At 64.5% G+C, this 53,113-nt stretch carries 65 protein-coding genes, 1 tRNA gene and 1 pseudogene (2 of these 67 cut by a window edge); 27 read left to right on the top strand and 40 right to left on the bottom strand.

Annotated elements, in window-relative coordinates; all coding sequences use genetic code 11:
* On the bottom strand, positions 1–276 hold the 5' portion of the coding sequence (locus AB6806_RS11010; RefSeq protein ID WP_133564838.1) for an ABC transporter permease. The gene continues 711 nt to the left of window position 1, outside the view; only the first 276 of its 987 coding nucleotides appear in the window; the start codon lies at positions 274–276; its stop codon lies off the left edge, out of view.
* Between the two features lie 75 nt (positions 277–351).
* Positions 352–2,265, bottom strand: a complete 1,914-nt coding sequence (locus AB6806_RS11005) for an ABC transporter substrate-binding protein (protein ID WP_142022077.1) — start codon at positions 2,263–2,265, stop codon at positions 352–354.
* Between the two features lie 206 nt (positions 2,266–2,471).
* Here AB6806_RS11005 and AB6806_RS11000 point away from each other — a divergent pair, with 206 nt between their 5' ends.
* Together AB6806_RS11000 and AB6806_RS10995 are read left to right on the top strand one after the other, a co-directional pair.
* The gene (locus tag AB6806_RS11000) at positions 2,472–3,485 is read left to right on the top strand and encodes a LacI family DNA-binding transcriptional regulator (protein WP_370954617.1); all 1,014 of its coding nucleotides are present in this window, start codon (positions 2,472–2,474) and stop codon (positions 3,483–3,485) included.
* A gap of 75 nt (positions 3,486–3,560) precedes the next feature.
* Positions 3,561–3,857: pseudogene (locus AB6806_RS10995) on the top strand (IS3 family transposase); the annotation flags it as partial.
* A gap of 31 nt (positions 3,858–3,888) precedes the next feature.
* On the opposite strand, the gene AB6806_RS10990 reads toward AB6806_RS10995, so the two are convergent.
* The 3 genes from AB6806_RS10990 to AB6806_RS10980 all read right to left on the bottom strand — a co-directional run bounded on the left by AB6806_RS10990 (position 3,889) and on the right by AB6806_RS10980 (position 5,393).
* A complete protein-coding gene (locus AB6806_RS10990) occupies positions 3,889–4,014 on the bottom strand; it encodes an Arm DNA-binding domain-containing protein (RefSeq protein WP_370954616.1) in 126 nt (41 codons plus the stop codon).
* A 333-nt stretch (positions 4,015–4,347) separates the two neighbouring features.
* Positions 4,348–4,704 (bottom strand): hypothetical protein, encoded by a 357-nt coding sequence (locus tag AB6806_RS10985; RefSeq protein ID WP_370954615.1) that lies wholly within the window; start codon positions 4,702–4,704, stop codon positions 4,348–4,350.
* Positions 4,705–4,754: 50 nt separating this feature from the next.
* A complete protein-coding gene (locus AB6806_RS10980; RefSeq protein WP_370954614.1) occupies positions 4,755–5,393 on the bottom strand; it encodes a hypothetical protein in 639 nt (212 codons plus the stop codon).
* A gap of 302 nt (positions 5,394–5,695) precedes the next feature.
* Between AB6806_RS10980 and AB6806_RS10975 the strand changes: the two genes are divergently transcribed.
* On the top strand, positions 5,696–5,932 hold the full coding sequence (locus tag AB6806_RS10975; protein ID WP_370954613.1) for a hypothetical protein: 237 nt from the start codon (positions 5,696–5,698) through the stop codon (positions 5,930–5,932).
* A 23-nt stretch (positions 5,933–5,955) separates the two neighbouring features.
* Here the strand turns inward: AB6806_RS10975 and AB6806_RS10970 are convergent, their stop codons facing one another.
* Positions 5,956–7,347 carry an AlbA family DNA-binding domain-containing protein gene (locus AB6806_RS10970; RefSeq protein WP_370954612.1) on the bottom strand — a complete coding sequence of 464 codons (1,392 nt, stop codon included), beginning with the start codon at positions 7,345–7,347 and terminating at the stop codon, positions 5,956–5,958.
* The gene (locus AB6806_RS10965) at positions 7,266–7,913 is read right to left on the bottom strand and encodes a hypothetical protein (protein ID WP_370954611.1); all 648 of its coding nucleotides are present in this window, start codon (positions 7,911–7,913) and stop codon (positions 7,266–7,268) included. Before AB6806_RS10965 ends, AB6806_RS10970 begins: the two co-directional genes overlap by 82 nt.
* Positions 7,914–8,117: 204 nt before the next feature.
* On the opposite strand from AB6806_RS10965, the gene AB6806_RS10960 reads away from it, so the two are divergent.
* From AB6806_RS10960 to AB6806_RS10935, 6 genes are all read left to right on the top strand, one after another.
* The gene (locus AB6806_RS10960) at positions 8,118–8,327 is read left to right on the top strand and encodes a hypothetical protein (RefSeq protein WP_370954610.1); all 210 of its coding nucleotides are present in this window, start codon (positions 8,118–8,120) and stop codon (positions 8,325–8,327) included.
* Complete coding sequence (locus tag AB6806_RS10955; protein WP_370954609.1) at positions 8,327–8,563, top strand: hypothetical protein; 237 nt, start codon at positions 8,327–8,329, stop codon at positions 8,561–8,563. The genes AB6806_RS10960 and AB6806_RS10955 overlap by 1 nt, the downstream gene beginning before the upstream one ends.
* A 14-nt stretch (positions 8,564–8,577) precedes the next feature.
* On the top strand, positions 8,578–8,871 hold the full coding sequence (locus tag AB6806_RS10950; protein ID WP_370954608.1) for a hypothetical protein: 294 nt from the start codon (positions 8,578–8,580) through the stop codon (positions 8,869–8,871).
* A 20-nt stretch (positions 8,872–8,891) separates the two neighbouring features.
* Positions 8,892–9,017, top strand: a complete 126-nt coding sequence (locus AB6806_RS10945) for a hypothetical protein (RefSeq protein ID WP_370954607.1) — start codon at positions 8,892–8,894, stop codon at positions 9,015–9,017.
* A 13-nt stretch (positions 9,018–9,030) separates the two neighbouring features.
* Entirely contained in the window at positions 9,031–9,288 is a 258-nt protein-coding gene (locus AB6806_RS10940; protein WP_370954606.1) for a hypothetical protein, read from the top strand.
* An 83-nt stretch (positions 9,289–9,371) separates the two neighbouring features.
* A complete protein-coding gene (locus tag AB6806_RS10935; RefSeq protein ID WP_370954605.1) occupies positions 9,372–9,656 on the top strand; it encodes a hypothetical protein in 285 nt (94 codons plus the stop codon).
* An 84-nt stretch (positions 9,657–9,740) separates the two neighbouring features.
* Here the strand turns inward: AB6806_RS10935 and AB6806_RS10930 are convergent, their stop codons facing one another.
* From AB6806_RS10930 to AB6806_RS10920, 3 genes are all read right to left on the bottom strand, one after another.
* Positions 9,741–10,607, bottom strand: coding sequence for a DUF429 domain-containing protein (locus tag AB6806_RS10930; protein WP_370954604.1), 867 nt, complete (start codon positions 10,605–10,607; stop codon positions 9,741–9,743).
* A 101-nt stretch (positions 10,608–10,708) separates the two neighbouring features.
* The gene (locus tag AB6806_RS10925) at positions 10,709–10,987 is read right to left on the bottom strand and encodes a hypothetical protein (RefSeq protein WP_370954603.1); all 279 of its coding nucleotides are present in this window, start codon (positions 10,985–10,987) and stop codon (positions 10,709–10,711) included.
* Between the two features lie 89 nt (positions 10,988–11,076).
* Positions 11,077–11,433 (bottom strand): hypothetical protein, encoded by a 357-nt coding sequence (locus AB6806_RS10920; protein WP_370954602.1) that lies wholly within the window; start codon positions 11,431–11,433, stop codon positions 11,077–11,079.
* A 165-nt stretch (positions 11,434–11,598) separates the two neighbouring features.
* On the opposite strand from AB6806_RS10920, the gene AB6806_RS10915 reads away from it, so the two are divergent.
* Entirely contained in the window at positions 11,599–11,910 is a 312-nt protein-coding gene (locus tag AB6806_RS10915) for a hypothetical protein (protein ID WP_370954601.1), read from the top strand.
* A 35-nt stretch (positions 11,911–11,945) separates the two neighbouring features.
* On the opposite strand, the gene AB6806_RS10910 is transcribed toward AB6806_RS10915, so the two are convergent.
* The 8 genes from AB6806_RS10910 to AB6806_RS10875 form a co-directional block, all read right to left on the bottom strand.
* The gene (locus tag AB6806_RS10910) at positions 11,946–12,785 is read right to left on the bottom strand and encodes a hypothetical protein (protein ID WP_370954600.1); all 840 of its coding nucleotides are present in this window, start codon (positions 12,783–12,785) and stop codon (positions 11,946–11,948) included.
* 69 nt (positions 12,786–12,854) lie between these two features.
* Complete coding sequence (locus tag AB6806_RS10905; RefSeq protein ID WP_370954599.1) at positions 12,855–13,010, bottom strand: hypothetical protein; 156 nt, start codon at positions 13,008–13,010, stop codon at positions 12,855–12,857.
* Between the two features lie 11 nt (positions 13,011–13,021).
* Positions 13,022–15,598 carry a phage tail tape measure protein gene (locus tag AB6806_RS10900; protein ID WP_370954598.1) on the bottom strand — a complete coding sequence of 859 codons (2,577 nt, stop codon included), beginning with the start codon at positions 15,596–15,598 and terminating at the stop codon, positions 13,022–13,024.
* A gap of 1 nt (position 15,599) precedes the next feature.
* Positions 15,600–15,914: a hypothetical protein gene (locus AB6806_RS10895; protein WP_370954597.1), complete on the bottom strand. Its 315-nt coding sequence runs from the start codon at positions 15,912–15,914 to the stop codon at positions 15,600–15,602.
* Positions 15,911–16,315 (bottom strand): hypothetical protein, encoded by a 405-nt coding sequence (locus tag AB6806_RS10890; protein ID WP_370954596.1) that lies wholly within the window; start codon positions 16,313–16,315, stop codon positions 15,911–15,913. The genes AB6806_RS10895 and AB6806_RS10890 overlap by 4 nt, the downstream gene beginning before the upstream one ends.
* A complete protein-coding gene (locus AB6806_RS10885; protein WP_370954595.1) occupies positions 16,308–16,538 on the bottom strand; it encodes a hypothetical protein in 231 nt (76 codons plus the stop codon). The genes AB6806_RS10890 and AB6806_RS10885 overlap by 8 nt, the downstream gene beginning before the upstream one ends.
* Positions 16,538–17,851, bottom strand: a complete 1,314-nt coding sequence (locus AB6806_RS10880; RefSeq protein ID WP_370954594.1) for a S49 family peptidase — start codon at positions 17,849–17,851, stop codon at positions 16,538–16,540. The genes AB6806_RS10885 and AB6806_RS10880 overlap by 1 nt, the downstream gene beginning before the upstream one ends.
* Entirely contained in the window at positions 17,851–18,789 is a 939-nt protein-coding gene (locus tag AB6806_RS10875; RefSeq protein ID WP_370954593.1) for a hypothetical protein, read from the bottom strand. Before AB6806_RS10875 ends, AB6806_RS10880 begins: the two co-directional genes overlap by 1 nt.
* Positions 18,790–19,025: 236 nt before the next feature.
* Between AB6806_RS10875 and AB6806_RS10870 the strand changes: the two genes are divergently transcribed.
* Together AB6806_RS10870 and AB6806_RS10865 are read left to right on the top strand one after the other, a co-directional pair.
* Positions 19,026–19,193: a hypothetical protein gene (locus tag AB6806_RS10870; RefSeq protein WP_370954592.1), complete on the top strand. Its 168-nt coding sequence runs from the start codon at positions 19,026–19,028 to the stop codon at positions 19,191–19,193.
* Positions 19,194–19,217: 24 nt separating this feature from the next.
* Positions 19,218–20,207, top strand: coding sequence for a DUF4365 domain-containing protein (locus AB6806_RS10865; protein WP_370954591.1), 990 nt, complete (start codon positions 19,218–19,220; stop codon positions 20,205–20,207).
* Here AB6806_RS10865 and AB6806_RS10860 read toward each other — a convergent pair.
* The 8 genes from AB6806_RS10860 to AB6806_RS10825 all read right to left on the bottom strand — a co-directional run bounded on the left by AB6806_RS10860 (position 20,150) and on the right by AB6806_RS10825 (position 24,704).
* Positions 20,150–20,878 carry a hypothetical protein gene (locus tag AB6806_RS10860; protein WP_370954590.1) on the bottom strand — a complete coding sequence of 243 codons (729 nt, stop codon included), beginning with the start codon at positions 20,876–20,878 and terminating at the stop codon, positions 20,150–20,152. The genes AB6806_RS10865 and AB6806_RS10860 overlap by 58 nt on opposite strands.
* A 294-nt stretch (positions 20,879–21,172) precedes the next feature.
* On the bottom strand, positions 21,173–21,994 hold the full coding sequence (locus AB6806_RS10855; protein ID WP_370954589.1) for a hypothetical protein: 822 nt from the start codon (positions 21,992–21,994) through the stop codon (positions 21,173–21,175).
* Positions 21,991–22,245: a DUF6074 family protein gene (locus tag AB6806_RS10850; RefSeq protein ID WP_370954588.1), complete on the bottom strand. Its 255-nt coding sequence runs from the start codon at positions 22,243–22,245 to the stop codon at positions 21,991–21,993. Before AB6806_RS10850 ends, AB6806_RS10855 begins: the two co-directional genes overlap by 4 nt.
* Entirely contained in the window at positions 22,242–22,466 is a 225-nt protein-coding gene (locus tag AB6806_RS10845; protein WP_370954587.1) for a hypothetical protein, read from the bottom strand. Before AB6806_RS10845 ends, AB6806_RS10850 begins: the two co-directional genes overlap by 4 nt.
* Positions 22,463–22,714 carry a helix-turn-helix domain-containing protein gene (locus tag AB6806_RS10840; RefSeq protein WP_370954586.1) on the bottom strand — a complete coding sequence of 84 codons (252 nt, stop codon included), beginning with the start codon at positions 22,712–22,714 and terminating at the stop codon, positions 22,463–22,465. The genes AB6806_RS10845 and AB6806_RS10840 overlap by 4 nt, the downstream gene beginning before the upstream one ends.
* Positions 22,714–22,929, bottom strand: a complete 216-nt coding sequence (locus AB6806_RS10835; RefSeq protein ID WP_370954661.1) for a helix-turn-helix domain-containing protein — start codon at positions 22,927–22,929, stop codon at positions 22,714–22,716. The genes AB6806_RS10840 and AB6806_RS10835 overlap by 1 nt, the downstream gene beginning before the upstream one ends.
* A gap of 211 nt (positions 22,930–23,140) precedes the next feature.
* Positions 23,141–24,436, bottom strand: a complete 1,296-nt coding sequence (locus AB6806_RS10830) for a tyrosine-type recombinase/integrase (RefSeq protein ID WP_370954585.1) — start codon at positions 24,434–24,436, stop codon at positions 23,141–23,143.
* Between the two features lie 183 nt (positions 24,437–24,619).
* Positions 24,620–24,704, bottom strand: a tRNA-Leu gene (locus AB6806_RS10825).
* Between the two features lie 278 nt (positions 24,705–24,982).
* On the opposite strand from AB6806_RS10825, the gene AB6806_RS10820 reads away from it, so the two are divergent.
* Both AB6806_RS10820 and AB6806_RS10815 read left to right on the top strand, forming a co-directional pair.
* Positions 24,983–25,594, top strand: a complete 612-nt coding sequence (locus AB6806_RS10820) for a YqaA family protein (protein WP_113253678.1) — start codon at positions 24,983–24,985, stop codon at positions 25,592–25,594.
* A 52-nt stretch (positions 25,595–25,646) separates the two neighbouring features.
* On the top strand, positions 25,647–26,147 hold the full coding sequence (locus AB6806_RS10815; RefSeq protein ID WP_210245669.1) for a disulfide bond formation protein B: 501 nt from the start codon (positions 25,647–25,649) through the stop codon (positions 26,145–26,147).
* A 143-nt stretch (positions 26,148–26,290) separates the two neighbouring features.
* Here AB6806_RS10815 and AB6806_RS10810 read toward each other — a convergent pair whose 3' ends face one another.
* The gene (locus AB6806_RS10810) at positions 26,291–27,163 is read right to left on the bottom strand and encodes a MurR/RpiR family transcriptional regulator (RefSeq protein WP_038363658.1); all 873 of its coding nucleotides are present in this window, start codon (positions 27,161–27,163) and stop codon (positions 26,291–26,293) included.
* Positions 27,164–27,255: 92 nt separating this feature from the next.
* Here AB6806_RS10810 and AB6806_RS10805 point away from each other — a divergent pair, with 92 nt between their 5' ends.
* From AB6806_RS10805 to AB6806_RS10780, 6 genes are all read left to right on the top strand, one after another.
* Positions 27,256–28,869 (top strand): ABC transporter substrate-binding protein, encoded by a 1,614-nt coding sequence (locus tag AB6806_RS10805; RefSeq protein WP_142022074.1) that lies wholly within the window; start codon positions 27,256–27,258, stop codon positions 28,867–28,869.
* An 84-nt stretch (positions 28,870–28,953) separates the two neighbouring features.
* On the top strand, positions 28,954–29,931 hold the full coding sequence (locus AB6806_RS10800) for an ABC transporter permease (protein ID WP_142022073.1): 978 nt from the start codon (positions 28,954–28,956) through the stop codon (positions 29,929–29,931).
* Positions 29,928–30,836 carry an ABC transporter permease gene (locus tag AB6806_RS10795; RefSeq protein WP_142022072.1) on the top strand — a complete coding sequence of 303 codons (909 nt, stop codon included), beginning with the start codon at positions 29,928–29,930 and terminating at the stop codon, positions 30,834–30,836. The genes AB6806_RS10800 and AB6806_RS10795 overlap by 4 nt, the downstream gene beginning before the upstream one ends.
* Entirely contained in the window at positions 30,833–31,813 is a 981-nt protein-coding gene (locus AB6806_RS10790) for an ABC transporter ATP-binding protein (protein WP_370954584.1), read from the top strand. Before AB6806_RS10795 ends, AB6806_RS10790 begins: the two co-directional genes overlap by 4 nt.
* Positions 31,810–32,829 (top strand): ABC transporter ATP-binding protein, encoded by a 1,020-nt coding sequence (locus AB6806_RS10785; protein ID WP_370954583.1) that lies wholly within the window; start codon positions 31,810–31,812, stop codon positions 32,827–32,829. The genes AB6806_RS10790 and AB6806_RS10785 overlap by 4 nt, the downstream gene beginning before the upstream one ends.
* Complete coding sequence (locus tag AB6806_RS10780; protein WP_370954582.1) at positions 32,826–33,695, top strand: alpha/beta hydrolase; 870 nt, start codon at positions 32,826–32,828, stop codon at positions 33,693–33,695. The genes AB6806_RS10785 and AB6806_RS10780 overlap by 4 nt, the downstream gene beginning before the upstream one ends.
* Positions 33,696–33,762: 67 nt before the next feature.
* On the opposite strand, the gene AB6806_RS10775 is transcribed toward AB6806_RS10780, so the two are convergent.
* Positions 33,763–34,800: a substrate-binding domain-containing protein gene (locus tag AB6806_RS10775; protein ID WP_051988111.1), complete on the bottom strand. Its 1,038-nt coding sequence runs from the start codon at positions 34,798–34,800 to the stop codon at positions 33,763–33,765.
* A gap of 160 nt (positions 34,801–34,960) precedes the next feature.
* Here AB6806_RS10775 and AB6806_RS10770 point away from each other — a divergent pair, with 160 nt between their 5' ends.
* From AB6806_RS10770 to AB6806_RS10740, 7 genes are all read left to right on the top strand, one after another.
* On the top strand, positions 34,961–36,232 hold the full coding sequence (locus AB6806_RS10770) for an extracellular solute-binding protein (RefSeq protein WP_370954581.1): 1,272 nt from the start codon (positions 34,961–34,963) through the stop codon (positions 36,230–36,232).
* 11 nt (positions 36,233–36,243) lie between these two features.
* Positions 36,244–37,173, top strand: a complete 930-nt coding sequence (locus tag AB6806_RS10765) for a carbohydrate ABC transporter permease (RefSeq protein WP_051988112.1) — start codon at positions 36,244–36,246, stop codon at positions 37,171–37,173.
* Between the two features lies 1 nt (position 37,174).
* Positions 37,175–38,026: a carbohydrate ABC transporter permease gene (locus AB6806_RS10760; RefSeq protein WP_038363673.1), complete on the top strand. Its 852-nt coding sequence runs from the start codon at positions 37,175–37,177 to the stop codon at positions 38,024–38,026.
* Between the two features lie 3 nt (positions 38,027–38,029).
* Complete coding sequence (locus AB6806_RS10755; RefSeq protein WP_370954580.1) at positions 38,030–39,538, top strand: argininosuccinate lyase; 1,509 nt, start codon at positions 38,030–38,032, stop codon at positions 39,536–39,538.
* Positions 39,538–40,629 (top strand): ABC transporter ATP-binding protein, encoded by a 1,092-nt coding sequence (locus tag AB6806_RS10750; RefSeq protein ID WP_038364392.1) that lies wholly within the window; start codon positions 39,538–39,540, stop codon positions 40,627–40,629. The genes AB6806_RS10755 and AB6806_RS10750 overlap by 1 nt, the downstream gene beginning before the upstream one ends.
* A gap of 106 nt (positions 40,630–40,735) precedes the next feature.
* Entirely contained in the window at positions 40,736–42,124 is a 1,389-nt protein-coding gene (locus AB6806_RS10745) for an NfeD family protein (RefSeq protein ID WP_038363678.1), read from the top strand.
* Positions 42,121–42,894 (top strand): slipin family protein, encoded by a 774-nt coding sequence (locus tag AB6806_RS10740; protein WP_370954579.1) that lies wholly within the window; start codon positions 42,121–42,123, stop codon positions 42,892–42,894. Before AB6806_RS10745 ends, AB6806_RS10740 begins: the two co-directional genes overlap by 4 nt.
* 10 nt (positions 42,895–42,904) lie before the next feature.
* Here AB6806_RS10740 and AB6806_RS10735 read toward each other — a convergent pair whose 3' ends face one another.
* From AB6806_RS10735 to AB6806_RS10680, 12 genes are all read right to left on the bottom strand, one after another.
* Positions 42,905–43,462, bottom strand: coding sequence for an HNH endonuclease (locus AB6806_RS10735; RefSeq protein WP_038364399.1), 558 nt, complete (start codon positions 43,460–43,462; stop codon positions 42,905–42,907).
* 207 nt (positions 43,463–43,669) lie between these two features.
* Entirely contained in the window at positions 43,670–44,554 is an 885-nt protein-coding gene (locus AB6806_RS10730) for a 3-hydroxybutyryl-CoA dehydrogenase (RefSeq protein WP_038363715.1), read from the bottom strand.
* 83 nt (positions 44,555–44,637) lie between these two features.
* Positions 44,638–45,582 (bottom strand): electron transfer flavoprotein subunit alpha/FixB family protein, encoded by a 945-nt coding sequence (locus AB6806_RS10725; RefSeq protein ID WP_142022064.1) that lies wholly within the window; start codon positions 45,580–45,582, stop codon positions 44,638–44,640.
* Positions 45,582–46,328, bottom strand: a complete 747-nt coding sequence (locus AB6806_RS10720) for an electron transfer flavoprotein subunit beta/FixA family protein (RefSeq protein ID WP_370954578.1) — start codon at positions 46,326–46,328, stop codon at positions 45,582–45,584. The genes AB6806_RS10725 and AB6806_RS10720 overlap by 1 nt, the downstream gene beginning before the upstream one ends.
* 174 nt (positions 46,329–46,502) lie before the next feature.
* Positions 46,503–47,201: a rhomboid family intramembrane serine protease gene (locus tag AB6806_RS10715; protein ID WP_038363723.1), complete on the bottom strand. Its 699-nt coding sequence runs from the start codon at positions 47,199–47,201 to the stop codon at positions 46,503–46,505.
* An 8-nt stretch (positions 47,202–47,209) separates the two neighbouring features.
* Positions 47,210–47,791, bottom strand: a complete 582-nt coding sequence (locus AB6806_RS10710; protein ID WP_142022063.1) for a cob(I)yrinic acid a,c-diamide adenosyltransferase — start codon at positions 47,789–47,791, stop codon at positions 47,210–47,212.
* 68 nt (positions 47,792–47,859) lie between these two features.
* Positions 47,860–48,375 carry an acyloxyacyl hydrolase gene (locus tag AB6806_RS10705; RefSeq protein ID WP_185747956.1) on the bottom strand — a complete coding sequence of 172 codons (516 nt, stop codon included), beginning with the start codon at positions 48,373–48,375 and terminating at the stop codon, positions 47,860–47,862.
* 232 nt (positions 48,376–48,607) lie between these two features.
* Positions 48,608–48,799 carry a twin transmembrane helix small protein gene (locus tag AB6806_RS10700; RefSeq protein WP_038363727.1) on the bottom strand — a complete coding sequence of 64 codons (192 nt, stop codon included), beginning with the start codon at positions 48,797–48,799 and terminating at the stop codon, positions 48,608–48,610.
* Between the two features lie 76 nt (positions 48,800–48,875).
* Complete coding sequence (locus tag AB6806_RS10695; RefSeq protein ID WP_051988119.1) at positions 48,876–50,156, bottom strand: glycosyltransferase family protein; 1,281 nt, start codon at positions 50,154–50,156, stop codon at positions 48,876–48,878.
* A gap of 147 nt (positions 50,157–50,303) precedes the next feature.
* Positions 50,304–51,077, bottom strand: a complete 774-nt coding sequence (locus AB6806_RS10690) for a polysaccharide deacetylase family protein (protein ID WP_185747955.1) — start codon at positions 51,075–51,077, stop codon at positions 50,304–50,306.
* Positions 51,074–52,216: a glycosyltransferase family 4 protein gene (locus tag AB6806_RS10685; RefSeq protein ID WP_370954577.1), complete on the bottom strand. Its 1,143-nt coding sequence runs from the start codon at positions 52,214–52,216 to the stop codon at positions 51,074–51,076. Before AB6806_RS10685 ends, AB6806_RS10690 begins: the two co-directional genes overlap by 4 nt.
* A gap of 29 nt (positions 52,217–52,245) precedes the next feature.
* On the bottom strand, positions 52,246–53,113 hold the 3' portion of the coding sequence (locus AB6806_RS10680; protein WP_370954576.1) for an ABC transporter permease. 320 nt of this gene lie beyond the right edge of the window; 868 of the gene's 1,188 nt are visible here — the last part of the coding sequence; its start codon lies beyond the right edge, outside the window; the stop codon is at positions 52,246–52,248.

The following is a 53,113-nucleotide window of genomic DNA, read 5'->3' as shown; positions in this document are numbered from 1 at the left end:
CTTGTTCCATTCGAAGGATTCGCCGAAATCGCCGCGGAACAGGATGCCGGAGATCCAGAGCCAGTATTGCACATACCAGGGCTGATCGAGCCCGTAGCGCAGCTTGAGCGCAGCCAGCGTGTCGTTGTCGAGCGAGCCGCCCTGCTCGGCGAATTTGGCGCTGAACGAGGTCAGGAAATCGCCTGGCGGCAACTGGATGACCAGGAAGGCGACGACCGACACGGCGGCCAGCGTGGCCAGCGTATAGACGAGCCGTCTCAGCATGTAGCGGAGCATCTCGAGCCTCCGGTGCAATCGGGCGGGGCGAATGGCCAGGAGCGGAGGCTCCGGGCCAGATGACGATAGCTGGAGCTATTCGTAGAAATACTGTTCCGGATTGGTCGGGCCCGGCGTCATGTAGAAGAACGTGTCCGGCATCAGGTCAGGCACGTTGCGCATGTTGTTCTTCACGACGCCGTAATTATCGGCGTCCATATTCGTGCCGATCACGTAGAACTGGTCACGGGCGATCGCGAGGATCTTCTTCATGACCTCGATCTGGCCGGCGGTGCCAGGCGTCTTCTGCATCTGGACGTAGAGCGCCTGCTGCTGCTTGGCTGCCTCCGGCGGCTCCTCGGCGTTGGGATCTTTCGGGTTCTGGAAATAGATCCCCCAGGCCGAGGCAAAGGCCGCCTGGTTCTCGTAAGGGAAGTACCATTTCGGGTCGAGGATGCCGAGGAAGTCGTAGCCGCCGCCGCCGATCCAGACCATCGCATCGTGCTCATTGGCGAGCATGCGGGCGAAGGCGAAGGATTCCTCGACGGTCTTCACCTGCATCTCGATGCCGACCGCGGCCCAGTATTTCTTGATCAGCTCGAGCGCGTCGATTTGGTAGCGGCGCGAGGTCGCGGCATCGACGGCGAAGGAGATGCGCTTGCCATCCGGCCCGAGCCTGAATTTCTGCGCGTCGCGCTTGGCGAAGCCCGCCTTGTCGAGCAGCGCGTTGGCGGTTTTCGGATCGAACTTGGTGTACTGCGTGGCCATCTGCTCGTCGTAGAGCGCGGTGCCCGGGCGCGGGGCCGCCTGATAGGGCTGCGACTGGCCGGCATAGATCAGGTCGTTGATCTCGTCGCGGTTGATGGCGAGCGAGAGCGCGACACGGAAGTCCTTGTTGCGGAAGACCTCGCGCAGCACCGGGTTCTTGCTGGTTTGATTGAGCGAGATGCACATCGCGTTCGACCAGGCCGGCTGCGCCTTGAACAGGCGGTAGCCGCTACGCTGGCGGTTCTGGGCCAGCACGATGCGCGTCTCCAGCCCGTTGAGGCGCTGGTTCTGCATGTCGAGCTCGCCATTGATCGCCTTGAGTACGATCGCCTGCTGGTCGCCCATGATGTCGAAGGTGACGCGGTCGATATAGGGCAGTTGCCGCCCCTCCGGATCGACCTTGAAGTAATAGGGATTACGCTCCAGCACGACCTGCGTCGTGCCGCCATAGGGCACGGTGAGCTTCCACGGGTCGAGCACGGGCCGGCCGGTGTCGCGCCAGCGGCCGGGGAAGCTGGTCTTGTTGAGGAAGAGGGCGGCCCAGTTCGCCGCCTTGGCTTCCGCGACCAGCTTGTCGACGCCGTCCGGATTATACGTCTTGTGAAACTGCTTGAGGTAATGCGCCGGCGCCGCGGCGAGGATGTCGGACCCGAACGTCGTCGCCATGTTCTCCAGCAGCATGCCGTTGGGACCGGTGAAGCGGAAGCGGACGGTGTCGTCGTCGATCTTCTCGACGATGACGGGGTCGCTGCCGCTGCGCAGCCAACGCGGCACCGACGGCGTCAGCTCCTTGTTCATCAGCACGTCCCGGTACCAGAACAGGATGTCGTCGGCGGTGAACGGCGCGCCGTCCGACCAGCGCGTGCCCTTGCGCAGATGGAAGACATATTCGGTGCCGTCCGGCTTGACGTCGATCTTTTCGGCAACATCGGGCTCGACCGCAGTCCAGTCCCGGTTCCAGCGAACGAGGCGTGTGTAGCCGACCGAGCGCTCGATCAGCGAGTCGCTGCCGCCCATCAGGGCCTGGCGCCAGGTGCCGCCATATTTGCCGGCCTTCTCGACCGGGCTGAGCACCAGCGGCTTCTCGGGCAGGCGCTGCTCGACCGGCGGCAGCTTGCCGCCCTTGACCAGCTCGGAGAGGCTCGGCGCCTCCTTGTAGTCGGTCGCCCCGGCCGCTCCCGAGAGGGTCAGAATGAGGGACAGCGCAACGCCACGCAGGGCGCGCCTAGGGAAAACTGCCATCGTCTCCTCCACTGCGCCTTCTGCTCGGTGGCGGGCGCTATGAAGCTACGTTATCGTTATCTCAATCGAAGCGTCAAGCCTGCTTGCACCGATTGACGCATGGTGTCGCTTTGCGGCGTTTCGGCACATTCATGCGGAAAAATCTTATGCTTTTGGCGAAAGAGAAGTCTCTGGAAAAAGATATCGTTATCGTGAGATAAGACGACATGGACATGAAACCCACCTTGCGGTCGCCGACGATCATCGATGTCGCCACGGCGGCCGGCGTCTCGCCGATGACCGTGTCGCGCGTGCTCAACGGCCGTGGCGGCGCCGGCGAGGAAACACGCCAGCGCGTGCTGGAAACGGCCCAGGCGCTGAATTACCGCCCCAACGCTTTCGCCCAAAGCCTGAAGAGCGATCGCTCGCATACGGTGGGCATCGTGGTGCCGGATATCGTCAACCCGTTCTTTCCCGAGATCATCCGCGGCGCCGAGCTTGTGGCGCGGCCGGCCGGTTACACGCTGCTGTCCTGCAACGTGATCGAGGATCCGGAGCGCGAGGAGGAGGTGCTCAGGACGCTGCTCGACAAGCGCGTCGACGGGGTCATCATCTGCAGCGCCCGCCTCGACGAGGAGCGGCTCCTGCGCGCGATCGCGCCGCACCGGGCCGTGGTGCTGATCAACCGCACGGCCGCCAAGCGCCATGCCGGCACCATCGAGGTCGATTATCGTGCCGGTGTCGAGGCCGCCGTAGCGCAGCTTGTCGCCCAGGGGCGGCGGCGCTTCGGCTTTGCGGCCGGACTGGCTTCGTCGCATGGCGGGCGCAAGCGGCGGGAGGGCATCGAGGCGGCTTTGGCGCGCCATGGCCTCTCCCTCGCCTTCGACATGCCCTGCTCACCGGACCTGCAGGGCGGGGCCGACATCGCCGCCCGACTCCTGCCCGAGGCCGGGCAGCTCGACGCCATCATCTGCTACAACGATCTGATCGCGCTCGGGCTGATGAAGCCACTCGAGCGTGCGGGCGTCAAAGTGCCGGACGATATTGCCATCGTCGGCTGCGACGACATTCCGGCAGCGTCGCTGGTCTCTCCGGCCCTGACCACGCTGAGGATCGCCAAACAGGACCTGGGCGAGATGGCGATGCAGATGCTGCTCGACCGGATCGCCGGCCGCAACGCCCAGCAAGGCATCGTCATCGAACCCGACCTGATCTGGCGGGCGACGACACCGACCCTATGAAGACCCTTGAGGATGAGAACGCCCGCCTCAAGAAGCTGCTGGCCGAACAGCTGCTCGACAACGCGATCCTGAAGGGTGTCGCCGCAAAAAAATGGTGACGCCCGATGCGAACGGAAGGCGGTGGCTCATGCCTGCACGGTGCACGCAGTGAGCCAGCGTCGGGCGTGCCTGGCCTTGACGATCGACCGCTCGACGGTGCGCTACACGAGCGCCCGCCCGGACGATGCCCTGTTGTGCGAGGCGATGAAGGCCGTGGCGGAAGAGCGCCGGCGGTTCGGCTGTCGCAGGATCCACATCATGCTGGACCGTCAGGGCATCGTGATGAACCAGAAGAAGCTGCAGCGGCTCTATCGCGAGGAGAAGCTGCAGGTGCGCCGGCGCGGCGGCCGGGTCCTTGCCGTCGCTAGGCAAGGCGCAAGAGCTTCCCGCCCTTTGGTTCGATCCAGAGTTGAAGGCCGCCGCCATCCGAGAGCTTCACAGTGGTCTCCTGCGGCTTGGCGTTCCGAATTGCGACGTCTGTCAGCGGCATGTGTTAGCCTGAAAAAGTCAGCCTGTTGGCCTTGGCGCTCCAAAAGGCCAACAATTCTTGCGGTTATCAACGAAAGCGGGGGAAGCCCAGTGAACACCGGCTCGTTGATATTGCGAGATTTTCTCAGGAAGGCGAAGGCTGACGAACCTTGGCGAATAAGCTTTTGGTGCCGTCCTGGCCGGACCCTCGCAAAACCGCTAAGTATTTCGTGCGTATAGCAAATTTTAGGGAGATGAATTTCGCCTTCCAACCGGAATGCCAACAGTACATTCAAATCTGTGGATTAGCGAAGATCGGTCCGCGCAGGTGCGCGGGCGTGAAGAGGACCATAGGTCACAGCGCGCGATCGGCATAGACACGATCGAGGTCGCCAAAGCTGGCGGTCTCCGAGAACGTTTGGGCGAGGAGAAGGGCGAGGTCGAGATCGACCTCGCTCTGGCCCAAGCAGCGGGCCGCCGATCGGGTTCGCCAGATCGCCGGGGAATGGTCAGAGACGAAGGCAGCCTGAAAGAGCGAGAAGCCGAAGCCGGGCTGGAACGTCACGGCGAGCGCGTCAGGATCGACGGAGCAGTCGAGATCGGTGCGCGCTGAGAGCAGGACCATGAACCGCTCATCGTCCAGAGCGCGGATCGCATCCTCGATCTCGCGCCAATCCGGATCGACCGTGACCTCGGCGGAGACCTGAGACACGACCGGCGCAAGGGAGGAAGTGGCAATGAGCCGCCCGACCTGCCTAACGATCATGCCGCTCTGGCCGCTGCAATCCGACGCGCGTGCTCATCGAAGTCATGCAGCACGTCGGCAAGGTGGCTCCTCAGTTCATTGCCGAGGCGCTCTCGGATCGCCGGCATATTGGTCGGATAGAAAAAGGGCAGCTCGGCAAGAGCAATACCGCGCTCCTCGGCGAGGCGCCGGTATGCCGCCACGGACCTTTCGAACGATGGCCCGAGGCCACTGAGGATGATGACGCGGACCCTATTGATCAACGAGCGATGGGAGAACACGGCGGCGACGTGGCGCTCGATCGCAGCATCTTCGATCGCAAGGCGCTGGGCGACCTTGTTCCGGGCTGCATGCCTAAGGGTGATAGGCAGGGCGTCGGCGAATAGAATGGGCGACGCGCCCGCCGCCTCTGCTTCGGCCTTGATCTGCCGGGTCGAGCGCGGAGGGTTAGCGACGCTGCCGAAGAGGCTATAGGCGACGTTCCAGAACGCGCACCGCCCCGACTTCCGGAAGTTGTAGTCTCCGGCCTCCTCCGAGGGCGGCAGGTCTTCGTTTGGCTCTCTCCCGACAACGAGGATCAGCGGAAAACTTGCATCGGCCGTCCCGGCATAGCTGATGAGGCACGCATGGCCGCGCTTGGTCTCTGCCTGTTCCATACCGTTCTCCCGCTACCGATGCGCTTCTATCGAGCTGTCTTGCCGCAACGTCTAGCCAGACCATTGCAGGATACGGCGGCGAGAGCCCGCTCGTCTCCTCCGCGTGTCACAGCACTGCCCCGGCCGGGTCACATCTGCCGCGAAACACGTCATAACGATCTCCTGACACGTCACAACCGGATCACGATCCGTCACAAACGGTCGAGAACCTGTCACAACGGATGTGCGGCGAAGGGAGAGCACATCACTCGGCGCTAACCGCTAGGGGGGAGGCCATGGATCACGCAGATTTCAGGATCGGCATGGAGTTCGAGAGCGGTGGCGGTATCTGGCGCTGCACCGACATTGGCACACGCATCGTCACTGCGATCCGTGTGGATCGGGTCGAAAAGGCCAGCAAGGATGGCGATTTGATCGCGAAGGTCGTTCTCTCCCGCAGCCAGGCGGAAGCCGAGGGCTGGTTCAACGGCCCGCCCTACGCCGTAGCGGAGATGGTGTTCGACGAAGATGCTCTCAACGGCTGCGAGCCGATCGATTGATCGCGGCGATCTATCGCCGCCACTCACGTTGATGATGCATATGGCCAACCCTCCTGCGAGAGCGCATGCGCAAAGGAGATACCTACCTTTTGAACGAAGGGTACGGAGAACCCCGCCCAAATCTGTGTTTCGATGTGCTCGAAAACTTCTGCCACGGTGCTTCGCGACGTCAGAAGGTACGGGCCGATCTCAAACTCATTTTCCGGTGCCGGAAACCGGCTGTGGCTGCGTTCGACTGCGGCTCTAGCCGTCCCGTCGTGCATGAAGCCACAGTCGATTTCGATCGGGACATCTGGACGACCCGCACGGCGCCGCAAGCGCTCGCTCATGGCTATCACCATCGCCGCGCTGGTAACGTACCGGGCAGGTGCGTGGAGTTGATCGCTCGACGCTGAAAATCCAATAAGAGACACGACACCATCTTCGCCGATCGTCCAATATCCGGGTCCTACCTGAGTAGACAAAACGCCATGGGCTAGAGGGGTCCAGCCATACCCGTAGCCCGCCGGAGCAAAGGCGGCCCCTGCTTGAGAATGGAGGGCTGGGCCGTCCGGGCAGATGTTTAGAAGCCACGGTGAGTTGACCTTGAGCGGGCCGATCTCGAGCGATTGCTGAGGGATGGCTTGAACGCGAACGAACATCCCTCTCGATCCCTTCGGGACCTCGTCGAAGCGGTTAGTTCCCGGAATGCCGGTGGTCGAGATCGTCTCTTGCAGGTCACGCAATCGCTTGCGGCCCTTGTCGCGGATCGCATCGATACGTTGCTGTTTCGTCCGAGCGTCCCAGAAAACCGATTGCAGATCGCGCATCGTCATCGGCTCGCATGACGTCCCACGCCGGACATAAGCGGCCGGCGGACGGCCGATGCCATGCGGTGCGAGATCGGACGCCGGGACGGCAATCACCACTGCACCGGCATCCTCCGTTCCCGGATCAATGATGGCTCTGACCTGCAACCCGCCGATGGGTGGATCGATTAGTGAGCGAAGGGCCTGTTCGAACTGCTCCGCAAACCTGCCGCAACGGGGAAGCGGAACTGTCCCGGTCGCCTTGCGCGGTCGGTCCCGCGTCTCGGCTATTCCGATGATCAGCCGGCCGCCGTATGCGTTTGCAAGTGCGACAACCTCAGCGGCCAGTTCGTCTCGTGTGAAGTCGGTGATCTGGTCGCGACCGCTATACCAAGGATGCTCTTTGCCGTTCTTCTCCGGCAAGAGCCCCTTGAATTCGAGCATAGCGTCTTCGGCGGCGCCACTGGCCGCAAACGCCTCTATTATCTCCCACGATACTTCATCAAGCGGCGCGTTTCGCATATCGCTTATATTCCTGAACGTGCTCAACGCATCAGGCTCGCGAATTTGAGAGCTTTCATTATCTTGAACGCTCCTATTGAGAAAACAATGATCGAAAATGAGCATATAGCTATAGTCGTTATCGACGCGACAGTGGCTATTAGATCATTTCTATTGAAGTCTCGTGTAACTTCTTTTTCGTCTTCCGGGCCAAATATCGGTAGGCCTGACATGATATTAGACATGTGGCCGGCGTTAAGGTGCGAGTTGGCGGAGCCTAGCCATGCAAACGATGCGATGCATGCGGCGACTGCGGCAACAATCAGGCCGGCTAAGAAGAATTCGATGCCAAACATCAGTTTATTTGCAAATTTTGAGATATAATTCACACGAAAAACATCAATCTTGCTACTGAGTGCGCCAGTTAAGGTGAGGATTGATATCAATGCGCCGCCGTTCAATAAAAATGCAGATCGAATAAATATCTTCTGAAATTCCGCATAATTATTGAATGAATTCTGCCTCTCAGTAAGCACGTGCTGAGCATAGATTTTCTGGCCTTCTCTAAAGCCCTTCTCTTTTTCTGATTGTCGATCGCGGGCCCATTGGCGTAGTTCCGCACGGATTGTGATGCGCTCTTCATCCGTCGTCGCCTGATACAGCGGGTCGGTTTCGATATCGGATTTGGTCATGGAACATCCCAGGAGATCGCTTCCGCTCGACCTTTCTCTCGGAGGGGTTGTGGTGCAAGCCGCCTGCACCCGTCATCCACAGGCCGATTGACTTTCTTCCTAATTGGGTTTGTTCTCCTCTCGTTCTCAATTTTGAGCGCTGTGACCGAACCGGCCGCGATGGCAGCCGCGTGCGGAACGGGCTCCTTTTGCTTGGAGGCAGGAATGGGCGCGGCACGCGAGGAAGATGGGCAGAAGCCGGCGTTCGCGATCGGAGATCAGGAGGTCGAAGAAGCCATTGCCGAGGCCAACGGCGATGCTCGCGAGGCCATCCGCATGCTGCTGCACGATCTAGTTGTGATGGCTGGGGATGCCGATCGGCTCGTGTCGCATGGCTATGTGCGCGGCCGGCAACCGTGGCGGAGGACAGGCTGATGGTCAGGAGAACACAACGCTCCCTGCACTCGTCGAAGATCGAGGAAATCCAGAAGGAAGTGAAAGACTTCCAGTGGAAGGTGAGGCGCTGGCATGCCGAGGTGCCGATATCGAGCACCGTCTATATCGGTCTCGATCCGCTCAACCACTGTCTGAGCCTTATGACGCGCATTCTCAATGGCGAGAAAGAAGGGACAGGATATTCCCGGCCCTTCGGCGCGAATGGAATGCAATGAAGCCGAGGGCGACGATGCCGGGCATATGGCAACATCAGATTGAACTCAAGCTAGATCGAGACGCGGCCTGCGAGCGGCTGCGCCGGGTCGAAGCATGGTGCACGGACTGGCAGATTGGGTTCCGGGTGCTTGGCACAATGGACGCCGAAACCGTTCGCGTCGCATTTGAGGATGCCCGGTTCGCCCGCGCCTTTCATAGCCACTTCGGCGGGGTCATAGTGCCGGACAATGAGCTTGAAGCCGCATTCGCTGCCGATGCGGCGAGTGAGGACTTGTTTGACCGGCTTGCTGGAGAATACCCTGACTAGATGACGCTGTGGTGAGGGCCATGGAGAGCACCGAACAGGAGTATGCCCAGCGCTCACGGCAGGCGCAGCGCCAAGGGCTGTTCTATCTGGCCATCCTCATTGTGTCGGTGCTGGTCGGGCTGATGCTCAAGCACGCTGCTCCGTAAGGCTGGAGCGGACATGACATACGCAATCGCACTTCTGATCGCGATTGGCGTCGGGGCCGTGGGGGGCTTTCGCGAGCGCGTCTGGATCATGGTCCTGCCGTGCGCCTTACCGATCGTCGTTGAACTCGTTGCGCCGTCCAATCCCTCGGCAACGCTGGACGATTGGATCAATGGCCTGTCGTGGGCTGTTCCGTTCTATCTCGTGCCTAGCTTGCTTGGGGCGATTTTGGGATCGCTCACACGGGTGGTTTGGCTGCATTTTCGCCGGTGATCCAATCTTCCGCTAACGACCCGGCGCTAAGACTGCACCGCGCGTTCGGGTGCCATGTGTTTGGTCAAGTCGGAGAATTCGTCTTGCAGGAGAGTTCGAGCGTGTGGAGCCGGTTTCCCAAGCTCACAAAGTTTGATCGTATATTTTGTTATCTGATCGCGGCGGTGACGCTGTATCTGGTCAGCTATCTCGTCTACAACTATCTGGCCTACGGCGTAGTGAAGATATCAAGGACGACTTGGGGCGTCCGTCAATTTCATCCATATCGATTTTATATTTTCCTCGCTGGCACGCTTGTTTTTACATTATCAGCTCTGTTCCTTGTTGTGATGGCCTTGAAATCTCCTCGCTATGGCGAAGACGAATAGCAACCGGTCACGGCGCCGGATGAGGATCCGACGTTGATCGACCTATTGCGATAGATACCTCTCCGGATCGCTCGCAGGGACCGCTCAGGGCGATTTGCTATAGATCTCGATCTGTTGGGGGATCGGCGCCGATTGCGCCGGTATCCAGATCGCGGCATCATTGTCTCCGAATGGGATCGCAGCCCCCGCGAGGACGCGCGTCCCGACCCATGCGCAGACCACAGCATCGAGCTTGTCCTCGAAGGCTTTCAGCGCGACGCCGGGTGCTTCGGGCGTCGGCACGGTGAGCGCATCCGCAACGCCGCCGATCTCTCGCTCTAGGAGCGCGACGATCAGGTCCCACATAGACAAGAGGTTGGTGCGGCGCTCCGCCGGAGGCAACATCGGCCAGTAGGCGCGAGCTTTTCCCGCCTTGTAGGGGAGGCGGCGATCCGCTCGCGCCAGCTCGACCAGCGCGGGGTGCGGATAAACCTCGATCAGGGCATGCTCGGGCGTCCCGCCCGTCAGCAGAGGATAGCCGGCCGCCGCGAAGCTAGCGGTCAGATCGTCGCTGATCCGGCCGGGCCGCACCGCGCTCGGGGTGTGGGTGCTGCAATGCCGCGCCCCATAGGCGGTCGAGACCGCATTGTCGGCAGCGCGGCGCGCCGTGATCGGCGCGCGCGATAGCGGCATGTCGATCGCCACCAGAGCCGGGGCGGAGCCGGTCATGCTGCTACACGCCGTGAGTAACGCTTCGGCGTCCGGAAGTCTTCCGGGGGGCCGTGCTTCGGGCGCCGCGCCCGCAGGGGCCGTGAAGCTCGCGTAAGAGGCCGCGACCCGCGCCAAGCGCCAACCGCTGCCTTCATCGACGACGAGCGCGACCCCGCTTGGTTGGATGGCGGTCCACGCCGCGTCGATCCCCAGTACTGACCTCATGTCGGCAAGATGCGATTGCATCGCCTTGAGAAGCAAGCAAACTCTGAGGCGTCAGACCTAGAGCGGCGTCGCTGTAAGCCAGCATGCGGATCAGGTGGAGAGCAAGCTGCAAGGCCTCAGCTCGGCTGTGATGCTCCTCAGGCATCGACCGGCTCCGGTGCTGCTTGAGAGCAGGGGTGGACGAACCTGGCGGCCTGAACCAAGCCGGCTAGACCGATGACAATCCGGCGGGGATCGAGTAGGCGGCCGTGCCCTTCGCGGAACCTCCACCGCGTTCCCGAGATGCAGCCTTGCTCTGCAAGCGCCTCCCCAAAGTCTGCTTCTGAGACGATCGCGGGGTCATCCGGCCGGAAAACGAAGACGACGTTCGTCCCTGTCTCCGTGCGCATGGTCGAGGTGATCGAGAAGAAGGCCATAGCGAGCGCTCCGATGGTGGTACGCAACTGGAAAGGCGCTGAGGGATGCCTCGGCGCCGCAGGCGCGTGATCGCGCCGTCGAGAGCTACTCAGGCGGCCACCGAGCCGCCGTGGAGCGCTTGCAGGTCCTCAATCGCTATGCCGAAAGCTCGCAGAGGTCCGCGCGGTGCACCGAGGGGGAGGCCGGTGTTGATGTCCTGATCTGGGAAGTTTGGGTCGGCTCCTGCGATTAAGAAGATGGGGAAGCCGTCCATCACGTCGTCCCACTCAATCCGGCCAGCGAGGCACGCCTCAGCCGCGAGCTGCGTGAAGGCGGCGAGCTCCTCAGCCGTGCTCGATCGAAACCGGACCACGGAGCCAGGGCAAAGCACAGGGCGGCCGTTTTCGATCACGTCGAAGTCTTTGCGGAGCCGATTTCGCGCATCATCCTCGTTGGTGAAGGCCATGTAAGCGGTTCGTCCATCGACCTCAAAAGTGTAGCAAATATTCGCCATTCGGCACCTCCAATCGCGCACTGCGATGGGAGTGAAGAAGCCAAGGATATCATTCGAAATCAACCAAATTGATTTCCAAATCTTCGAGCTAATATTTCCAAATTCATAAATATTGAAATGGATCGGCTATTTCGGTTTTCCAAATGGCGGCAAGCGGCGCCGTTTGGAAATCCACACGCGTTCATCGCCGATACAGCTCGCGCACGCTTCTCTCCCGCTATGCGAAGCACCACGGCGCCGACCATCATTTTCGGGTGCGACGAATGCGGATCGCCGCAGATCAGCGTGCCGGCACGCGTCACGGATGATGCCGTGGTGAACTGCGGCCATTGCGGCCTGCCGCGCTGCTCGTGGATCGAGTACCGCGCGGCCATTTTCGCCGCCGTTGCCGGCGCGGCCGCTGTACCGGCCGAACTGCTCGCCGCTTAGGCGAGGGCGCGCGAGATCGCGACCGAAAGCTTAGATCATCGACGCAGCTCGTTGCGGAACTGAAGCTGGTCCAATTGCCGGTCGATCGCATCGGGACCGGGCGCAGATCGGTCCGGGATGCGGATTGTGAACGACTGAGGCGCAGCATGTGGCCGTAGGCTCTCGATACCTTTTTCCGGAGGCGGCCCTGGCAACTTGACCACGATGACTTCCTGAGGTGGCGCTGCCGATCCATCGGCAAATGCAACGTCCAGCGTGTGGGTATCCGACCGTTGACCCGCAACGGCTAAACCGAAGCCGAATGATCCGGGAGATTTGACCGGCAGAAGAGTGATGTCGGCAGACGCCTTTCCACCCTTCACAACAGCAAACTCAATCGTATAGCCAATCGTTTTTGGCTTTTTGCTCAGATCATGGTCATCCATCGATCCGAGGGAACGGTCCAACCACTCACCAATGCCGAGTTGTCCTTCCAACCCGCTGGTTGGTGAGCGCGGACAGCGGTAGTCCGCTGCATCTTTGAGCGCGACCCGGAACGTCATTTGGGCGAGCCGCTTGGTCGTTCCGCTAAAGCTGCCCGACGCTCCTGCGCCGAATAGGTCACCGCCGGGGCCGCCTGCCAAACCCACGAGCGATGCTACCGAAGGCGTTATCGACGCAGTCTCATCTACGCGCAGCGTCAAGGTGAAGCCCGCCACCCACTTTTTTAGCCAAGGATACTTAGATGCTCGGTTCTTGACGACGTCGTGCAACTCGCACTGGACGCGATCGACTACACGCGCGGCAGATATTTTGTCCTCGGACGGCAGTTCAGGAACTGTTGCACAAGCTCCGGCACTAGCCGCAATCGCGGCGCTCAATATCAGCTTTTTCATTGTGACCGCCCCAGTCCACAACCGGAGCGTGTCACTTCTTCGAGGGGCGGGCAAGCGCCTTTCGTTACGTCAGGGTGCAGCCGCAGGCCAAGCTCGCCACCGCCACCGAGTAGGCTTCTTTCCCTCGCCATCCACGATCGTGATCGACGTCACGACCGCGACCATGCCGGGCGTGATGTCCTTGCCGTCGATGAGGACCTGATCGACGGCCTTGCGTTTCTGCATTCCCATCTCCGTCAGGCGAGATCGCTGTCGCTGAACGAACCGCGCAGGCTCTCCGAGGTGGCCTCGCCGATCTTCCGAGAAACTGCCGCCGCGATCTCGTTCGGATCGGCGGAAGCGGTTTTGACCCGGATGCTGTTGTGGATCACGGGCGCTGCGCTCGTCTTGTTCGCTGCTGCCGGGGGCATTGGGTTGGCCGGAGACACGGACGGTCGGATCGGGACATCAACTCCGGCGCCGAATATCGATTTGAGCTTCGACCAGATTGATTGCGCGGCGGCATCGATCTTGCCGGAGTTGCTGCTGATCCCACCCGCAATTCCATCGGCCGCATTGGTTCCGGCCTGCGTCCCCGCCGCGTCGCCCTGATCCGGCAGGATGCCGAGCCGCCGCCGCTCTTCGAGGAATTGCTCCCGGATCATCGCATTTCCGGCGCGTCGTCGGTTCTGCCCTTGGTTATGGGCCTCGCCCGGCGCGACGTTTTCGAAGCGTTTCTCATTAGCTCCGCGGATCGGATACAGCGCGGCATAGAGGGCCGTCGCGATGCCGGCGACACCAGCGCCCCGGAGCAGCATGCCCCAGCGCGAGGCTGCGCCGGCCGCTGCGGCGCCGCCGGCAGAGACCCCTCCGGCGCCCTGTGCCACGGCTGCGCGCATCAGCGCCGCCGCAGAGGCATCGAGCGCCATAGCCGAGCCGCTGAGGGCAGCGGCCGGACCTCCGAGACCAAGGATTGCGCTGCTGAACCGAGCAAACGCATACATCCCGCCGCCCACGGTCGCGAGAACGCCAAGGGCGGTCGCGGCCTGCCGTGCAGTGCCGCTCATGTTGGATACTTCGTCGATCGCATTCCCGATTTTGTCGAAGGAAAAGGTCAGGAGCTTCTCGTTGGCCTGGCCCATCGCGAGATAGAAATTCTCGACCGAGCCCTTGAGCCGCTCAAGCGAGCCGCCGAGGCCGCCCATGATCTCGTCGGCCTTGCGCTTCGCGAAGTCCGGATCGTCGCCGGCTCCTTGGAGCTGCTTCCGACCCGCGACATATTCCTCGCGCTGCCGCTGAGTGATCGCGCCCTTGCCGCCGTGCTTGTTCGTCAGGAAGGCGTTGAGCTGCGCCAGCGTCATGTCCGACTGCATCACGGCATCGAGCAGCGCCTCCGCATCGACGCTCTGCGCCGACATCTGATGGAACTTGCTCGCGGCCTTCGCGACGTTGACGCGATCGGCCGGCTTCATCGTGCCCTTCTTCGTCTTCTCCATTTGGCCGGAGATCGCCTCGGTAACGGCGGTGACGAATTTACCCCGATCCCCGATCAGGTCCTTGTTGCCGAGCACCCCTGCGAGCTTCTTCTGCGTCGCCTCGGTGAAGTTGAGGCCCATCCCGTTCCGGAACTGCCCCTGCAAGCCGGACATGCTCAACGTGCTCGGCATGCGGACGAAATCGTCGTAACGGATGCTGGCCGCGTTCAGAGCTGCGAGCCCGTCCTTGCTCGGGTTCACCATCTTCGAGGCGGTTGCGCGCATGAAGACGCCAGCCTCGTCGCCGCGCAGGCCGCCGCGCCGCGCCAGCGCCGCGATTGCCATCAAGCTTTCGGGGGTCAACCCACCGGCCGTGCCGGTCGGAACGGCATACTTGATGTAAGCCTGAACGTCCTCGTCGGACATGCCGCCGAGCTTCGCCATCTTGACGAGCTGATTGGTCGCCTTGTTCGCCTCGAAGAGGGCCTTCTCCTTTGTCGAGATGTCCTTGCCGGTCGCTTGAAGATACGACCGGAGCGCCTCGGAGGCGCTTTCGAGGTCGGCTTCCATCACGAGGGCATAGTTCTTGACGTTTTCGAGGATGCCCTCCGCAACCTCGGCCTTGAGCCGACCCTGAATGCTGGTCGGAAGGCCCTGCATCGCCTTGGTCTGTGCCTTGACGACGTCGAGGTTCGAAAACTGCGTATCCTGGCCGATCTTCGTCGCCTGCTTGAGCAAGCCGGCCTGATCTTCCTTCGACAGATCGTTAAACTCGCGCTGTTTGCGCGCTCCGATATCGAACTCGGCCGCCGAGACGATGGCCTTCCTTCCGAATTCCTTGCCCTTGTAAGCCGCGATGCCGCCGGCAACCGCCGCAGCGTTTCCGAGCGCCTCGCGCCTGCGCTGCGAGCGTGCCGCTGCCGCCTCCTGGCGCCTCATCGCGGCGCTAGTCTTGTCGATCGACGCAGCGAGGGCTTTCTCCGCTCCGGTCAGGTTGTTGACCGACACGCCCATACGCTCAAGCTCGGTCGCGGCGCCGCGCACGCGCGCCTTCTGCCAATCGATCCGATTGCCGAGCTTATCGACCGCCGAGGTCGCCTTCTCATAGGCGGCCTGCATTCGCTTCGACGGGTTCTCCGCCGCGTTCAGTTGAGAGGCGAAGTCCCGGACCTTGTCGCGCGCCTTCGCGTAGGCGCGCTGCATCTCGTCGAGGCGCTTGGTCTGTCCCTTGAACGCATCGATCTTGCCGAGTTCGGCTTGTGCCCTGCCAATCTGACCGAGCGCGCCCGCCGCGCCTTTTGCCGGGCCGGAGACGCCGTCGATGAGCTTGACTGCGAGAGTGCTCGTCAGGTTCGCCACGTCAGCTCTCCGGGTCGTAGTCGAGCGCCGCGTTGGCGCGTGGATGGAGCACGGCGGCGATGGTTCTGGTGATCGCGGCAACTAGCTCATCCGCAGCTAGCGGGGAGAGAGCCGATGCTTGCTCGATAGAAATCCCAGCGAGACCGTAGAACTGTGCGACGCCCGCGAGGTCGCCGGCATTGCTGGCGCGGCACATCTCGTCGATCTCGGCCTCGGTTGGCGAGCGGATAACGAGACAGGAGTCCGTCGTTTCGCCCTCAACCGCCACTGCGACGCCAGGCAGCTCCACGAGTGCGAATGGGGCTGGACCGCTCATACAGCCGCCTCTGCCTCATCAAGGAGATTGCGAAGCAGCGTCGGCTCGCTGAGGAGCAGGCGAAGGAGGTGCAGCGCGAAATCACCGGGCGCTGCCTCGCGCTCCGCGGCGGCCTCGTCCAGGCGCCGCATATCCGTGAGGGTGCAGTGTATCTGAACCGCCTTCGGACGACCAAAAGGCCGTTCCATCCGAACGCCCGCATCGCGCAACATGTCCCGGATTTTTCTCTCCGTGGTGTTGCCAAGCTCCGTGGCGATCTCTGTCGCGTTTTTGCCCTGGCCGGCGAGATAGGCCGCACGGATTTTTTCGGGTGTCGCATATGTCCGATTGCGGCGTGCGGGCTTTCTCGCGCTGGATCGTGATGCCGGCTCTGCGACCCTTTTTGGGAGCGCTTCACGCATCGAGGTGGCGCTCCGCCAGGTTCAATCGGGGCCTCGGCATCGCGCCGGAGCGGATCAGATCACGCTCCTCGCGCGATGGCGCGCGGCGTAAGGCCAAAAAGGCCGCTTCGCCTGTCGAGACACCTGATGCGAGCGCCGTGCCGAGATCGAAATCTAAGCCTACGACCCCGCAGATTTCCACAAGCTGCGCCATTGAGGCGGTTCGGTTTGGATCGTCGGTCATCAACGCCTCCGCCTGCGGGCAAGCAACCGTTCCCGCTCCGCCCGCGCTGCCGCGACGATGGGGCTTTCGGCTGGCGGGCTCGCTGTCTCTACGCTGGCCGGCTGCGCTCCTCTGCGCTTTGCCAAGGAGAGGGCCGCGCTCCGAAGAGCCTCAGCCTTCAAATTCGCCACAGACGTCGGAGCGGAGACCGTCGTGTTGAAGCCAAGTCGTGCCGCCGCTGCCGAGGCACGGGCAGCGGCATCAGCGGTCGCCGCGATTGAGGTTGAAGCAGTCGCCGCCGGGACGTTCGTCGGTTCGGTGCTCATCGATTTTCCTTGGTTCTGAGCAGTCGGAGGCGCGGGTGGAGCCCCGCGCCGGGTGAAAGCGGGGTCCGCCACAGCGGCGAGAGCCTCGTCGAAGGTCATGACCTGATCGGCCAGCCCGGCGGCGACTGCCGCCTCTCCCATCAGAACGCGGGCCTGAGTGGCTCGCGCCCCCGCTTCCGTCAGGCGAGCACCGCGACCGGCGGCGACCGTCTGCAAGAAAAGGCCGTAGAACGCGTCGATCTCGCGTTTGAACTCGGCCTTCACGTCGTTGGGCAGCGGCTCGTAGGGATTGCCGTCCACCTTGTGGTCGCCAGCGAAGATGAAGGTCGGCTTGACACCCGCATCGGCGAGCAACTCGGAATAGTCGAGGTGCATCATCACCACACCGATCGATCCGGAGAGCCCGGTCGGCGTCGTCACGATCCGAGTTGCGCCGGAGGCGATTGCGTACATCGCAGAGCACGCCATGCCGTTGACGATCGCGATGACCGGCTTGACGGCGGCGGCCTTGCGAACCGCAGCGGCGCATTCGAACGCGCCGACCGCTTCACCTCCGGGGCTCTCGCAGTCGAGCAGGATCACGCGCGTCATCGGGTCGGCCGTGGCCGCCGCGAGCTGATGCGTGATGCCTTCGTAGGACACAAGGCCAGACGAGGCGCCGATCCATGCGCCTCGGTTCACAAGCTCGCCGACGATCGTGATGATCGCGGTCCCGTCCGTCGTGCGGCGGAACGGCAGCGGCCGGCCGGAGGCGTCGAGCGAGGTCTGACCCGCGAAGCGCGACGCACGAGCGCCGTGAACTTCAACCGTTCCGTTTGCCCTCGGCGTCTGTTGGAACACCTCGAAGCTCTGCGCCCCGCTCTCCGTCGAAGAGCCGGCGCCTCGGCCGGCTTCGACGTCGTTCTCCCGCATCCGGGTTCGAACGAAGCTCTCGATCGTCTGCGCTGTGCTTGGCAGGATCAGCAGCGGCCGGCCATAGAGGCGGCACGCGATCTGGTGGAACCGCATCAGGTTAAGTCCTCGCGGGTCTGCTCAGTGCGAACCTTGCGCGGCTCGGCCTGCGGCTCGGCGGAGACGGCCTCGGCCTTGGCAACGAACGAAAGCACGTCTTCCGGCGACGGATTGTGATGCCAGGACGGCAACTCATAGCCGGGGTCGCACCAGCGAAACCCTGGCATTGCGAGGCGCCGAAGCCGAGCACCACTCTCGCCCGGCTGGGCAGCTCGGATTGTGCGTGTCACCTCGATGTAGCCCGTGCACTCGACCCGCTGCTCAGTATGAACCGGATAATTTTCTCCGCGCACCGACTTGGTACTTTCGTAAAACTCACCCTTACCGCCGCCGAGGTCCTTGAACCGCTCAACTTTCGCGGGCTCGACCTTCTCATGCGGATAGAGGCTGCGCCGCCAAATGATCTCGGGTTTCTCGTCGAGCACTTCTTCTGGCAGAGGCGCCCGGTCTCGCACTAGGCCCTCTGCATCCTCGATGTAGGCGGCGTCGACCGGAAGCTCCGCGTTAGCGGCCGCGACTACAGCTCGGGTCTCCTCGATCAGTCGCAAGAGGGCGAGATGTTCCTTGAGGTGCTTCGGGAGCCGCTGGCGCAGAGCCTTGACCGTCGTGTCGCGCCGCTCTGCCGCAGCGGCGTAACGCCGCCGCGCTTCCGTGGCGGCCTCGGCGGATCGCGCTTGATCGAGCTGGCGAACCACCCGTTCGCGAGCTGCGGCAAGGTCGGCGATCTCATCGCCGAGATCGGCGATCTGCCGGCGCAGCTTTGCAGCGGCGACCTCGTCCTCAATGAGGACGTCGAGGCGGCGAGCTGAGAGCGTTTCGTGCTGCTGGGTCTTCTCGGCGATACGCTGGTCGATCTCGCCGATCGCTTGCTCAACGTCGGAGGAGGGGACCGAAGCCCCGGCAGAGCGGAATACGTTCTTGAGAAGCGAGATCACCAAAAGCTCCGGTGGTTCGGCCGGCGGCGATAATGCGCCGCCGACCTTGTTGGACCCGAAATGGCTGTCATGCCGCCATTCTTGTCCGCCGAAACTGGCTACTTTCCTAAGTAAAACCGCACCTGTTCGGACGATTGTTTTGCAGCGGCGACACTAGCGTCATCTTGTGCAGAGGCGCTGTACTCTTAGTCGTACTGTGCCATGCTATGCTTGGAAACGAGTAGCGAAGGTGTCACGTGGCTGACATCAAGAAGCTGACCTATGCTGAGGCAGCCGAAGTCCAACGGCAGATCGCAGCCGACCCGGACGACGCCGAGGCGACCGACGAGCAGCTCGCGCCGGCCGAGCCCTTTGGCGAGGCATTCCCGGCACTCGCCGCCTCTATCCGCCAATCCCGCGAGTAGGACTGGACGGAGCGTGCACTTTCGTTGCCTCGTCGCGCGCCATCCGATTTTCTCGTAAATGGCTCGATCATTCCAAACAGGCGACCGAGAGGCGAAGCTGTGAGCCTAAAAACGCAGAAGCAAGGCCAAATCGGTGTAAACGTCGTTGAACGTATTGTTCTCAAAGAGTGGGGCTGCCGGTGGCAGGCCCTTGATGCTCACAATGATGACGCCGTAGATGGACTTATTTTTATCGAGCGCGGAGGAGAGATGACGGGCCAAGTCGTCTTTGCGCAAGTAAAATGCATAAAGCGAAAATTAAAAAAGAACGGCGACCGCAAAATATCGTTGAATGCTAAACAATTGAAAAGAAATATGGAAATTTGGCATCGGGTCGTCGGAGCAGTTATATTGATACTGGTTGACCCTGACACCTTGCAGGCTTTTTGGACTGATTTACGACTAAACGGCGGCACTTCTACTCAGATTTTTGTACCAGAAACTCAAATCTTTGACAGGAGCGCGAAGGAACTTATTTCTCAACTTTGTGGAAATCTGCATCGCGACGTTCTCGCGCGAAAAATTCGCACCGAAGCAATCGATTTTGAGCACGTACGCAGTAGGGAACACATTCAGCCCGCATCAAGAAAGCTGTACCTTAGCTTACGCAACGACAATATTTGCATTGGCGGAAGTGGACCTTCTGTCATTTTTGATAGGCACGGCTGGAGGCATATTACACGCCGTGAAAGACCCGAGCTCACCCGCTATCAATCCTTTATATTACTCGGATGCGTACGGAAAATATTACAGGCTACTCCCCGTGATGATTTTCAGGACTACCGCCCCAAAGGTAGGTCCAGTGAGAAACTGATTGTTGCACGCGCCGCAGTGTCGTTCACGTTCAGGCAGACGGCGATCGTGAAGGTTGTTTTGAAAGAAATAGAACCTGAAAAGAGCTATCGATTTCATACCGTCTACGAACCGCGTCGGCGTCGCAACGTCCTAGGCGCGCAGGAACCGCTTTCCCCATAAACCCGAGGGCTGTTTGCTGAATAGCCGGGGCCTGTGCAGTTCCTGCGCTGCCGGCATGTTATCGCGGCAAACATAGCATTGAAATAGCCCTGCGGGCCGATCCGGGTCGCGCTTGCCAGGCCGGCCGGCGTGAGGCGGGTATTCTCGGTTTTCGGAACCCCAAATATGGGGGTCAATCCTCGGCGTCCTCTTGAGTGACACCCTGACTGACCTGTCTCAAGCGCTCGTCGCCCTCTGGCAAGAGCCTTGTCGATACGCTCGAAACTTTCATTGAGCCGTTTCTCGATCTCGCGCCGTTGGGGGACGTCGCGCGTGACGCGTACCGGCAAGCCCGCAATCTCGGCGTTGACCACGCCGACGATCCGGGCGAGCGCTAGCTCCGCCTCTTTCAGCTCGATCAGTTCGCGGCGCCGCTCGGCGATCCGCATGTCGATTTCGGTCTGCCGCGAGTTCTTGAGGCCGCTCTCGGCCTGCGCCTTGCTCGTGCGGCGCTCCTCGTCCTTGAGGAAGGCGATGTAGTCCTGAACCGCCTTGATGATGGGATAGGTGTTGCGCTGGCTCTTCGGGATATGGCCGTCGCGCACAAGCTGGCGGACGCGCTCCTTGGAGAGCATCAGGAGCGTCGCCAACCTCTCAAGTCCGATCGCTTCGTTTTCGGCCTGTTTCTGCATCGAAAAGCCCGTGATTTTGGGGATTTAGGGCCTTTTCCGACGCAAACGGCCAAATGCAATCAAAGTCGAAAAATCGAAACCCGAAATATGCTCAAAGTCCGGGGCAGCGACCCGCGCTCGATCGCCCCCCTCCGGAAGTACCTTTTTCGCATCGACCCCTTGCCCTTGGACGGCCCTGCCGTGAGGCAGGGAAGGCCGCTGACGGGTATCTCCGCGAGCGATGCCGCCGCGCGTGTCCGTTTGGAGGCGCGACAGTTGGGACTTCTAGCGCCGCGAAGAGGGGCAAAGCACCCATCACCAGATGCCGTCTTCCTCATCGACGCCGCACTCGTCCACGTAATCGAAACACTCCTCTCGCTCTGCGAGATAGTGGAACGTCGCTTCCATTTCAGCGTCGGTCGGGAGGGGGCCGTAGGCCGGAGGTTGCTCTTCCGGCCGGAGCGGGACGCGCACCTTGGGTGCGTGTTCCCGCGTACCATGGTTTAGCAATTCATTGTTCAGGGATCGCCCCAAGGCGATCCCCCCCGTTGTTCCTATGTTAGCGGGCAATGGGTTGCCCGGTTCGGAGATCGAGATTGCCTGATTGAGCCGATCAGCCGGGCGGTCCACTGCCCGCTTTCCCCTGCGCTCAACAGGGCAGTGGGTTGCCCGATTGAGTTCTTGTTCTGGACAAGCCCAGAGGACTGGATCTACGAGCGAGAACATCCGCGCGGACCGGTCGTCGCTGCCACCGCGACGCAGCGCGCCGGCCTGTTTCAAATTCTTGATAGCGTTCTTCACTGTGCCGTTGGACTGATCTGTCTCCGCCTCCAACGTAGGGATCGATGGGTCACATCGCCCACTCTTCATGTTGAGATGGCCGGCGATGCAAATGGCAGTGATTTTGTCGCCCGCAACCAGCCGGGTCCCGTTGCGGACGCGACCTCTCAAGACGGCCTTGCTCCAACGCTCCCGAAGCGCAAATTTTTCGGATTGCCGGCAGGTATAGCTCTCTAATTCGTCGAGCGGCTTTGCATCGACGTGAGAAGCGGTCACGGCAACGGCACGACTTGCCGCAACCTGATCTGCGAACGAGCGCTTTTGCTCGCGTGCAACATTGACGCCGGGCTCGCTCATGACGATCCGTCCCGCCCGCAAAAGTCATGGCGCCACAATTCAGCCCGAACGCGGCCTTCGAACGCGGCGAGCTGCTCCCTAATCTGCTCGGTGGTGAAGCCCTGCTTAAGCATCCTGTCGCGGATGCGCTTCATCGCATCGAGGATTTCCATTTCACCGCGGGTGACGTTGCTGGCGATCACGCGGCGGGCGAGGTTCTGGATATCGCCCTGGCGCGCCGCGAGGGGGAAGGCGATCATTTTCGCGCTCATCGCCCCCTCTCGATCACAGCCGTTAACGGCGTCGAGACCGTACTGCGTGCCAAGTCGAGCCGGCGCTGGTGATGTGCGAGCAGCCATTCCGCATCGGCGATCTCCTTCGGCGACGGCCCACGCCCGCCGCGATCGGCGGCCAGCTCGGCGGCGGCGGCGAGGTCATCGAGGCGGGTCTGAGCTTCGGCGACGCTCTGCCTGATCTCTGCGATGTCGGTCATCGGGCGCCCTCCGACAGGTCGGCGAAGTTCACGTCGAGACCAGTTCGAAGCAGGTAAGCCCACAGCGACGCGCGGAGGATGCGCAGGCCGCCACAGACCTTCGCGCTCTCAAGCTCGCCTCGTTTTGCCATACGACGGACCGAATGGACGCTGATATCGAGCAGCCGCGCCACCGCCTCCGGGCGATAGTTCGCCTTCGGCATCAGTTTCTCGATGCCCTTGGCGTCAGTGATGGGATCGAGAGGCATCAGACGTCCCTCGCTGCTATCGGCATCGATGCGATGAATGTGTCGAGGTCAGACCTGCGGATGCGCCGGACGCTGAGTAGCAGAACGCTCGGAAGATGACCGCCGCTCACCAGCCGATAGACGGTGTCGCGCCCGCAGTTGAGAACGCGACCCACTTCGGCAATGGAAAGCAACTCTGCTTCCGGTGGAATGACGCTTGGAGACGAGATGCGCATAGCGCCTGCCTCGACGGGCAAAGCTGTAGCGTTCACGGGAAAACCCCTGCTTCGACGAAGGTCTTGGATCGACCAAATGTTGCGCGGCAAAATCGCCGCGTCCTCGAAGCAATCGGGGCGCCCGATCAGCGTAGGGCAAATCAAATCAGCCCTGGCTCTATTCGCGATATGCGATGAGCGACACTCAGCGTCAAGCAGCTACATTTTGGCGTTATGTCGAAGCCGAAGATGTCGTGGCGTTACCCTGTCGTAGCTCATCGCAACGATCCGCCCACCATTGCATCATGTCGATCCGCTCGGTCCAGAACATACCGCGTGCGTAGGCGCGGCGAGCTTCGTCTTCGTCGAGGTGTCCCAGCTCTTTCTCGATCGCGTCCGCCGACCACTTTCCGGACTGGTTTGCGATCGTGGAGAAGCTCGCTCGAAAGCCATGGGCGGTGACCTCGTCGGCTGAATAGCCGAGGCGGCGTAGGCAGGCGTTCAGCGTGTTCTCCGACAGCGGGCGCGTCCAGACGCGCTGGCCCGGAAGGACAAGGCGGCCTTCGCCGGTGATATCGTGCAGCTCTCGAAGCAGGGCGAGAGCTTGCAGCGGCAGCGGCTTACGATGCGGCCGGCGCATTTTCATCCGGCCGGCTGGAATGTTCCATGCCGCGCCGTCGAGATCGAATTCGCTCCACTCCGCGAGCCGCAACTCGCCCGGCCGTGGAGCGAGATAGGCCATAAGCTTCAGAGCATACCGGATGGTCGCCAGTCCCTCGAACCCCCAAACCGCCCGGAGGAGGGCGCCGAAGGGCTTCTCCTCCACAATCGCGGGCCTGTGGCGGACCACGGGCGTCGCGATGGCGCCGCGTAGAGCAATGGTTGGATCATTCTCTGCCTTGTCTGTCGCAATCGCATAACGAAAGACGCGCCCGATCACCGATCGGAGCCTGTTTGCGCTCTCAATCCTGCCGCGAGCCTCGACCTTACGAAGAATGCCGAGGACTTCACGTGAGGAAATCGACCTCACGCTTTTCTCGCCGAGTTCGTCGAGCGCGAAGCCGAGCAGCCAAGAAACCTTCTCGACGGTGACCTCTGCGCGGCCATCCATCGACGTTTTCGCCAGCCATTCCTTCGCAACCTCGCGGAAGCTTTCGCCAGGCAGAACCGCTTCGCGCTGCTTCGCCGCCTCAGCGGCGGCGGCCGTTGCCTCGCGCGGGCTGGCTCCTGCCTCGATGCGCCGGGCCTCGTCCAGCGCGACCGTTATGACTGTGCCGTGGGCAGCCGGGTCGTTCCCGGTCGCGAGCAGTCGCTTGGCGGCATCGCGAGCCCGACGCGCCGCAGAAAGAGAGACGGCAGGATAAGGTCCAATCCCGATCGCACGTTGCTTGCCTGCCGACCGGTAAGCGAGCCGCCACGTCCTGGCTCCCGCTGGGCTGATCCAGAGTTGAAGCCCTTCGCCATCAGACAGCTTGAGTGTCCTGTCGGAGGGCTTGGCGGAACGGATTTTGACGTCGGTGAGCGGCATGCGGAGGTCTCAGCGGCCGATCTGTTGGAAGATCGTTCCAACACGCTGCCCTCTTCCAACGACCATTCCAACAATTTTCTCTGCTGGCCAGCGACAGGGAGCGACGCTGGCCGACAAAAAATCCCGCTAAAGCGGGCCTTTCGAGGCAGTTTGCGACATCCAGCGATGCTCTGCGATAACCGATGGTGCCCCTGGCCGGGATCGAACCAGCACTCCTTGCGGAACTCGATTTTGAGTCGAGCGCGTCTACCAATTCCGCCACAGGGGCCCCGACGGGCCGGCGGACTATAGCGATCGATCGATACCGGTCAATCGCCGCGGCGACGCAGCCGAGAGGTTTTTCGGTCCCGGCGCAAGATGGCGATGTTTCGGCCTGCCGAAGCCGTTGCGTCACCGGCCGACGCATGCTCTAGAGCCGGATGATTTCAGAGGGCACCACAAGGCGATCCCATCCGAAATCTGAATCCGTCTCTCACCAGGGAGTTAGAGCAGGATTATCGCGAAAAAACCGGTTCCCGCTTTTTCGCATCCTGCTCCAGAGCCGCCATGCTGAAGCGCCTCTACGAATGGACCATGTCGCTCGCCGCCCGCCCCCGGGCCGAGCTGTGGCTCGCGGTCGTCGCTTTCGTCGAAAGCTCGTTCTTCCTGATCCCGGCCGATGTGCTGTTCGTGCCGATGGCGCTGGCGCGGCCGATGCGGGCCTATCGGCTGGCCTTCATCGCGACGCTGTTCTCGGTGCTGGGCGGCATCATGGGCTACGCCATCGGCTATTATGCCTTCGAGGCGCTGGCGAAGCCGGTGCTCGCCTTCTACGGCAAGCTCGATGCCTTCGACACTCTGCGCGCCTGCGCCGGCCCCGACACGACGCTGATCCTGCTGACGACCTCGGGGCTGGCCCATCTGCCGCCGATCAAGGTGGTGACGATCCTGGCCGGCGCGGTCCATATCGGGCTGACCTTCTTCGTCGTCTCCTGCATCCTTGCCCGCGGGGCGCGCTTCTTTGCGCTCGCCTTCCTGCTTAGGCGCTATGGCGACACGATCCGCCACTTCATCGAACGTCGCCTGAAAGTGATCGCCGTCGTCGCGGCCGCCGTGCTGATTCTGCTTTATTTCGGCCTCAAGCTGGTCGCAGGGTCGGGACAGCTTCTGTCCTGCTGAGCCGACGCCCATGACCAGTTCCACTTTCGAGACCGTCCCCGACCGGAGCCGGATGCTGACGCCGCTGCGGCTCATCGGCGCGATCGGCCTCATCAGCGCCGCGCTGATCGCCGGTGCCTGGTATTTCCAGCTCGTGCTCGGGCTGGTGCCGTGCAAGCTCTGCCTTGAACAGCGCGTGCCGCATTACGCCGCCATCGGCCTCGCGCTCGCGGCGCTGTTGCTGGCCCGCTCAGCGCGGCTGCAATGGCTGGCGCTGCTGGCGCTGGCGGTGCTGATGGCCTGGAGCGCCGGGCTCGGCGTCTATCATTCCGGCGTGGAATGGGGCTGGTTCCTGGGGCCGAGCGATTGCGGTGGCGGCTCTTCCGCTGCGGCCGGCGTCCAGGACTTCATGAAGCAGTTGCAGAGCGTGCGCGTGGTCTCCTGCGGCGAGGCGGCGTGGCGCTTTCTCGGCCTGTCGCTTGCTGGCTGGAACGCCGTGGTTTCGGCCGGGCTCTTCCTGCTCGCGGTCTTCGGGCTGACGCGACGCGCCCAGATCGCGGGTCCGGCGCGGTAGCCTCTTTTCCGAAAACCACTTTCCGCTTTTCGGGCCGGGCTCTAGAGCATTTCCGCGTTTCTCTGAAACGCGGAAATGCTCTAGCTCCTTGTTTTTCTGCATTTTCTTCACGCGAACCGGCATCCACTTCGCTCGAAAATGCTCTAGCGAAAGAAGGTCCAGAGCAGGCTCTCGCTCAGTTCCTTGAGCGCCTCGACCGCGTCCGGCCGTTCGCGCGCGACGGCCGCGATCAGCGCATCCGCCAGGGCAAAGACCGCGGTCGGCGAATTGGGCAGGAGATGGCTGCGGGCGGGGGCGAAGAGCGTGACGTCGGCGATCGGCGTCAATGGCGAGGTCGGGCTGTCGGTGAGCGCGAGCACCCGGGCGCCGCGCTTCTTGGCGAAGCTCGCGAGATCCAGGGTCGCGCGGGAGTAGCGCGGCACCGAGATCGCCACGACGAGATCGTCGGGGCCCGCCGACATCATGTGCCGGATGGCGCGCTCAGGCCCGGTGCGGGATGAGGCGAAGATGACATTGGCGTCGAGATAGAGCGCCAGCCCGTCCTCGAGGAAGGACGCGACATGGTGGCTCGCGCCGGACGCCGCGATGAAGACGCGCGGCGCCTTCAGCAGCAGTTCCACCGCCCGCGTCACGGCGTCTTCCGAGAGCCCGTCGCGCGCTGCCTGGAGGTTTCCGGCCTGATCGGCAAGCGCGGTCGCGAAGGTGGCGAAGCTCGAGCCGGCCTCGGCGCGGGCGCCGGCGAAGCTGTCGACCGGGGCATGGGCGAATTTCAGCGCCGCCGAGAGCGCGCCGCGAAACTCGCCATAGCCGCCATAGCCGAGCGCCCGGACGAAGCGCGTCACCGTGGCGTTGGAGGTGCCGCTGCCTTCCGCCAGCCCCTCGATGGTCATGGTGGCGACGTCGAGCGGATGCTGCAGCACGAAATCGGCCGCACGGCGATGGCCGCTGCTGAGCGACGGGTAGATCTGCGCGATCCGGTTCGAGAGATCCGTCGACGGCTTCAAGCCCTGGGACATGTGCCTCCGACCGGTTGACGTTCAAAAATTTTCATGTTTGCTACTCGACGAAAATAAACCTGTCAAAACGACAAGCGGGAGCGGTTATCGTCATGCGCACATCCTTGTTCCGCGCGGCCCTTGCGGTTGCGTGCCTGTCCACCACGGCGGTCTCCGCGCAAACCCTGCGCATTGCGCTGGCCTCCGAGCCGACGGCTGTCGATCCGCATTATCACGACCTCACGCCGAACAATGCGCTGGCGCAGCATATCTTCGATTCGCTCGTCAGCCAGGACGCGCAGCAGAAGCTGCATCCGAGCCTCGCGGCTTCGTGGGAGAACGACGGCAAGAACCGCTGGACCTTCAAGCTGCGCGACGGCGTGAAATTCTCCAACGGCAAGCCCTTCACGTCCGAGGATGTGGTCTTCACCTTCTGCCGCACGCTGAAGAACGAGACCAAGGTCTCGGATTCCTTCGCAGACGTCACCGGCAATTTCGCGGCCGTCGAGGCGCCCGATCCGCAGACGCTGGTGATCACCACCACCAATCCCGAGCCGCTGCTGCCGAACCTGCTTTCGGCGCTCCCCATCCTCTCGGCCTCCATCGTCGAGCACGGCCCGATCAGCTACGACGTCGCCAAGAACTGCGGCGTCACCGGTGCTTGGCCGACGGTCAGCGGCTTCAATGACGGCACGCTCGCCATCGGGACCGGCCCCTACAAGCTCAAGTCCTATGTGCGGGGATCGGCGATCGAGCTCGAGCGCAACCCGAGCTATTGGGGCAAGGCCGAGCCCTGGGCGACGGTCCGCCTGCTGCCGGTGACCAATGCCGGCCCGCGTCTCGCCGGGCTGCTCGCTGGCGACTATGACGTGATCGAGAACCCGGCGGCGCGCGACCTCGGCCGGATCAAGGACGACAAGCGCTTCGGCCATGTCATCACGCCCTCGACGCGCGTCGTCTATTTCCAGCTCGACGTCGCCCGCGACCAGAGCCCCTTCGTCAAGTCGGAGGACGGCAAGAACCCGCTCAAGGACCTGCGCGTCCGCAAGGCGATGTCGCTGGCCATCGACCGCGACGCCATCGTCAAGCGCATCATGGACGGCGCGGCCGAGCCGGCCTACCAGTACCTGCCGACCGGCATGTTCGGCACGCAGGCCAAGCCGGAGAAGCTGGCCTATGACCCGGCGCAAGCGAAGAAGCTGCTGGCCGAAGCCGGCTATGCCAAGGGCTTCCAGCTCACGCTCTCGACCACCAACGACCGCTACATCAACGACAGCCAGATCACCCAGGCCGTCGCGCAGTACCTGACCCAGGTCGGGATCAAGGCCGAGGTCGATGCGATGACGCGGGCGATCTACTTCCCGCGCCGCGCCAAGAAGGAATTCTCGGTCGCGATCGGCGGCTGGGGCTCCGGCACCGGCGAGGCGGCCTCCTTCCTGCGGCAGTGGCCGCCGACCCCGAACGAGGCCAAGACGCTCGGCGGCTCGAATTATGGCGGCTACAAGAACGACCAGTTCGACAAGGTCATCCGCGAGGCCGTCACCACGCTCGACGACGCCAAGCGCGACCAGCTCCTGCAGGAAGCCGGCAAGCTCGTCCTCGCCGACTACGCCTTCATCCCGATCCATTTCGAGAGCGGCATCTGGGCCTTCAAGTCCGAGCTCGACGTCACGGGCCGCGCCGACCAGTACATGCTGGCGATGTCGGTCAAGCCGAAGGCCAAGTAAGCCGCCGGCCGACAGGCCATCGACAAGCCGGGCCGCCTCTTTCAGGGCGGCCCGCGAACCATTGAGCGGAGCCGGTCGAGCATCATGACCGCCTATGTCCTGCAGCGACTGATCCAGAGCGTGCTCGTGCTGCTCGCGGTCTCGGTCGTGGTGTTCTTCGCCGTCTACGGTATCGGCGACCCCGTCGAACTGCTCGTCTCGCCATCGGCCAGCGCGGCCGAGCGCGAGGCGCTGGTCCGGCGCCTTGGCCTCGACCTGCCGGTCTGGCAGCAATATTTCGTCTTCATGGGCAATGCGCTCAAGGGCGATCTCGGCCGTTCTTTCGTGCATGGCGTGCCGGCGATCGAGCTCATTCTCGGGCGCCTGCCGGCGACCTTCGAACTCGTCCTGCTCTCTATGACGCTGGCCATCGTCACCGGCGTGCCGCTCGGGCTCTATGCCGGGCTCGACCAGGACAGCCGGCCCTCGCGCATCATCATGGGCGCCACCGTCCTCGGCTTCTCGCTGCCGAGCTTCTGGAAGGGCATGATGCTGATCCTGCTCTTCGCGGTGGTCCTTCACTGGCTGCCGACGGCCGGGCGCGGCGAGACGGTCTCGGTCCTGGGCATCCGGACCAGCCTCGTGACCTGGGACGGGCTCGTCCATCTCGCCTTGCCCGCGATCAACCTCGCCATTCCCCAGATCGCGCTGATGACCCGCCTCGTCGCGGCCGGCACGAGCGAGGCGATGACGCAGGACTACGTCAAATATGCCCGCGCCAAGGGCGTCAGACCGCGCCGCGTCGTCGGGCGGCACGTGCTGCGCAACATCCTGATCCCGGTCGTCACCGTCGTCGGCATCGAGTTCGGCAGTCTCGTCGCCTTCTCGACCATCACCGAGACGGTCTTCGCCTGGCCCGGCATGGGCAAGCTCCTGATCGACTCGGTCTACCAGCTCGATCGGCCGGTGGTCGTCGCCTATGTGCTCTTGGCGACGCTGCTCTTCGTCACCGTGAACTTCCTCGTCGACATCCTCTATGCCGCGCTCGATCCGCGTGTGAAGCTGACCGGAGAGATGGCATGAGCGCCCCAGCGAAAGCTCCCGCCGTCCCGGCCTATGCCGACACGCCGCTGCGCGAGAAGGTGCTGCGCCGCATCCGCAGCCGGCCGACGACGCGCGGCGCCGCGATCCTGCTCGGCATCATGGTTGCGCTGGCCCTGCTCGCCCCGGTCATCGCGCCGCAGAACCCGCATGACCTCGCCTCGCTCAGCGTGATGGACAACCGCCTGCCGCCGGGGGATGCCGGCATGAACGGCATGACCTATTGGCTCGGCACGGATTCGCAGGGCCGCGACATGCTGAGCGCGATCCTCTACGGACTACGCACCAGCCTGATGGTCGGACTCATCGCGACGCTGGGCGCGCTCTTCATCGGTATCTCGGCCGGGCTCGTGGCGGCGCAGTTCGGCGGTGTGGTCGATGCCGTGATCATGCGCGTCGTCGATTTCATGCTCGGCTTCCCCTCGATTCTGATCGCGCTCGTGCTGCTCGCCTCGATCGGGCGCGGGGTCGACAAGGTCATCCTCGCCATCGTCCTGGTGCAATGGGCGCAATATGCCCGGCTGATGCGCGCCTCCGCCTTGGTCGAGCGGCGCAAGGAATATATCGAGGCCGCGCTCAATTTCGGCCTGCCGACCCGGCACATCATGATCGCGCATCTGCTGCCGAACTCGGTCGGCTCGGTGCTGGTCGTCGCCTCGATCAGCATCGCTGGGGCGATCACGCTGGAGGCGACGCTCTCCTTCCTCGGCGTCGGCGTGCCGGTGACGCAGCCTTCGCTCGGCCTGCTCATCGCCAATGGCTTCGAGTTCCTGCTCTCCGGCGAATACTGGATCGCGGTCTTCCCCGGTATCGCGCTGGTGCTGCTGATCGGCTCGCTCAACCTCGTCGGCGACCGGCTGCGCCGCAGCTTCAACGTGCGCTCATGAGTGAACCCTTGCTCGATGTCCGCGGCTTGCGGGCCGTCTTCCACGCGCTCGACGGCGCCTGGCCCGCCGTCGACGGCGTCGATCTCAGCGTCTCGCGCGGCGAGGTGCTAGGCTTGGTCGGCGAATCCGGCTCCGGCAAGTCCGTGACCGGCTTCTCGCTGGTGCGCCTGATCGATCCGCCGGGCGAGATCGTCGCCGGCACGGTGAGCTTCGGCGGCGAGGATCTGCGTGCGGCTTCCGAGGAGCGTCTGCGGAGCCTCCGCGGCGACCGCATCGCCATGATCTTCCAGGACCCGCTGATGACGCTGAACCCGGTGCTCAGCATCGGCGAGCAGATGAGCGAGGCGATTCTGGAGCATCGCGATTGCAGCCGCGAGGAAGCGCTCAGTGAAGCCGCCAAGGCGCTCGCCCGCGTCGGCATCTCCTCGCCGGAAGCGCGGCTCAAGCAATTCCCGCACGAATTCTCCGGCGGCATGCGCCAGCGCGTCGCGATCGCGACCGCTTTGCTCAATGCGCCCGACCTGATCATCGCCGACGAGCCGACGACGGCGCTCGACGTCACCATCCAGAGCCAAATCCTGTTCGAGGTGCAGAAGCTCGCCCGCGAGACCGGGACGGCGGTGCTCTGGATCACGCATGACCTCGCCGTGGTGGCCGAGCTCGCTGACCGGGTGGCGGTGATGTATGCCGGCCGCGTCGTTGAGATTGGGCCGGTCGACGAAGTGCTCGATGCACCGCGCCATCCCTATACGCTCGGCCTGCTCCATTCCTCGGCCGCCAACGTTCTGCCTGGCGAGCGCCTGAACCAGATCGACGGCGTCGCGCCGCGCATCGACGCCCGGCCGAGCGGCTGCCCGTTCCGCCCGCGCTGCCCGCGCGTTCAGCCGGTCTGTGCCATCAGTGATCCTGAGACGACAGGCGAGGGCGCACATCGCTTCCGCTGCCACAATCCGGTGCCGGTGGGAGAAGCGGCATGAGTGCTTCGACCAGCGCCCCGATCATCGAGCTCAAGGGCATCACCAAGCATTTCCGCCGCAAGCCGACGCTGGCGGAACGCATCCTGATGGCGACCGGGCGCGGCAAGGCGCCGCCGGTGCTGCGCGCCGTCGACGGCATCGATCTCAGCGTGAAGCGCGGCGAGGTGCTCGGCCTCGTCGGCGAATCCGGCTGCGGCAAGTCCACGCTGGCCCGCGTCGTCACCGGCATCCTCAAGCCGACAACCGGCGAGGTGGTCTACGAGCAGCAGCCCGTGGGGGGCCTGAAGGGCAAGGAGCGGCTCGATTTCCTGCTGAAGGTCCAGATGATCTTCCAGGATCCTTACGCTTCGCTCGACCCGCGCATGAAAATCAGTCGCATCGTCGGTGAGGCGCTGAGCGTCCACAAGCTCCTGCCGAAGGCGGAGATCGATGGGGCGGTCGACCAGGCGTTGAGCGAGGTCGGGCTCGATCTCGCCTATCGCGAGCGCTATCCGCATCAGTTCTCCGGGGGGCAGCGCCAGCGCATCGGCATCGCGCGGGCACTCGCCGTGAAGCCGGATTTCCTGGTCTGCGACGAGCCGGTCTCGGCGCTCGACGTCTCGATCCAGGCGCAGGTCATCAACCTGTTCATGGATGTGCGCGAACGCCATGGCCTGACCTATCTCTTCGTCAGCCATGATCTCGGCCTCGTGCGCCATATCAGCGACCGCGTCGCGATCATGTATCTCGGCCGCATCGTCGAGGTCGGCACGGCGGCTGAGATCTTCGCCGAGCCGGCGCATCCCTATAGCGCAGCGCTGATCGCGGCGATCCCGTCAGCGGCGCGGCGTAAACGCGCTTTCCAGCCGCTCAAGGGCGAATTGCCCTCGCCTCTGGCGCCGCCGCCCGGCTGTCCGTTCCATCCGCGCTGCGAGCAGGCCATGCCCGTCTGCCGCGAAGTCCGGCCGAAGCTCATCGAGATCGCGCCCGGCCGCAGCGCCGCCTGCCATCTGCACAAGGCTCCGGAGGCCGCATGATCACCACCACCCTCAACCCGGCGGTCGGCCGGGGCGAGCTGCCCTTCGTCGATGGCTTCCATCCCGGCCGGCCACTCGTGGTGAACTTCTATCGGCCGGCGGGTCACCGGCCGAACGATCCGGTCATCGTCGTGCAGCACGGCATGCTGCGCAACGGCGACGATTACCGCGATTTCTGGATCGATGCGGCCGAGAAGCACAACCTGCTGATCGTCGCGCCGACCTTTCCCGACGAGGCGTTCCCCAAGGCCGAGAGCTACAATAACGGTCTTGTCGTTTCGGATGACGGGACTATCGCTCCGCGCGGGCAGTGGCTCTACACCGTGCCGGAACGCGTACTCGACGCGTTGCGTGCCGGCGGCGTGATCGACAGCCCCGTCATCCGCATCTTCGGCCACTCGGCCGGCGGCCAGTTCGTGCATCGCATGTTGGCGACCGAAGGCGGGGCGCTGTTCGAGGCGGCGATGGCCTCCAATCCGGGTTGGTACACTTTGCCTACGCTGGAACGCCGCTTCCCGGAAGGGCTCGGCGGGCTCGGGCTCGACCGGGAGGCGCTGGCACGCTGGCTCGCCTATCCGATGATCCTCTTCGCCGGCGACCAGGACATCGTCACCGACGACCCCAACCTGCCGGCGCAGCCCGAGGCGCTGGCGCAGGGACCGCATCGCTACGGCCGCGCCCATTTCATGCTGGACTTCGCACGGGCCGAAGCCGCGCGGCTCGGCACCGCCTGCAACTGGAGTCTCATCACGGTCGCAGGTGTCGGCCATGACGGGGCTGCGATGTCGCGCGCGGCCGCGGCCTACTGGTTCGAAGGCCGGATACCGGAAGTCGAAGAACTGAAGCCCCAGGGCGCGGTGGCCTGAACCTCCGGGTCGGTAGAGCCGGTCGCCCCGGCGCCCGGCCGTCGCGAAGGCCGGGCGATGCCGGCCTCTACGGCTCTGGTCTCGCCAACGCGACGGAATCGCGCAGGACGAGCTCGAAGGGCATGATCTTGCGGATGGGTCCGGGGACCTTCCCCTCGATCAGGTCGATCAGGATCAGCGCAAGCTCCTCGCCTGCGCTGCGGATCGAGGTCGCTGTCGCCGTCAGCGACGGCACGAAATCGGCAGCGCTGAAGCCCCTGACGCCGTCGTCGTGGCACACCACCGATACGTCGATGCCGACCTTCAGCCCGTGCTCGCCCAGGGCGCGATAGACGCCGCGCGCCTGGAAAACCGAACCGCACAGGAAGGCGGTCGGCCGTTTCGCATCGGAAAGCCGACGCATCGCGGTCTCGTAGCCCGTCGCTTCGGTCATCGAGACGAACTCGATCGCATCCGGCGGCGGGGTCAGCCCGCGCGCGGCGAAGGCACGCCGGAAGCTCGCCGCGCGCGCCGCGACATAGCGGAACTGCGCGAGGCCGTTGATCGCGACGATGTGCCGATGCCCGTAATCGAGGAGCAGGGTCGTCAGGCGCTCGAAGGCGTTGTCATTGTCCGTGTCGACGAAGGAATAGGGCTCCTCCACCTCGCTGCGCCCATGCACGACGAAGGGCAGGCGAAGCTCGTTCAGCAAGGCGATGCGGGGATCGTCGACAAGGGGGCGCGTGATGATGATGCCGTCGACCGCCTTCGACGAGGCGAGCCGGCGCAGGACGGCAGCCTCGTCGCCCTGAAAGGGAGACAGCAGCAGATTGTAGTTGCGGCTGGTGATGGCGGTCGAGATGCCCGCCAGCACATCGACGAAATTGGTCTCGGGCAGTTGCAGGCGCTCGAGCGGAAAGGACAGCCCGATCGTCTCGGCCCGGCCGAGCGCGAGGCTGCGGGCACGCGCATTCGGCCGATAGCCGGCCGCCTCGGCCGCCGAGACGACGCGCAGGCGGGTCGTCTCGGGAATGCCAGGATGGGCCCGCAAGGCGCGGCTCACGGTGGATTGCGACAGACCGAGCTGCAGGGCGAGCGTCTTCAGATCGGCGGCATTCTTGTGCAAGCGCTTGCTTTCATCATGCGGCAAGGCGTTAGTCGCTTGCCGGGTACTTGCCAGAAATAACCCATATCAGGGCCTGTTGACAAATTCACGCATCTCCGTAGCATGCAAGCGCTTGCATAATACGCTGGAAAACAGTGATGCTCCCGGGAGGATGCCCCAGATGAATTTCATGAAGGTCGCCCGCCGATCGTTTCTGGCCTCTGCGCTGGCGCTCGGCGTCTTCGCCGCCGGCTCCGGCCGCGCGCAGGCCGTCGAGATCCAGTACTGGCAATACGTCTTCGACACCCGCGTCCAGGCGATGACCGAGCTGATCAAGCAGTTCGAGGCCGAGAACCCCGGCATCACCGTCAAGCAGGTCACCTTCCCCTATGCCGACTACCAGACGCGCCTGATCGCGGCCAAGGCGGCCGGGCGCGGCCCGGAGGTGATGCAGCTCTTCTATGGCTGGCTCGACACCTTCATCGCCGGCAAGCTGGTCCAGCCCTTGCCGCAGACCACATTCAAGAATGCCGAGATCGAGCGCGATTTCTTCCCGATCGTCTCGGCGATGAAGCGTGGCGAGCAATATTACGGCCTGCCGACCGCGGTTCGCTCCATGGCCCTGTTCTACAACAAGGACCTGTTCCAGAAGGCCGGGCTCGACCCGGAGAAGCCGCCGCAGACGCTGGACGAGTTCGTCGCGGCCGCCAAGGCGATCGCCAAGCGCGATGCGGCCGGGAATTTCCAGCAGGTCGGCATCGCGCTCGACATCGCCCGGCAGGACCATAACTGGTGGCGCGAGATCCTGGTGCGTCAGTATGGCGGCGAATCCTATTCCGCCGATGGCAGCAAGGTCGCCTACAACACCGAGGCCGGAGAAAAGGCGCTCGCCTTCTACACCGGCCTGCAGAAGGTGCACCGTGTCGGCCAGGAGAGCTTCATGGACGAGGGCCAGGCGGCCTTCCGTGCGGGCCTCGCCGGCATGGTGGTGGACGGCACCTTCCGCGTCGCCTCCTACAAGACGATCCAGAGCTTCAAATGGGGCGTGGTCGAGCTGCCGACCCACGACGGCAAGAAGGCCAATTTCGGCAGCTATTTCGCCAACGCCATCGGCGCTTCGGCGACGGGCGAGAAGCTCGCGGCGGCCGAGAAGTTCATGGCCTTCATCTCCTCCGAGAAGGCGATGAACATCTGGCTGGAGAAGGTCGGCGAATTGCCGGCCCGGCGCGCCGTCGCGCTGACGGAGGCCAATATCAAGGACCCGATCTACGGCCCCTTCATCCGCGGGCTCGACTATGCGGCGACGCCGCCGATGGTCGACGAGGCGGCCCAGCGCCAGGTCTCGATCGACATGATCAACGCCGTGCTGCTGAAGGACACGCCGATCAAGGACGCGCTGAATGCGGCGGCCACGCGTGAGCAGGCCATCCTCGACAAGTTCAAGGCCAAATAAGAGGCCCGCGCATGTCCGTGACATTATCGCCCCGGAGCGCCGGCGCCAGCGGGGTCTGGGGGCGGCTGTCGATTTCGACGAAGCAGATCGTCTGGGCCTGGACCTTCCTCGCCCTGCCGGTGCTGTTCTTCGCCATCGTCCGCTTCTACCCGACGCTGGAAGGCTTCTACCTGTCGACGACCGACTGGGATTTGCTGAACGAGGCGCGCTTCGTCGGCCTCGACAATTATCGCAAGCTCTTCGCCGATCCGGTGTTCTGGCAGGTTTTCCGCAACACCTTCGCCTATCTCGTCTTCGGCACGCCGATCGCGATCCTGCTCTCCTTCGCCATCGCCTATTATCTCGACCGGGTGACCTTCCTGCACGGGCTGATCCGGGCGCTCTACTTCCTGCCCTATCTCACGACGGCGGCGGCGATGGCCTGGGTCTGGCGCTGGTTCTACCAGCCGCCGCCGATCGGTGTGATCAACAGCATCCTCGGCTCCGTCGGCATCCCGGCCCAGCCCTTCCTGCGCTCGATCGATCAGGCACTGCCGGCGATCATGCTGACCGCGATCTGGGCGCATCTCGGCTTCCAGATCATCATCTTCATGGCGGGCCTGCGCGCCATTCCGACGAGCTATTACGAGGCGGCGCGCATCGACGGGTTGGGGGAGGGGGCGATCCTGACGCGCATCACCATCCCGCTGCTGAAGCCGACCACCGTCTTCCTCGTCGTGTTCTCGTCGATCGGCTTCCTGCGGATTTTCGACCAGGTCTACAACATGACCAGCAATGACCCCGGCGGGCCGCTCAACTCGACCAAGCCGCTGGTGCTGATGATCTACCAGACGGCCTTTTCCTCCTACCAGATGGGCTATGCCGCGGCCCAGACCGTCGTGCTCTTCGTGATCCTGTTCTCGATCTCGATGGCGCAGCTCTGGATCCTGAGGAGCCGCTGAGATGAGCGAGAGCGCAAAGCCCTCCTACGCCTATGGCAGCACCATTCGCCCCGGCCGGATCGTCGCCTGGACGATCCTCTTCCTCGGCGGCATCGTCATGATGACGCCGCTGCTCTTCATGTTCTCGACATCGCTCAAGACGGCCGGCCATGTCTACGATCTGCGGCTGATCCCCGAGCAGCCGACGCTCGCCAACTACGTCAAGGTTCTGTCCGACGGCCGCTTCGTCCGCTGGTTCCTGAACTCGACGCTGATCGCGACGATCGTCACGCTGTCCTGTCTGTTCTTCGACAGCCTCGTCGCCTACACGCTGGCGAAATTCGACTTTCCCGGCCGCCGCCTGGTTTTCCTGGCGATCCTGTCGACGCTGATGATCCCGACCGAGATGCTGGTCATTCCCTGGTATCTGATGGCGAGCAAGCTCGGCTGGATCGACACCTATTGGGGCATCATGTTTCCGGGGCTGGTCACCGCCTTCGGCGTCTTCCTGATGCGGCAATTCTTCGAGACGGTGCCGAACGATTTCCTCGAGGCGGCCCGCGTCGACGGCCTCAACGAGTTCGCGATCTGGTGGAAGGTGGCGCTGCCGCTGGTCACGCCCGCGCTCTCGGCACTGGCGATCTTCACCTTCCTCGGCAACTGGACGGCCTTCTTCTGGCCGCTGATCGTCACCACCGACCCGTCGCTCTACACGCTGCCGGTCGGCCTTTCGAGTTTCGCCGTCGAGCAGTCGATCCAGTGGGAGCTGATCATGACGGGGGCGGCGCTCGCCACCATTCCGACGCTGGCGATCTTCCTGTTCTTCCAACGCTACATCGTACGCGGCGTCATGCTCGCCGGGGTCAAAGGCTAGGCTATGGGTTCCTTACAGACCAACGACCGATCGCGCTTTCCCGATCCGGTCTATCGCGAGACCGTGCTGAGGCCGCTCTTCGACGGCGCCCGCCACCACCATGCCAGCGCGCTGCGCCGCATCGACCGCGCCCATCTCGTCATGCTGGTCGAGACCGGCATTCTCGATGCCGGCCAGGGCGCGGCGATCGCCCGGGCGCTGCTGGCGATGGAGCACGAGATCGACCCGGCCGCGCTCGCCTATGGCGGGGATGTCGAGGACTACTTCTTCTACATGGAGCGTGAGCTGAAGGCGCGCGCCGGGACCGATATCGGCGGGCGGCTGCACACGGCGCGCTCGCGCAACGACATCGACCACACCTTCCTCAAGCTCGACCTGCTGCCGCGCATCGACCGGCTGCTCGCGGCCTGCCGACAATTGCTGGCGGCGCTGATCGAGACCGCCACGCGCGACCGCGACGTGCTGATCGTCGCCTATACCCATGGCCAGCCGGCCCAGCCGACGACCTATGGGCATTATCTCGCGGCGATCATCGAGATCCTGATCCGCGACATCGAGCGGATCGAGGCCGCGCGCGGCATCGTCGATCTCTGCCCGCTCGGCGCGGCCGCGATCACCACTTCGGGTTTTCCGATCGACCGGCAGCGCGTGGCCGACCTTCTCGGCTTTGCCGCGCCACTGCAGAACTCCTATTCCTGCATCGCCGCGACCGACTACCTGACCTCGATCTACAGCGCGGTCTCGCTGCTGTTCCTGCATCTCGGCCGGCCGGTCCAGGATTTCCAGTTCTGGTCGAGCTTCGAGGTCGGGCAGCTCTATCTGCCGAACGCCTTCGTGCAGATCTCCTCGATCATGCCGCAGAAGCGCAATCCGGTGCCGTTCGAGCATCTGCGCCATCTCTCGGGCCAGGCGGTCGGGCGTGCCCGTGCCGTGGTCGACGTGATGCACAACACCCCCTTCACGGACATGACCGACAGCGAGTCCGAGACCCATGAGATGGGTTATCAGGCGATCGATGTCGGGCTTCGCGTCCTCGACCTGCTGACCGCGACGATCCGCGCCGGGCAAATCGACCCGGACCGGGTCGCGGTCAATCTCAGCCGCTCCTGCGCCACGATCACCGAGCTTGCCGACTGGCTGGTGCGCAGCGAGGGGCTGTCCTTCCGGCTCGGCCACGAGATCGCCGCCGATGTCGCCCGGGCCGTCGTGGCCATGGCCGGCGATTTGCCGACCGACGGCTATCCGGCCTTCACCACGGCTTTCGAGCACCATGTCGGGCGCAAGCCGGCGGCGGATGCGGCCGAATTCGCCCGGATGGTCTCGCCGGAGCATTTCGTCGCGGTTCGCGACCGTTTCGGCGGCCCGGCGCCGGCAGCGCTCGATGCCGCCTTTGCCGGCTATCGCGAGGCGCTCGATGGATTCGATCGGCACGCGACGGACATCGCCCAACGGCAAAGCGCCGCGGCCGCCGAGCTCGAACGCCGCGTTCACGAGATCGCAAAGGGTGGATGATGGCACGCATCGAGCTGGAGCAGATCGTCAAGCGCTATGGCAGCATCACCACGGTCCACGGCATCGACCTGACGATCGATGACGGCGAGTTCGTCGTGCTCGTCGGCCCCTCGGGCTGCGGCAAATCGACGACTTTGCGCATGATCGCCGGGCTGGAGGCAATTTCGGGCGGGACGCTGCGCATCGGCGGCCAGGTGGTCAATGACCGCGAACCCAAGCACCGCAACATCGCGATGGTCTTCCAGAACTACGCGATCTACCCGCATCTGACCGTGGCGCAGAATATAGGCTTCGGGCTCTACACCTCCAAGCTCTCCAAGGCCGAGAAGCAGGCCCGGATCCGCGAGACGGCGAAGACCCTGAGCCTGGAACCCTATCTCGAACGGCGCCCCGCCGCGCTTTCCGGCGGGCAGCGGCAGCGCGTGGCGATCGGCCGGGCGATGGTGCGCGATCCCGTCGCCTTCCTCTTCGACGAGCCGCTCTCCAATCTCGACGCCCAGCTGCGCGGCCAGATGCGGCTGGAGATCAAGCAGCTCCACCAGCGGCTCGGCAGCACCATCGTCTTCGTCACGCATGATCAGGTCGAGGCGATGTCGCTTGCCGACCGGATCGTCGTGATGCGCGACGGCCGCATCCTGCAGGTCGGCGCGCCGATGGATCTCTACAACCGGCCGGCGGACATCTTCACCGCGCGCTTCATCGGCACGCCGGAGATGAACATGATCGACGGGATTGTCGCCGACGGCCACGTGGAGCTGGAGGCCAATGCCGCTGCCGTCGATCTTTCCGGCCTCGGCGGCTTGCCGCGGGGTGTCGAGGCCGGCCAGCCCATCGTTCTCGGCGTGAGGCCGCAGGAACTGCATCTGCTCGCCGGCGGGCGTGGCGATTTCCCGATCCGAATCGAGGGCAGGGTCCGGGTGGCCGAGCCGCATGGCTCCGAAACCTTCGTCCTGCTCGACTTGCCGGCCGGCCAGCTGGTTGCCCGCGCGCCCTCGACGGTCTCGTTCAAGCCCGGCGATGCGGTCGCCTTCGGGGCCGAGGCGAACAGCCTGCGGGTCTTCGACAAGCGGACGGAGAAGCTCGTCAACTGAGCCCGCGCAGACGGACGCCAGCGAGGCATCGGCCGTTCCGCCGCCGTTGCCGGCCTCATGGATTTCGCAGGAATCCACCCCATATGGATTCCACGGAGTTCTGAGCGTGAGACTCGCGCGGGTGGCCCTTTTCGCGGCGGCTGTCGCGGCCGCGGCGATCCTCTCCTCCTTCTCTCCCGCGCAAACGGTGGCGGGCAGGGTCGCTTTGAGTGTCGCGATCGACGGCGCCATCGGTCCGGCAAGCTCCCGCCAGCTCAAGCAGGCGCTGAACGTCGCTGCCGAGCGGAAGGCCGCGGTCCTCATCCTGCAGTTGAACACGCCGGGCGGGCTGGTCACCTCGATGCGCGAGATGATCGCCGACATCCTGGCCTCTCCTGTTCCCGTCATCGGCTATGTCGCTCCGGCGGGGGGCCATGCGGCGAGCGCCGGCACCTACATCCTCTACGCCACCCATGTCGCGGCGATGGCACCCGGCACCAATCTCGGGGCCGCCACCCCGGTGCAGATCGGTGGGCTGCCCTCGCTCCCCGGCGGCGAGAAGGATAACGGCCCGGGCGGCATCGGGAAGGACACCGGCGCGCGGGCGCCCGTCGATGCCATGACGACCAAGGTCACCAATGACGCGGTCGCGCTGATCCGCTCGCTTGCCGAATTGCGCGGGCGCAATGGCGACTGGGGCGAAAAGGCCGTGCGCGAGGGGGCGAGTCTCTCGGCCAGCGCAGCGCTCGATCAGCGTGTCATCGACTTCGTCGCCCGCGACACGGCCGAACTCCTGCAACTGGCCGATGGCCGCACCGTCGAGGTGGCCGGCAAGAAGGAGGTTCTGGCCACGAAGGGCCTGGCCGTTGAGACGCTGGAGCCCGGCTGGTTCATCCGGCTTCTCGCCGTCATCACCAATCCGAACACCGCCGTCATCCTCATGCTGGTCGGCTTCTATGGCCTCGTCTTCGAATTCGTCAGCCCCGGCGCGGTGGCGCCCGGTGTCGTCGGAGCCATCTGCCTCGTGCTCGGCCTCTACGCGCTCGATCAGCTGCCGATCAACTATACCGGGCTTGCCCTGATGCTGCTCGGCGTGGCCTTCCTCATCATCGAGACCTTCAATCCGACGGTCGTGCTGGGGCTCGGCGGCGCAGCCGCCTTCCTGCTCGGCTCCACCATGCTGCTTCAGACCGAGGGGCCGGGCTTCGGCGTGTCCTGGGCGGTCATCGGCCCCGCCGCTGTGCTCAGCCTGGCACTCGCCCTGCTTGCCGGAACCTATTTCTGGACGGCGCGTCGCAATCCGCCGCGCATTGGCGGCGAGGCCATGCGCGGCCTTGCCGTGGACGTCCTCGACTGGAACGGCGGCGAGGGCCATGTGCTGGCGCTCGGCGAACGCTGGCGGGCGAAGGCCGACGAGCCCATCGCACCGGGGGGCAGCGCGGAGGTGACCGCCGTCAGCGGCCTCGTGCTGACAGTGCGGCGGCGCGATGCGGCAAATGACGGAGCAAAGCGATGATCGTCAGTTATGTGGCCTATCTGATCATAGCGCTGCTGGCAGCGCTGTTCCTGTCGGCTGCGATCCGCATCCTGAGGGAATATGAGCGCGGCGTGGTCTTCACGCTCGGCCGCTTCACCGGGGTCAAGGGGCCGGGCCTCATCATCCTCGTCCCGTTCGTCCAGCAGATGGTGCGCGTGGACCTGCGCGTCGTGGTGCAGGACGTGCCGCCGCAGGATGTTATCTCGCGCGACAACGTCTCGGTGAAGGTCAATGCGGTGCTCTATTTCCGCATCGTCGATGCCGAGCGCGCGATCATCCAGGTCGAGGATTTCATGACGGCCACCAACCAGCTGGCGCAGACGACTTTGCGCTCGGTGCTCGGCAAGCATGAGCTCGACGAGATGCTGGCTGAGCGCGACAGGCTCAACAGCGACATCCAGGAGATTCTCGACCAGCGCACCGATGCCTGGGGAATCAAGGTCTCCAATGTCGAGATCAAGCATGTCGACCTCAACGAGAGCATGGTCCGCGCCATCGCCAAACAGGCCGAGGCGGAGCGGCTGCGGCGGGCCAAGGTGATCAACGCCGATGGCGAGCAGCAGGCGGCGGCAAAGCTGGTCGAGGCGGGACGCATGCTGGCGGCCGAGCCGCAAGCCATGCAACTGCGCTATTTCGAAGCCCTGCACGACATCGCCGGCGAGCGCACCTCGACAGTGGTGTTCCCCCTGCCGATGGATTTGCTGAGGCAATTCCTGCAGCAGCCGGGCGATGGTGGAGGGGCGCGATGAAGGATGCGGCTTACGGCTCCAGCTCGGAATCCCAGTAGAGATAGTCGAGCCAGCTCTCATGCAGGTAGTTCGGCGGGAAGAGCTTGCCGTTGCGATGGAGGTCGTTGACCGTCGGCGCATAGGGCTTCTGGGCCGGGAACATCTCGACATAGGCCGGCATCTTGTCGCCCTTGCGCAGGTTGCAGGGCGAGCAGGCCGCGACGACGTTCTCCCAGGTGGTGAGCCCGCCCTTCGAGCGCGGCACGACATGGTCGAAGGTCAGCTCGTCGCGCGTGCCGCAATATTGGCAGGCGAAGCGGTCACGCAGGAAGACGTTGAAGCGGGTGAAGGCCGGTGTCCGCGATGGCTTGATGTAGCTCTTCAGCGAGACGACCGAGGGCAGCCGCATGTCGAAGCTCGGACTGCGGACCACCGTATCGTATTCCGAGACGATGTTGACGCGGTCCATGAAGACCGCCTTGATCGCGTCCTGCCAGCTCCAGAGAGATAGCGGATAGTAGCTCAGTGGCCGAAAATCGGCATTGAGGACGAGAGCCGGACAGCCGTCCGGCGACGCCATCGGATGCATCACATGCGCCGTCAAACCCGTCGCACCTCCGCTTCGTCAGCGGGACGAATCCCGCCTGACGATCAATGTAAGCGCGAGACGACAGGAATGTGAAGGAACTTGTTGCGGGTGCGACATGCCTGCGCGTGACCGAGAGGCATTTCCCCTCGCCATGGCGGGCAGGGAAACCCGCCATCTTCGCGGCGCAGGAGGTGCCGCAAGGCTCGCTCAGCGGGTCGGGACGGGTTTCTCGCCGCGATAATCGTAGAATCCGCGCTTGGTCTTGCGGCCGAGCCAGCCGGCCTCGACATATTTCACCAACAGCGGGCAGGGGCGATATTTCGAGTCGGCGAGACCGTCATGCAGCACCTGCATCACCGACAGACAGGTGTCGAGGCCGATAAAGTCGGCGAGCTGGAGCGGCCCCATCGGATGGTTGGCGCCGAGCCGCATGGCGACGTCGATCGCCTCGACCGAGCCGACGCCCTCATAGAGCGTGTAGACGGCTTCGTTGATCATCGGCAGCAGGATGCGGTTGACGATGAAGGCCGGGAAATCCTCCGACACCGAAGCCGTCTTGTGCAGCTTGCCGACGAAGTCCTTGGCGAGCTCGAAAGTGCCGTCATCGGTGGCGATGCCGCGAATCAGCTCGACGAGCTGCATCAGCGGCACCGGGTTCATGAAATGAATGCCGATGAAGTGCTCGGGCCGGTCGGTCGCGGCCGCGAGCCGGGTGATCGAGATCGAGGAGGTGTTGGAGGCCAGGATCGCCTTCGGCCGCAAATGCGGACAGACGGCGGTGAAGATCTTGCGCTTGACCTCCTCGTTCTCGGTCGCGGCCTCGATGACGAGGTCGCACTCGCCGAGATTCTCCAGCCCCGGGGCCGCCTCGATCCGGCCGATGGCCGCGCGGCGCTCGTCCTCGGCAAGCGCGCCTTTCATCACCTGACGCGCCATGTTGCCGTCGATCGTCGCCAGCGCCGCATTGATGCGCTCCTCGGCGAGGTCGTGCAGCTTCACGTCGAACCCGGCCACCGCCGCCACATGGGCGATGCCGTTGCCCATCTGGCCCGCCCCGATGATGCCGATCTTCCTGATCGCCTGGTCCGACATGATCCGATCCCGATATCTTTCCCGCTCCCCGCGGGAGCGAACGGGCCGCCCATGGGGGCGGCCCGGCACGTTCAGTCCAAGTCTTACTTGCCGGCCTTGCCGAGTTCGGCGTCGAGCTCCGGCAGGACGGTGAAGAGGTCGCCGACGAGGCCGTAATCGGCGATCTGGAAGATCGGCGCCTCCTCGTCCTTGTTGATGGCGACGATGACCTTGCTATCCTTCATGCCGGCGAGATGCTGGATCGCGCCGGAAATGCCGACCGCGATGTAGAGCTCGGGCGCGACCACCTTGCCGGTCTGGCCGACCTGCCAGTCGTTGGGGGCGTAGCCGGCATCGACCGCGGCGCGCGAGGCGCCCATCGCGGCGCCGAGCTTGTCGGCGACGGGCTCGATCACCTTGGTGAAATTCTCGGCCGAAGCCAGCGCCCGCCCGCCCGAGATGATGATCTTGGCCGAGGCCAGCTCCGGACGGTCGGACTTGGCGACCTCCTCGCCCTTGAAGGACGAGTTGCCGGGGTTCTCGGCGGCCGAGACGCTCTCGACGGCAGCCGAGCCGCCTTCTCCGGCCGCCTGGAAGGAGGCGGTGCGGATCGTGAGCAGCTTCTTCGCGTCGGCGGATTGTACTGTCTGGATGGCGTTGCCGGCATAGACCGGGCGCTCGAAGGTGTCGGGCGAGACGACCTTGGTGACGTCCGAGACCTGCATCACGTCGAGCAGGGCGGCGACGCGCGGCAGCACGTTCTTGCCGGTGGTGGTGGAGGGGGCGACGATGGCGTCGTAGGCGCCTGCCAGCTTGACGATCAGCGCGGCCAGCGGCTCGGCCAGCGCGCGGCCGTAGGCCGCGTCGTCGGCGAGCAGCACCTTCTCGACGCCCGCGAGCTTCGCAGCCGCATCGGCCGCGGCCTTGGCGCCCTCACCGGCGACGAGGATATGGACGGGTGCGCCGAGCTGGGCGGCGGCGGTCAGCGCCTTGGCGGTGGCGTCCTTGACGGAAACGTTGTCGTGTTCGGCGATCAGCAGCGTGGTCATCAGATCACCCCGGCGGTCTTGAGTTTGGAGACGAGTTCGGCGGCATTGGCCACCTTGATGCCGGCGGAGCGGCCGGCCGGCTCCTCGGTCTTCAGCACCTTCAGGCGCGGCGAAACATCGACGCCAAGCGTCTCGGCCGAGGTCTCGTCGAGCGGCTTCTTCTTCGCCTTCATGATGTTGGGCAGCGAGGCGTAACGCGGCTCGTTCAGGCGCAGATCCGTGGTGACGATCGCCGGCAGCTTGAGCTGGACCGTCTGCAGGCCGCCATCGACCTCGCGGGTGACGTCGACCGAGCCGTCGCCGACCACGACCTTCGAGGCGAAGGTGCCCTGCGGCCAGCCGAGCAGCGCGGCGAGCATCTGGCCGGTCTGGTTGGCGTCATCGTCGATCGCCTGCTTGCCGAGGATGACGAGGCCGGGGGCCTCCTGCTCGACCACTTTCTTCAGGAGCTTGGCCACCGCCAGCGGCTCGACCAGCCCATCGACCTTCACGAGGATGCCGCGGTCGGCGCCCATGGCCAGGCCCGTGCGGATCGTCTCGGCGGCTTGAGCCGGGCCGATCGAAACCACGATCACCTCGGTCGCCTTGCCGGCTTCCTTCAGGCGCAGCGCCTCTTCGACGGCGATCTCGTCGAACGGGTTCATCGACATCTTGACGTTCGCAAGCTCGACGCCAGACTCATCCGCCTTCACGCGGATCTTCACGTTGTAATCAACAACCCGCTTCACGGGCACCAAGATCTTCATCGTCAGATCACCGTTCAGAAGAAATGCGCCTTGCGCCGCGCCGCCGGAGAGAGCGGGATGGCGGCATCGCGGCCTTCGGCTGGAATGCGGTCGGACCGTAGCGATGGGCATTTGCGCTTGTCAACGCCGTCAGCCGGCGCAATCCGGGCGGAATCGAAGCCGGGACGGGCAGTGTCATGGCTGCGCGGCCCGACGCCCGAACAGGGTGACGCCGCGGCGGATGAACAGGGGCGTCAGCGCCGCTCCGGTGGCGAGCCCGCCGAGATGGGCCCACCAGCCGATATTGCCTTGCGGATCGAACCAGGCCGAGGCGGCTTGGAAGACGATCCAGCCACCGAGCGTATAGACGGCCGGGACGTGGACCGGGATCCATTTGAAGGCGAGACCCCAGATCCGAACGCGCGGATAAAGCATCAGATAGGCGGCGATGACGCCCGAGATCGCGCCGGATGCGCCGACCAGCGGCTGCTCCGAATCCGGATAGACCAGCGCGTGCGCGAGCGAGCCGCCGAGCCCGCAGAGGAAGAAGAAGGCGAGGAAGCGGGCATGGCCCATCGCGTCCTCGACATTGTCGCCGAAGACCCAGAGGAACAGCATGTTGCCGATGAGATGTGCGAAGCTGGCATGGAGCAGGATGTTGCTGAAGGGGGTCAGCCAGGCCGGCGCGTGAACCAGCCCTTCCGGCAGTACGGCCGTGCCGAACAGCACCGAGGGGATCATCCCGAAGCCGGCCATCATGGCGATGTCGCTCTCCTGATGCGGCCAGTACCGGAGCGCGATCTGGATCACCGTGCAGGCCGCGACCAGCCCGTAGGTGATGAAGGCTGAGCGGGTGAAGCGCAGCGGCACGCCATCATAGATCGGGACGAACATGGCCGGCTCTAGCGGTTCTGTCCGGGAATCCAGAGAACGTCGCCACCGGCCTTCGCATTGAGGAAGCGGGATGCAACGAACAGGAAATCCGAGAGCCGGTTGATGTATTTAAGGGCCGGGCCCGAGACCGCCTCGCCCTCGATGGCGGCGAGCTCCGCCATCAGGCGTTCGGCCCGGCGGCTGACGGTGCGGGCGAGATGCAGATGCGTTGCCGCAGGCGTGCCGCCCGGCAGCACGAAGGAACGCAGCGGCGCCAACGTCCCGTTAAGCTGGTCGATCTCGTTTTCGAGCCGGTCGACCTGGGACTGCACGATGCGCAGCGGCTCGAAGGTGAGGGGCTTGTCGGTCTCCGGCGTCGAGAGATCCGCGCCGAGATCGAAGAGGTCGTTGCTGATGCGGCCGAGCATCGCGTCGACCTCGGCATCCTCGGCTGCGGCATGAAGCCGCGCCAGGCCGATGCAGGCATTGGTCTCGTCGACGGTGCCGTAGGCCGCGACCCGCAGGTCGAATTTCGGGCGGCGCGGGCCGGATGTCAGGCCGGTGGTGCCGTCGTCGCCGGTGCGGGTGTAGATGCGGTTGAGCTTGACCATGCACCGCTTATAGCGCGGCGCGGGTTCGACGGAAGCAGGCTCTTCGCCGCCCCGTCCTCATCCTGATGTCAGAAGGTGTAGCCGAGCTTGGCGCCGATATTGGCCGGGCCGCGCGGCGACGCCGTGCCGGGCTGGCTTGAGCAGCCCGCCGTGCTGAAATGCTCGAGCGTCGTGACGAGGTTCCAGCGATCGGACAGGCGGAAGCCGAGCGCCGCCGCCTCGCGCGTGCCGGCGTTGCAGCCGAGGCTCAGGCGATTTTCCGGGATGATCGCTCCGGTCTTGCCGTCATGGACCGCCGCCGCGAGGCTCGCTTCGACGAAGATGTCCTTGCTGATGTCAAAGGTCCAGGCCGCGCCGGCATAGGCGTAGCGGGTGCCGTTGAGGTTCACGCTGGAGCCGATGTTGAAGCGCGGGATGAAGGCGGCGGCGATGCGGTCGCTGAGCGGGACGAGGCGCGGCGACAGGACCTCGCCGGCGATATTGGCCAATCCGCCCTCGCGGCCGCCCGGATTCGCGAGGCCTCCGCCGATGCGCGCCTCCCAGGCGGGAGCGGGCGGTTCCGCGGCGGGCGCGTAGCTCGACACGGCCGGCGACAGTGATCTCGATTGTGCCCAGCCCGGCGAGCTGAGCAGGCAACCGGCAACAAGAAGCAACGCGACGCGAACCATGATCACCGGCGGAGAAGGGAAACTGGCGTTAGTGAAGCGCACACACTCGTGTTCGGATTGTGGCAAAGCCCTTCCTGAAGGCCTCGATCCACAGCGCCTTCGATTCGGAAAGTCAAATTGATTCAAATGTTTGCAACATCGTGGCCAATCACGGCCCGCTGCGCCACCAGAGCACGAAGACGACGATGACGATGGCAAGGAACTGAAGCTGGACGCGCAGTTGCATCAGCTTCTGCGAGGTGTTGGCGCTGCCGCCGCGCATCATGTTGATCAGGCCGAGCAGCAGCACCACCGCAACGGCACCGACGGCGATGGGGACGAGCGAATTCGAGAGCGTCATGACTGAGGCTTAATCCGCCGACCGGCACTTTGCCAGCATCGAGATGGCTGCCGCGGTGGTTGCAAGATGTCGCAGCTCAGCTCAAGGCCACGCTCGGCGCCAGGGCACGCGTCCGCACCGGCGAGGAGAGGTTCTCGGCGAGCGCGCGACAGATCGCGGGCAGGCCGTCGAGCAGATCGGGCACGAAGGCCTGTGACGGCGGCAGCCGCTTCGGCAGGGCGTGGAGCGCTGCCGCCATGACCATGGGGTCGCGTACACCGTCGCCGTCCTGGGCGGGGTCGGCCAGGACGTCGATCAGCCCCAGCTCCTCGGCGCGATGGGCGCGGATCGCCTGTTCCAGCCGCGGCCGGACTCGCGGCACGACGAGCGCCGGCTTGTCGAAGGACAGGATCTCGCAAAAGGTGTTGTAGCCGCCCATGGCGACGACGCAGTGGGCGCGGTTCATCAGCAGTTCGAGGCGCGGCTCGAAGCCGAGCCCTTCGAGCTTGGGATTGCGCGCGATGCGCTCGGCGAAATCCTTGCGCTTCTCGCGGGACATGAACGGACCGAAGACGATCAGCGCCGGCAGCGCGATCGTCGGGTCCGCCTCATAGGCCGAGATCACCCAGTCGATGACACCGGCACCGTCGCCGCCGCCGCCGGGCGTGACGAGGATGAAGGGCTGCTTGGTGATGCGCGGATAGCGGTTGGGCGGCATGGGCGAGGGCACCGCGCGCTTGAGATAGCCGAGATAGCGGGTCTTGGCCGAGAAGCGCTGTTGATCCGGCAGGCCGGCGAGCGGCTCGTAGACGCTCTCCAGCCCATAGACGAAGACGTCGTCATAGATGGTGTCGAGCGCTTCCAGCGCACCGCTGTGGCGCCATTCCTCGAGCAGCTTGCCTGGCTCGTCGAGCACGTCGCGCAGGCCGAGCACGATACGGGCGCCGCGCCGGCGCAGGATGTCGAGCGCGGGCTTGAGCTCGCCGCGCAGGCCGACGGGCTCCTTGTCGACGATCACGACGTCCGGATCGAAGGAGAGCACCGTCTGCTTGATGATGTCGGTGCGCAGGCGGATCGTGTCGTCGAGCTCGAGATTGAGGTGATGCGGGCCGTAATGGCCGTCGCTCTGCTTCTCGACGCCGGGGATGCGGACATAGTCGACGCCGTCGCCGAACTGGAAGCTCGAGATCACCGAGGAACCCGAGACGATGATGACCGAGATGTGCGGAAAGCTCGCGACCAGCGCGTTGGCGATGGCGCGGCAACGCCGGATATGGCCCAGCCCGAAGGTGTCGTGGCTGTAGATCAGCACACGCGGGGCGTGGGAACTGCGCGGGCTCCGTTCGGGGCCCACCAGATCAATGACATTGGACGACATGGGAACGCCGGCCTCCACAACGGGTCAGACGACTTCCTGGCGGGGCCGAGCACACCAGACAGCCATGCTGCAGCATGGTTGTACCCACCTATAGCGTGGCGCCGAGGGCGATCCAAGCCTGCCTGACCGAGGGAGATGCCGCTTTTTTCATGCCGTGCCGCCCCGGCCTATCAGGCTGCGCGGATCGGCGAGCGCGACGGCAGAGTGGCTGTCCGCCAGCGCAAGCAGGTCGCTGAGAAAAGCCCAGGCGGTTTCGTCGTGATCGCGATGGTGCAGGAGGAGGCCGAGCGTGTCGGGCCCTTGCGGCCGCCCGCGCCATTCCATCAGCAGATCCACGATTTCGGCGATCAATCCGGCGGGATTCCGGCCGATGCGCCCGCCATGCCAGTCCATCACGTCGATATGGGTGTTGAGGAGTTGAGGCCCGCCATCGGGGCCGTTGCGATGATCGCGGAAGCAGGACAGCGCCGTGAAGCCGAGCTCCGGCAGGCGGGCAGCATGGCCCGGATCGATGCGGTTCCAGGGTGGCACGAAGACCGGCAGGATGGCCTCGCCCAGCACGTCGCGCAGGCGCAACGAGGCTTTCACGATCTCGGTATCGACAGCCTCTGGCGCGCGATCCGGCCCGAATTCGGATTTCTTCGCCCCGGCGGGGGCATGGTTGCGATGCCAGCAGCCGTGCTGGCAGGGCAGGAGCGCCGGGCTGTCGCGCAGGCTCCCGGCAAGGGCGGTTTCCGCCAGCATGGGGATGACGGCGAGCAGGACCGGCACATGGAAGCGCTCGGCACAGGTTGCGAGCCGGTCGAGCGCGGCGCTGGGACCGACGGCGTCGTCATCGCGCAGCCAGAGCCGGAGTTGCCGGCCGGCGGCGTGCCAGTGGTCAAGTTCCTCGATGAGGGGAGACCAGAGGGCGGCGCTCATGGAGCCTCCCTTTCGGTCGCGGCGCGGCGCTTCAGGCTGCGGTTGCGGCAGGCGATGGCGAGGCCCGCCGCCAGCCTTTCGGCGGCCCGCTCCGTGGTGCGCTCGGTCAGCACGAAGCGACGCGCCTGCGCCCCCATGGCAGCGCGCCTGGCGCCGTCGCGCAACAGGGCCGAGAGCGTGGCGGCGAAGGCGGCCTCGTCGCCTTCCGGCACCAGCAGGGCGGTTTTCTCGGCCTCGACGGTGGTCGAGACGCCGCCGCTGTCGAAGGCGACGACCGGCAGTCCTGTCGCCTGCGCTTCGAGATAGACCAGCCCGTAAGCCTCGCGCATGCCCGGCCAGACGAAGACGTCATGAGCCGCGAGCTCGGCCAGCGCCCGTTCGCGGTCCAGCAAGCCGAGCCAGGCGATGCGCCCGGCGGGCAAGCCGGCGAAAGCCCGTTCGATCTCGCCGCGCTTGCGCCCGTCGCCGATGACGCTGAGGCTCCAGTCCTCGTCGCGGATGCGTTCGAGAATGCGGGCCAGCGCGAGATAGCTGTTCAGCTTGGTGCCCTCGCGCATCATCGCGATGGTCACGAGGCGCGGCGCGCCGCTGCGGGCGATGTGCCGGGGCGGCTCGCGGTCGAAGGCGACGAAGGGCGGCAGCGGCAGGAGCGCGGTCCCTTCCTGGCGCCAGGGCTCGAGCCCTTGCCGGTCGCGGTCGGTGAAGAAGAAATGCGTGTCGGCGGCCTCGAGCCCATGGCGCACGAGCGCCGTGTGGCGTGCCCATTCGCCTTGGGCGCGCTGCGCGGCGTCGCTTGCTTCGGCCGTGACATAGGGGATGCCGAGCGCGGCCGCGATCTCCGGGCCGAGCAGGTCCGGGGCGCGATAGTAGTTGTGGTAGGTGAACCAGAGATCGGGGGGCTCGGCCGCCCCGTCCCGCCAGGAGGTGAGCAGGCGCTCGCGCAATCCGGCGGCGTCGGCTTCGAGCCGGGCGAGGGCGGTCGCGTCTGAACCGGCCAGATAGCCCCGTCCCGCCTTCACCGGCTCGACGACATGGCCGAGCGAGCGCAGGGCCGCGACGAGCTGGCGCGCCATGCGGCGGTCGCCGGAGACGCCGTCATCGTCGTACAGGTTGAGCGGAGTGTGGAAAGCGATGCGCAAAGTCGGTTCGCAGGCGGCGTGGCGATGTCTCAGCGATAAGGATCGGCCGCGTCGCGCAGGCCGTCGCCGAGGAAGTTGAAGGCAAGGATGATCACGATCACCGGGATGACCGGATAGAGCAGCCAGGGATAGAGCGCCACCACATTGATGTTCTGGGCCTCGTTCAGCATCACGCCCCAGCTCGTGATCGGGGGCCGCAAGCCCAGGCCGAGGAAGGAGAGCGCCGTTTCGCCGAGGATGGTGCGGGGGATGGTGATCGTCGCCGAGGCGATGAGATGGCTCATGAAGCCCGGCACCAGATGCAGCGCGATGATGCGCCGCGGCCGCGCGCCCATGAGCTGGGCGGCAACGACATAATCCTCCTCGCGCAGAGAGAGCAGCTTGGAGCGCACCGAGCGGGCGAGCCCCGTCCAGTCCATCAGGCCGAGGATCACGGTGATGCCGAAATAGACCACCACCGGGCTCCAGGACGGCGGCATGATCGAGGCCAGCGCCAGCCAGAGCGGGATATGCGGCAGCGACTGCACGATCTCGATGATGCGCTGGACAACGAGGTCGACCCGGCCGCCATAGTAGCCGGCGATGCCGCCGATGATGACGCCGAGCACGAAGGAGATGCTGACGCCGATCAGGCCGATCGAGAGCGAGATGCGTCCGCCATAGAGGATGCGGGAGAGCATGTCGCGGCCGAGCCGGTCCGAGCCGAGCCAGAAGAAGGTGCCGCCCTCCGGCGGGCAGACGAGGTGCAGATTGCCCGGCACGAGCCCCCAGAAGCTGTAGCTGTCGCCGCGGCAGAAGAAGCGCAGCTTCTCCGGCCGTTCGCGATCCTCGGCATATTCGCGCTTCAGGTTCTCCATGTTGAGATGGAGCTTGAAGGGATAGACGAAGGGGCCGACG

The organism is Allobosea sp. RCC_152_1 (genome assembly GCF_041360765.1).
GTDB classification, from domain to species: domain Bacteria; phylum Pseudomonadota; class Alphaproteobacteria; order Rhizobiales; family Beijerinckiaceae; genus Allobosea; species Allobosea spartocytisi.
The sequence above is the reverse complement of the archived record's forward strand: the minus strand, read 5'-3'. Positions and strand labels throughout refer to the sequence as shown.

Excerpts from the sequence above, each read along its gene's own strand:
- AB6806_RS10815 (WP_210245669.1), top strand. The coding sequence starts at position 25,647 with ATGCTGACGCCGCTGCGGCTCATCGGCGCGATCGGCCTCATCAGCGCC.
- AB6806_RS11005 (WP_142022077.1), bottom strand. The coding sequence starts at position 2,265 with ATGGCAGTTTTCCCTAGGCGCGCCCTGCGTGGCGTTGCGCTGTCCCTC.
- AB6806_RS10980 (WP_370954614.1), bottom strand. The coding sequence starts at position 5,393 with ATGGAACAGGCAGAGACCAAGCGCGGCCATGCGTGCCTCATCAGCTAT.
- AB6806_RS10860 (WP_370954590.1), bottom strand. The coding sequence starts at position 20,878 with ATGCAGAAACAGGCCGAAAACGAAGCGATCGGACTTGAGAGGTTGGCG.
- AB6806_RS11000 (WP_370954617.1), top strand. The coding sequence starts at position 2,472 with ATGGACATGAAACCCACCTTGCGGTCGCCGACGATCATCGATGTCGCC.
- AB6806_RS10940 (WP_370954606.1), top strand. The coding sequence starts at position 9,031 with ATGACATACGCAATCGCACTTCTGATCGCGATTGGCGTCGGGGCCGTG.
- AB6806_RS10780 (WP_370954582.1), top strand. The coding sequence starts at position 32,826 with ATGATCACCACCACCCTCAACCCGGCGGTCGGCCGGGGCGAGCTGCCC.
- AB6806_RS10715 (WP_038363723.1), bottom strand. The coding sequence starts at position 47,201 with ATGTTCGTCCCGATCTATGATGGCGTGCCGCTGCGCTTCACCCGCTCA.
- AB6806_RS10765 (WP_051988112.1), top strand. The coding sequence starts at position 36,244 with ATGTCCGTGACATTATCGCCCCGGAGCGCCGGCGCCAGCGGGGTCTGG.
- AB6806_RS10750 (WP_038364392.1), top strand. The coding sequence starts at position 39,538 with ATGGCACGCATCGAGCTGGAGCAGATCGTCAAGCGCTATGGCAGCATC.
- AB6806_RS10760 (WP_038363673.1), top strand. The coding sequence starts at position 37,175 with ATGAGCGAGAGCGCAAAGCCCTCCTACGCCTATGGCAGCACCATTCGC.
- AB6806_RS10965 (WP_370954611.1), bottom strand. The coding sequence starts at position 7,913 with ATGACCAAATCCGATATCGAAACCGACCCGCTGTATCAGGCGACGACG.
- AB6806_RS10820 (WP_113253678.1), top strand. The coding sequence starts at position 24,983 with ATGCTGAAGCGCCTCTACGAATGGACCATGTCGCTCGCCGCCCGCCCC.
- AB6806_RS10725 (WP_142022064.1), bottom strand. The coding sequence starts at position 45,582 with ATGACCACGCTGCTGATCGCCGAACACGACAACGTTTCCGTCAAGGAC.
- AB6806_RS10990 (WP_370954616.1), bottom strand. The coding sequence starts at position 4,014 with ATGCCGCTGACAGACGTCGCAATTCGGAACGCCAAGCCGCAGGAGACC.
- AB6806_RS10810 (WP_038363658.1), bottom strand. The coding sequence starts at position 27,163 with ATGTCCCAGGGCTTGAAGCCGTCGACGGATCTCTCGAACCGGATCGCG.
- AB6806_RS10915 (WP_370954601.1), top strand. The coding sequence starts at position 11,599 with ATGGATCGGCTATTTCGGTTTTCCAAATGGCGGCAAGCGGCGCCGTTT.
- AB6806_RS10925 (WP_370954603.1), bottom strand. The coding sequence starts at position 10,987 with ATGGCCTTCTTCTCGATCACCTCGACCATGCGCACGGAGACAGGGACG.
- AB6806_RS10845 (WP_370954587.1), bottom strand. The coding sequence starts at position 22,466 with ATGACCGACATCGCAGAGATCAGGCAGAGCGTCGCCGAAGCTCAGACC.
- AB6806_RS10730 (WP_038363715.1), bottom strand. The coding sequence starts at position 44,554 with ATGTCGGACCAGGCGATCAGGAAGATCGGCATCATCGGGGCGGGCCAG.
- AB6806_RS10740 (WP_370954579.1), top strand. The coding sequence starts at position 42,121 with ATGATCGTCAGTTATGTGGCCTATCTGATCATAGCGCTGCTGGCAGCG.
- AB6806_RS10800 (WP_142022073.1), top strand. The coding sequence starts at position 28,954 with ATGACCGCCTATGTCCTGCAGCGACTGATCCAGAGCGTGCTCGTGCTG.
- AB6806_RS10895 (WP_370954597.1), bottom strand. The coding sequence starts at position 15,914 with ATGAGCGGTCCAGCCCCATTCGCACTCGTGGAGCTGCCTGGCGTCGCA.
- AB6806_RS10835 (WP_370954661.1), bottom strand. The coding sequence starts at position 22,929 with ATGCGCATCTCGTCTCCAAGCGTCATTCCACCGGAAGCAGAGTTGCTT.
- AB6806_RS10960 (WP_370954610.1), top strand. The coding sequence starts at position 8,118 with ATGGGCGCGGCACGCGAGGAAGATGGGCAGAAGCCGGCGTTCGCGATC.
- AB6806_RS10790 (WP_370954584.1), top strand. The coding sequence starts at position 30,833 with ATGAGTGAACCCTTGCTCGATGTCCGCGGCTTGCGGGCCGTCTTCCAC.
- AB6806_RS10755 (WP_370954580.1), top strand. The coding sequence starts at position 38,030 with ATGGGTTCCTTACAGACCAACGACCGATCGCGCTTTCCCGATCCGGTC.
- AB6806_RS10890 (WP_370954596.1), bottom strand. The coding sequence starts at position 16,315 with ATGCGTGAAGCGCTCCCAAAAAGGGTCGCAGAGCCGGCATCACGATCC.
- AB6806_RS10690 (WP_185747955.1), bottom strand. The coding sequence starts at position 51,077 with ATGAGCGCCGCCCTCTGGTCTCCCCTCATCGAGGAACTTGACCACTGG.
- AB6806_RS10795 (WP_142022072.1), top strand. The coding sequence starts at position 29,928 with ATGAGCGCCCCAGCGAAAGCTCCCGCCGTCCCGGCCTATGCCGACACG.
- AB6806_RS10920 (WP_370954602.1), bottom strand. The coding sequence starts at position 11,433 with ATGGCCTTCACCAACGAGGATGATGCGCGAAATCGGCTCCGCAAAGAC.
- AB6806_RS10975 (WP_370954613.1), top strand. The coding sequence starts at position 5,696 with ATGGAGTTCGAGAGCGGTGGCGGTATCTGGCGCTGCACCGACATTGGC.
- AB6806_RS10785 (WP_370954583.1), top strand. The coding sequence starts at position 31,810 with ATGAGTGCTTCGACCAGCGCCCCGATCATCGAGCTCAAGGGCATCACC.
- AB6806_RS10700 (WP_038363727.1), bottom strand. The coding sequence starts at position 48,799 with ATGACGCTCTCGAATTCGCTCGTCCCCATCGCCGTCGGTGCCGTTGCG.
- AB6806_RS10945 (WP_370954607.1), top strand. The coding sequence starts at position 8,892 with ATGGAGAGCACCGAACAGGAGTATGCCCAGCGCTCACGGCAGGCGCAG.
- AB6806_RS10970 (WP_370954612.1), bottom strand. The coding sequence starts at position 7,347 with ATGCTCATTTTCGATCATTGTTTTCTCAATAGGAGCGTTCAAGATAAT.
- AB6806_RS10885 (WP_370954595.1), bottom strand. The coding sequence starts at position 16,538 with ATGACCGACGATCCAAACCGAACCGCCTCAATGGCGCAGCTTGTGGAA.
- AB6806_RS10955 (WP_370954609.1), top strand. The coding sequence starts at position 8,327 with ATGGTCAGGAGAACACAACGCTCCCTGCACTCGTCGAAGATCGAGGAA.
- AB6806_RS10720 (WP_370954578.1), bottom strand. The coding sequence starts at position 46,328 with ATGAAGATCTTGGTGCCCGTGAAGCGGGTTGTTGATTACAACGTGAAG.
- AB6806_RS10880 (WP_370954594.1), bottom strand. The coding sequence starts at position 17,851 with ATGCGGTTCCACCAGATCGCGTGCCGCCTCTATGGCCGGCCGCTGCTG.
- AB6806_RS10850 (WP_370954588.1), bottom strand. The coding sequence starts at position 22,245 with ATGAGCGCGAAAATGATCGCCTTCCCCCTCGCGGCGCGCCAGGGCGAT.
- AB6806_RS10770 (WP_370954581.1), top strand. The coding sequence starts at position 34,961 with ATGAATTTCATGAAGGTCGCCCGCCGATCGTTTCTGGCCTCTGCGCTG.
- AB6806_RS10910 (WP_370954600.1), bottom strand. The coding sequence starts at position 12,785 with ATGAAAAAGCTGATATTGAGCGCCGCGATTGCGGCTAGTGCCGGAGCT.
- AB6806_RS10950 (WP_370954608.1), top strand. The coding sequence starts at position 8,578 with ATGCCGGGCATATGGCAACATCAGATTGAACTCAAGCTAGATCGAGAC.
- AB6806_RS10710 (WP_142022063.1), bottom strand. The coding sequence starts at position 47,791 with ATGGTCAAGCTCAACCGCATCTACACCCGCACCGGCGACGACGGCACC.
- AB6806_RS10830 (WP_370954585.1), bottom strand. The coding sequence starts at position 24,436 with ATGCCGCTCACCGACGTCAAAATCCGTTCCGCCAAGCCCTCCGACAGG.
- AB6806_RS10735 (WP_038364399.1), bottom strand. The coding sequence starts at position 43,462 with ATGCATCCGATGGCGTCGCCGGACGGCTGTCCGGCTCTCGTCCTCAAT.
- AB6806_RS10805 (WP_142022074.1), top strand. The coding sequence starts at position 27,256 with ATGCGCACATCCTTGTTCCGCGCGGCCCTTGCGGTTGCGTGCCTGTCC.
- AB6806_RS10855 (WP_370954589.1), bottom strand. The coding sequence starts at position 21,994 with ATGAGCGAGCCCGGCGTCAATGTTGCACGCGAGCAAAAGCGCTCGTTC.
- AB6806_RS10695 (WP_051988119.1), bottom strand. The coding sequence starts at position 50,156 with ATGTCGTCCAATGTCATTGATCTGGTGGGCCCCGAACGGAGCCCGCGC.
- AB6806_RS10905 (WP_370954599.1), bottom strand. The coding sequence starts at position 13,010 with ATGCAGAAACGCAAGGCCGTCGATCAGGTCCTCATCGACGGCAAGGAC.
- AB6806_RS10840 (WP_370954586.1), bottom strand. The coding sequence starts at position 22,714 with ATGCCTCTCGATCCCATCACTGACGCCAAGGGCATCGAGAAACTGATG.